Source organism: Anaerorudis cellulosivorans, assembly GCF_025943985.1.
Classification (GTDB): domain Bacteria; phylum Bacteroidota; class Bacteroidia; order Bacteroidales; family Dysgonomonadaceae; genus Anaerorudis; species Anaerorudis cellulosivorans.
Map to the genome: position 1 here is coordinate 1 of NZ_JAPCWE010000010.1, position 57,671 is coordinate 57,671.

Annotated in this window: 41 protein-coding genes and 1 tRNA gene (1 of these 42 running past the window's edge); 28 read left to right on the plus strand and 14 right to left on the minus strand. The window is 41.5% G+C overall.

Annotation, left to right across the window (positions count from 1 at the left end; all coding sequences use genetic code 11):
* A partial coding sequence (locus OLM34_RS06860; protein WP_264406163.1) for a hypothetical protein occupies positions 1 to 199 on the plus strand: 199 nt, incomplete at its 5' end.
* A 162-nt stretch (positions 200 to 361) separates the two neighbouring features.
* On the opposite strand, the gene OLM34_RS06865 is transcribed toward OLM34_RS06860, so the two are convergent.
* The 3 genes from OLM34_RS06865 to OLM34_RS06875 form a co-directional block, all read right to left on the minus strand.
* Positions 362 to 1,387 (minus strand): S41 family peptidase, encoded by a 1,026-nt coding sequence (locus OLM34_RS06865; RefSeq protein WP_264406164.1) that lies wholly within the window; start codon positions 1,385 to 1,387, stop codon positions 362 to 364.
* Between the two features lie 74 nt (positions 1,388 to 1,461).
* Positions 1,462 to 1,929, minus strand: coding sequence for an RpiB/LacA/LacB family sugar-phosphate isomerase (locus OLM34_RS06870; protein ID WP_264406166.1), 468 nt, complete (start codon positions 1,927 to 1,929; stop codon positions 1,462 to 1,464).
* 30 nt (positions 1,930 to 1,959) lie between these two features.
* Positions 1,960 to 3,990 (minus strand): transketolase family protein, encoded by a 2,031-nt coding sequence (locus OLM34_RS06875; RefSeq protein ID WP_264406168.1) that lies wholly within the window; start codon positions 3,988 to 3,990, stop codon positions 1,960 to 1,962.
* Between the two features lie 214 nt (positions 3,991 to 4,204).
* Between OLM34_RS06875 and OLM34_RS06880 the strand changes: the two genes are divergently transcribed.
* Positions 4,205 to 4,957: an RNA methyltransferase gene (locus tag OLM34_RS06880; RefSeq protein WP_264406170.1), complete on the plus strand. Its 753-nt coding sequence runs from the start codon at positions 4,205 to 4,207 to the stop codon at positions 4,955 to 4,957.
* A 76-nt stretch (positions 4,958 to 5,033) separates the two neighbouring features.
* Here the strand turns inward: OLM34_RS06880 and OLM34_RS06885 are convergent.
* Positions 5,034 to 5,109, minus strand: a tRNA-His gene (locus OLM34_RS06885).
* Between the two features lie 148 nt (positions 5,110 to 5,257).
* Here OLM34_RS06885 and OLM34_RS06890 point away from each other — a divergent pair.
* Genes OLM34_RS06890 through nth form a run of 3 tightly spaced genes read left to right on the plus strand, consistent with a single transcriptional unit; the run spans position 5,258 to position 7,224 of the window.
* Positions 5,258 to 5,854 (plus strand): bifunctional nuclease family protein, encoded by a 597-nt coding sequence (locus OLM34_RS06890; protein WP_264406171.1) that lies wholly within the window; start codon positions 5,258 to 5,260, stop codon positions 5,852 to 5,854.
* Positions 5,855 to 5,866: 12 nt separating this feature from the next.
* Positions 5,867 to 6,580, plus strand: a complete 714-nt coding sequence (locus tag OLM34_RS06895) for a 16S rRNA (uracil(1498)-N(3))-methyltransferase (protein WP_264406172.1) — start codon at positions 5,867 to 5,869, stop codon at positions 6,578 to 6,580.
* Positions 6,580 to 7,224 (plus strand): endonuclease III, encoded by a 645-nt coding sequence (gene nth, locus OLM34_RS06900; RefSeq protein ID WP_264406173.1) that lies wholly within the window; start codon positions 6,580 to 6,582, stop codon positions 7,222 to 7,224. Before OLM34_RS06895 ends, nth begins: the two co-directional genes overlap by 1 nt.
* A gap of 94 nt (positions 7,225 to 7,318) precedes the next feature.
* Here nth and OLM34_RS06905 read toward each other — a convergent pair whose 3' ends face one another.
* The 6 genes from OLM34_RS06905 to OLM34_RS06930 all read right to left on the minus strand — a co-directional run bounded on the left by OLM34_RS06905 (position 7,319) and on the right by OLM34_RS06930 (position 14,335).
* Complete coding sequence (locus tag OLM34_RS06905) at positions 7,319 to 8,644, minus strand: peptidoglycan DD-metalloendopeptidase family protein (protein WP_264406175.1); 1,326 nt, start codon at positions 8,642 to 8,644, stop codon at positions 7,319 to 7,321.
* A 133-nt stretch (positions 8,645 to 8,777) separates the two neighbouring features.
* On the minus strand, positions 8,778 to 9,920 hold the full coding sequence (locus OLM34_RS06910) for an aldose epimerase family protein (protein ID WP_264406275.1): 1,143 nt from the start codon (positions 9,918 to 9,920) through the stop codon (positions 8,778 to 8,780).
* An 85-nt stretch (positions 9,921 to 10,005) separates the two neighbouring features.
* On the minus strand, positions 10,006 to 10,749 hold the full coding sequence (locus OLM34_RS06915; RefSeq protein ID WP_264406176.1) for an MBL fold metallo-hydrolase: 744 nt from the start codon (positions 10,747 to 10,749) through the stop codon (positions 10,006 to 10,008).
* A gap of 445 nt (positions 10,750 to 11,194) precedes the next feature.
* On the minus strand, positions 11,195 to 12,769 hold the full coding sequence (locus tag OLM34_RS06920; protein ID WP_264406177.1) for a peptide chain release factor 3: 1,575 nt from the start codon (positions 12,767 to 12,769) through the stop codon (positions 11,195 to 11,197).
* A gap of 43 nt (positions 12,770 to 12,812) precedes the next feature.
* The gene (rfbD, locus tag OLM34_RS06925; protein ID WP_264406178.1) at positions 12,813 to 13,772 is read right to left on the minus strand and encodes a dTDP-4-dehydrorhamnose reductase; all 960 of its coding nucleotides are present in this window, start codon (positions 13,770 to 13,772) and stop codon (positions 12,813 to 12,815) included.
* Between the two features lie 29 nt (positions 13,773 to 13,801).
* Complete coding sequence (locus tag OLM34_RS06930; RefSeq protein WP_264406277.1) at positions 13,802 to 14,335, minus strand: DUF4924 family protein; 534 nt, start codon at positions 14,333 to 14,335, stop codon at positions 13,802 to 13,804.
* 111 nt (positions 14,336 to 14,446) lie between these two features.
* Between OLM34_RS06930 and OLM34_RS06935 the strand changes: the two genes are divergently transcribed.
* From OLM34_RS06935 to OLM34_RS07005, 15 genes are all read left to right on the plus strand, one after another.
* Positions 14,447 to 15,241 (plus strand): MBL fold metallo-hydrolase, encoded by a 795-nt coding sequence (locus OLM34_RS06935; RefSeq protein ID WP_264406179.1) that lies wholly within the window; start codon positions 14,447 to 14,449, stop codon positions 15,239 to 15,241.
* A gap of 126 nt (positions 15,242 to 15,367) precedes the next feature.
* Complete coding sequence (locus OLM34_RS06940) at positions 15,368 to 17,905, plus strand: ATP-dependent Clp protease ATP-binding subunit (protein WP_264406180.1); 2,538 nt, start codon at positions 15,368 to 15,370, stop codon at positions 17,903 to 17,905.
* A 101-nt stretch (positions 17,906 to 18,006) separates the two neighbouring features.
* Positions 18,007 to 18,438, plus strand: coding sequence for a GNAT family N-acetyltransferase (locus tag OLM34_RS06945; protein WP_264406181.1), 432 nt, complete (start codon positions 18,007 to 18,009; stop codon positions 18,436 to 18,438).
* Positions 18,439 to 18,684: 246 nt separating this feature from the next.
* On the plus strand, positions 18,685 to 19,251 hold the full coding sequence (locus OLM34_RS06950) for an RNA polymerase sigma-70 factor (RefSeq protein WP_264406183.1): 567 nt from the start codon (positions 18,685 to 18,687) through the stop codon (positions 19,249 to 19,251).
* A gap of 75 nt (positions 19,252 to 19,326) precedes the next feature.
* On the plus strand, positions 19,327 to 20,253 hold the full coding sequence (locus tag OLM34_RS06955; RefSeq protein WP_264406184.1) for a FecR family protein: 927 nt from the start codon (positions 19,327 to 19,329) through the stop codon (positions 20,251 to 20,253).
* Between the two features lie 140 nt (positions 20,254 to 20,393).
* Positions 20,394 to 23,675: a SusC/RagA family TonB-linked outer membrane protein gene (locus OLM34_RS06960; RefSeq protein ID WP_264406185.1), complete on the plus strand. Its 3,282-nt coding sequence runs from the start codon at positions 20,394 to 20,396 to the stop codon at positions 23,673 to 23,675.
* A 19-nt stretch (positions 23,676 to 23,694) separates the two neighbouring features.
* Positions 23,695 to 25,377, plus strand: a complete 1,683-nt coding sequence (locus OLM34_RS06965; RefSeq protein WP_264406186.1) for a RagB/SusD family nutrient uptake outer membrane protein — start codon at positions 23,695 to 23,697, stop codon at positions 25,375 to 25,377.
* Between the two features lie 176 nt (positions 25,378 to 25,553).
* Positions 25,554 to 27,833 (plus strand): GH92 family glycosyl hydrolase, encoded by a 2,280-nt coding sequence (locus tag OLM34_RS06970; RefSeq protein WP_264406188.1) that lies wholly within the window; start codon positions 25,554 to 25,556, stop codon positions 27,831 to 27,833.
* A gap of 47 nt (positions 27,834 to 27,880) precedes the next feature.
* Positions 27,881 to 31,126: an alpha-mannosidase gene (locus OLM34_RS06975; protein ID WP_264406190.1), complete on the plus strand. Its 3,246-nt coding sequence runs from the start codon at positions 27,881 to 27,883 to the stop codon at positions 31,124 to 31,126.
* 263 nt (positions 31,127 to 31,389) lie between these two features.
* Positions 31,390 to 32,181, plus strand: a complete 792-nt coding sequence (locus OLM34_RS06980) for an endonuclease/exonuclease/phosphatase family protein (RefSeq protein ID WP_264406192.1) — start codon at positions 31,390 to 31,392, stop codon at positions 32,179 to 32,181.
* Between the two features lie 103 nt (positions 32,182 to 32,284).
* Positions 32,285 to 33,367, plus strand: coding sequence for a PHP domain-containing protein (locus OLM34_RS06985; RefSeq protein WP_264406194.1), 1,083 nt, complete (start codon positions 32,285 to 32,287; stop codon positions 33,365 to 33,367).
* Between the two features lie 48 nt (positions 33,368 to 33,415).
* Positions 33,416 to 34,669 carry a Gfo/Idh/MocA family oxidoreductase gene (locus OLM34_RS06990; RefSeq protein WP_264406196.1) on the plus strand — a complete coding sequence of 418 codons (1,254 nt, stop codon included), beginning with the start codon at positions 33,416 to 33,418 and terminating at the stop codon, positions 34,667 to 34,669.
* A 20-nt stretch (positions 34,670 to 34,689) separates the two neighbouring features.
* Positions 34,690 to 38,091: a DUF1080 domain-containing protein gene (locus tag OLM34_RS06995; RefSeq protein WP_264406197.1), complete on the plus strand. Its 3,402-nt coding sequence runs from the start codon at positions 34,690 to 34,692 to the stop codon at positions 38,089 to 38,091.
* Positions 38,092 to 38,101: 10 nt separating this feature from the next.
* Positions 38,102 to 38,596, plus strand: coding sequence for a DoxX family membrane protein (locus tag OLM34_RS07000; RefSeq protein WP_264406199.1), 495 nt, complete (start codon positions 38,102 to 38,104; stop codon positions 38,594 to 38,596).
* A gap of 5 nt (positions 38,597 to 38,601) precedes the next feature.
* Positions 38,602 to 40,227: a Gfo/Idh/MocA family protein gene (locus OLM34_RS07005; protein ID WP_264406201.1), complete on the plus strand. Its 1,626-nt coding sequence runs from the start codon at positions 38,602 to 38,604 to the stop codon at positions 40,225 to 40,227.
* Between the two features lie 49 nt (positions 40,228 to 40,276).
* Here OLM34_RS07005 and OLM34_RS07010 read toward each other — a convergent pair whose 3' ends face one another.
* The 3 genes from OLM34_RS07010 to OLM34_RS07020 form a co-directional block, all read right to left on the minus strand.
* Positions 40,277 to 40,876 (minus strand): FMN-dependent NADH-azoreductase, encoded by a 600-nt coding sequence (locus OLM34_RS07010; protein WP_264406203.1) that lies wholly within the window; start codon positions 40,874 to 40,876, stop codon positions 40,277 to 40,279.
* A gap of 60 nt (positions 40,877 to 40,936) precedes the next feature.
* Entirely contained in the window at positions 40,937 to 41,722 is a 786-nt protein-coding gene (gene mazG, locus OLM34_RS07015) for a nucleoside triphosphate pyrophosphohydrolase (protein WP_264406204.1), read from the minus strand.
* Between the two features lie 87 nt (positions 41,723 to 41,809).
* Positions 41,810 to 43,897 (minus strand): protein-disulfide reductase DsbD family protein, encoded by a 2,088-nt coding sequence (locus OLM34_RS07020; RefSeq protein WP_264406206.1) that lies wholly within the window; start codon positions 43,895 to 43,897, stop codon positions 41,810 to 41,812.
* Between the two features lie 342 nt (positions 43,898 to 44,239).
* On the opposite strand from OLM34_RS07020, the gene OLM34_RS07025 reads away from it, so the two are divergent.
* From OLM34_RS07025 to OLM34_RS07055, 7 genes are all read left to right on the plus strand, one after another.
* Positions 44,240 to 45,253: an NAD-dependent epimerase/dehydratase family protein gene (locus OLM34_RS07025; RefSeq protein WP_264406208.1), complete on the plus strand. Its 1,014-nt coding sequence runs from the start codon at positions 44,240 to 44,242 to the stop codon at positions 45,251 to 45,253.
* 98 nt (positions 45,254 to 45,351) lie between these two features.
* Positions 45,352 to 46,068: a 4-hydroxy-tetrahydrodipicolinate reductase gene (dapB, locus tag OLM34_RS07030; protein ID WP_264406209.1), complete on the plus strand. Its 717-nt coding sequence runs from the start codon at positions 45,352 to 45,354 to the stop codon at positions 46,066 to 46,068.
* A gap of 27 nt (positions 46,069 to 46,095) precedes the next feature.
* Positions 46,096 to 47,559, plus strand: coding sequence for a signal peptidase I (gene lepB / locus OLM34_RS07035; RefSeq protein WP_413777203.1), 1,464 nt, complete (start codon positions 46,096 to 46,098; stop codon positions 47,557 to 47,559).
* The gene (locus OLM34_RS07040) at positions 47,559 to 48,179 is read left to right on the plus strand and encodes a WbqC family protein (RefSeq protein WP_264406210.1); all 621 of its coding nucleotides are present in this window, start codon (positions 47,559 to 47,561) and stop codon (positions 48,177 to 48,179) included. Before lepB ends, OLM34_RS07040 begins: the two co-directional genes overlap by 1 nt.
* Positions 48,180 to 48,224: 45 nt before the next feature.
* On the plus strand, positions 48,225 to 49,754 hold the full coding sequence (gene gltX / locus OLM34_RS07045; RefSeq protein WP_264406280.1) for a glutamate--tRNA ligase: 1,530 nt from the start codon (positions 48,225 to 48,227) through the stop codon (positions 49,752 to 49,754).
* Complete coding sequence (locus tag OLM34_RS07050; protein ID WP_264406212.1) at positions 49,747 to 50,985, plus strand: 3-deoxy-D-manno-octulosonic acid transferase; 1,239 nt, start codon at positions 49,747 to 49,749, stop codon at positions 50,983 to 50,985. Before gltX ends, OLM34_RS07050 begins: the two co-directional genes overlap by 8 nt.
* A gap of 105 nt (positions 50,986 to 51,090) precedes the next feature.
* Complete coding sequence (locus OLM34_RS07055) at positions 51,091 to 53,163, plus strand: HD family phosphohydrolase (RefSeq protein WP_413777204.1); 2,073 nt, start codon at positions 51,091 to 51,093, stop codon at positions 53,161 to 53,163.
* 87 nt (positions 53,164 to 53,250) lie between these two features.
* Here the strand turns inward: OLM34_RS07055 and guaA are convergent, their stop codons facing one another.
* Complete coding sequence (gene guaA / locus OLM34_RS07060; RefSeq protein ID WP_264406282.1) at positions 53,251 to 54,771, minus strand: glutamine-hydrolyzing GMP synthase; 1,521 nt, start codon at positions 54,769 to 54,771, stop codon at positions 53,251 to 53,253.
* A 120-nt stretch (positions 54,772 to 54,891) separates the two neighbouring features.
* Between guaA and OLM34_RS07065 the strand changes: the two genes are divergently transcribed.
* Positions 54,892 to 57,671: the 5' portion of a PEP/pyruvate-binding domain-containing protein gene (locus tag OLM34_RS07065; RefSeq protein WP_264406213.1), read on the plus strand. 205 nt of this gene lie beyond the right edge of the window; 2,780 of the gene's 2,985 nt are visible here — the first part of the coding sequence; its start codon is at positions 54,892 to 54,894; the stop codon falls past the right edge of the window.

Below are 57,671 nucleotides of genomic sequence, written 5' to 3' on the forward strand. Positions count from 1 at the left end.
TGCATTTGCAATCCATATTAGGATCACAAAGATGAGAATTCAAATCCGTTTAATCGAAAATTGTATACAACTAACTAAATTTCAAATATTTCAAAGAGCTATTGTAGATTTTAATGGGACAGCAATGAAAGCATATAATAGACAAGAAAAGCCATCAAAGCCTTATTCATTTCTTCTTTATTTGCATAATTCTCTTTAAAAATGATATCCTTTTTAACTAAAGTTTAGCACTTCTTTATTTTCTGTCTTTCAAATCATTAAAGCGAAGTGCAAAACTTTAGTAATATAATAAGAAAAACATCAACGAGGTGGCGAAACTTTTAAAATATTAAATTAATAATATGTTTGACAAAAATATGTATTATTCTTTTGATTTATTTTCGATGATAGCTCTTGCTCTTTCGATAATGGTATCGATTTTTTTCTCGGCATCAGCGGGAAGCATCATCACTTTCACGTCGGGGTCTACACCGGATTCGATGTGTTCTTTTTCTGCATTAAACATGGGACAAGCAGAGAAGCGTACCGACCATCCGTTAGGCAATTCCGAAGAAAAAGGTAACCCGCTTCCGCCTCCGGTTTTGTCTCCAACTATAGTAACGTTTGGTGCGTATTTCATGATGCTGACGAACTCGTTGGTGGCACTGTAACATCCTCTGTTGGTTAGCACAACCACAGGTTTTTGATATCGGATTCCTTTATAGCTATCAATATATTTTGGGTATAAGGGCGAAAAATCATCATGCCCCGGTCCTATTTTGTGAGAAATGTATCCGATAAGTGTTTTTTCATTAAAAAAACGACTGGCGATTCGTTCCACGTTTGTAAGGCTTCCTCCTCCATTATCACGTACATCAATAATCACTCCTTTGCAAATGGCCATGCGGCTTAAAATTTGCGAAAGGCTCGAATTGCCAACATCGTTTGAGAAACTGCCATAATACACATAACCAATATTATCTTCCAAAATTTTATATTTCATGCCGCTTGCAATAAGATAGTCTGTTCCCAAATATTCTTCTTGAATGGTAAGATCAAAATTGGCCGGAAAGTCCTCTTGCCATTTCCAATAGCGCGACATGTCGTGAGAGGCAATCAGATTGACGTGCCCGTCTTTCAGCTCTTCCAGCATTTTTCCCAACAGTTTGAATAGCGATTCGCTACTCATGGTATTCGTAACTCTTGGACTGTAGGCGTGGTATACCGAATCCCAATCGATATCTTTGTGAGAAAAAAAGCAGTAGTGTCGATCCATAATAGTCCAAAGAGCCTCGAAATTGCCTCTTGGGGTGTTGTCAAAATCCATAACCTGCACTTCACAACCCTCAATAAGACAAATGATTGAGATCATGAAAAGATGAGAAAAACGGGAACGTATTGTCTTCATTGCGATAATTGCAAGATTATCTGTTGGCTCGATGCGTTTTGTGTCATCAACAAACTTTATATAGCGAAAAATTTTCAGCAACATTTTTCGTCGCAAGGAATTTTATCGATCCTGCGACGGTGTCTGCCTTCATCAAAGGGTGTATTTAAAAACACTTCCATAATTTCGAAAATTTCTTTTTCCGACAAAAAACGACCGGGAAGCGAAAGAATATTGGCATCATTATGGGCGCGAGCATAATAGGTTATTTCCTTGTTCCAGCATAATGCGCCGCGAATGCCCTGATGTTTGTTTACCGTCATATTGATTCCGTTTCCTGTTCCGCAAATGGCAATGCCGGGATAACATTCACCGTTTTCCACGGCTTTTGCCAAAGGATGCCCATAATCGGCATAGTCTGCGCTTTCGGCGGAGTATGTGCCGAAATCCTTGTAAGGAATACCCCTTTCCTTGAGAAATTTTATCACATACTGCTTAGCAGCAAAACCGGCATGATCTGAAGCTATGCCGATGGTTTTTTCGGTTTTATCGATTGAAGACATATTTTTGTTGTTTTTATTCCCTCAGGTTTTTTATTTGTTTAATAATTTTTTCACCTGGTTACAGACGTTTTCTGCAGTATAACCCAGCTTTTCGTCAAGTACTTTATACGGAGCCGAGAATCCGAATGAATTCATACCCCATACGGTTCCGTCAGCACCAACAAGTCCTTCAAGCGTTACGGGTAGACCTGCGGTTAATCCGAATTTCCTTTTCCCTTTTGGTAAAACAGATTCCTGATATTCGACGCTTTGGGTTCTGAACAATCCTTCGGAAGGAACAGACACGATGCGTACCTTTATACCTTCTTTGTACAGCAATTCAGCCCCTTCGACCAAGGTTGAAACTTCGGAACCGGAGGCAAGTAATATTATGTCGTAATCGGGATCATCTTCAACAATATAAGCGCCTTTTTCGGCTTGTAGGGCTTCCTGATAGCGCGAAGTCTTTGCAGGAAGATCTTTGATATTTTGCCGAGACAAAATTAAAGCAGTAGGCGTTTTAGCATTTTCCATCGCCATTTTCCATGCCACCGTGGTTTCATTTGCATCGGCCGGACGAAGAACGAGCATGGAATTATGTCCGCTATGATTTTGCAATTTTTCCATCAAACGTATTTGGGCTTCTTGCTCAACCGGTTGATGGGTCGGCCCGTCTTCTCCTACGCGAAATGCATCGTGAGTCCAGATGAAAATGGCCGGTTTTTCCATTAATGCTGCAATGCGAATGGCCGGTTTCATGTAATCGGAGAAGACAAAAAATGTTCCGCAAGCGGGAATTACTCCTCCATGTAAACTCATCCCGATGCACAGGCAAGCCATCGTAAATTCTGCTACACCCACTTGTAGAAATGCTCCTGAAAAGTCCCCTTTGGCAAAAGGACGGGTATGTTTTAAAAATCCGTCGGTTTTATCGGAATTTGAAAGATCGGCTGAAGCTACTACCATATTTTCCACTTTTTGTGCAAGGATCTCTAACACCATTGCCGAAGCTGCACGAGTGGCAATATTTGATTTTTGTTGAATGGCACTCCAATCGATATCGGGCAGTTCACGAGAAAACCATTTTTCCTTTTTGGCAGCCAATTCAGGATTTGCCTCTGCCCATTCGTTGTATCGTGCTTTTTTTGTAGCGACAATTTCTTTTAATTCTTCTCTCCTTTTTCGATATAATTCGGCAACTTCGGGAAAAATCTTAAAAGGATCATCAGGATCGCCGCCAAGATTTTTTATCGTTTTTTCAAAATCTGCTCCTGCTGCGCTTAAGGGTTGTCCGTGAGTGGAAACCTGATTTTCAAATGATGACCCATCCGGAGCGACGGCACCTTTCCCCATAATCGTTTTGCCGATTATGAGTGTAGGTCGTTCCTTTTCCGCCTTGGCTTCTTTCAGTGCGTTACGGATTTCGTTCACATCGTTCCCATTGATGGTGATTACTTTCCAGTTCCATGCTTCGTATTTTTGTGCCACGTTTTCGCTGGTAACTACGGATGTTTTTGTAGAAAGCTGAATATCATTCGAATCGTAGAACATGATGAAATTGTCTAATCCCAGATGTCCGGCAATTCGTCCAATGCCTTGAGAAATTTCTTCCTGTATGCCTCCGTCCGAAATATATGCGTAGATGGTTTGATTCATGATATCACCTAAACGGGCTTTTAAGAATTTGGCGGCAATAGCGGCACCGACAGCAAAAGCGTGTCCTTGTCCGAGAGGCCCTGATGTATTTTCGATTCCTCTTTCCACGTCAATTTCCGGATGTCCGGGGCAGGGGCTACCCCATTGACGAAATTGTTTTAATTCATCTAATGAAAATTTTCCGCTGAGGCATAGTACGGAGTAGAGCATCGGGGACATATGTCCGGGATCAAGGAAAAAACGGTCGCGAGATTCCCAGGTTGGGTTTTCGGGGTCATATTCTAGAAATTCGCTGAATAATACATTGATAAAATCTGCACCACCCATTGCTCCGCCCGGATGTCCCGATTTAGCCTTTTCGACCATTGAAGCAGAAAGAATGCGGATGTTATCCGCCGCTTTGTTCATTAATGAATTGTCGTTCATAAGATTGATTATTTTATTGATTTTAATTTTTAATTATATGAAAATGGCGGCACTACAGGCAATAGTTTTTTTATTTCTCTTTCACAAAGATATATTTTTTTCGTGAACAGAACATTAAAATGGCGCTGTTTTCTTGATTTTCCAAATTTCTTAACTTATGATAAAGCAGTCTATCAAATTATGGTTATCTTTATTGCCTATAATTTATGATTTCATGGCATTGAGTAAAAATAAAATAAAGTACATTCAATCGCTGAAAGATAAAAAACATCGCTTGGAGTATGGCACTTTTGTTGCTGAGGGTGAAAAATTGGTTTTCGATTTATTGCAATCATGCCGATGTCAGTTTATTGCAGTTTTACCTGAAGTGTTGAGCAAATTTTCGAATTTCAAAGATGTCGAGATCGTTACTGCTTCGGAAGAAGAATTGAAAAGAGCTTCATTTCTGAAAACGTCATCGTCCGTTATCGGCGTGTTTTATCAACCCGGAAGCAATTTTTCGGCCGGTGATCTAAAAAATGATGTCCATTTGGTATTGGATGGTATCCAAGATCCGGGGAATTTGGGAACAATTGTACGGATAGCCGATTGGTTTGGCATTGAACATGTTTTTTGTTCCCGCGATACGGTTGATATTTACCTGCCGAAAACCGTTCAGTCAACAATGGGGGCTCTTTCACGGGTAAAAGTACATTATGTCGATTTGGACGTTTTTTTTAAAAGTACGTTGGATTTGCCTGTTTACGGTACTTTCCTCGATGGTGAAAATATATACGAGGCTAAATTTTCGGTGAATGGTTTTATTGTGATGGGGAATGAAGGAAGCGGGATTCGTCCTTCTGTCGAAAAATGGGTTAATCGTCGGTTATTTATTCCGAATTATCCGGCTTTACGTTCAACATCGGAATCACTAAATGTAGCAGCTGCTACTGCAATTGTTTGTTCGGAGTTCAGAAGGAGACAATAAAAAAAATCACGTATCAAAAAAATACGTGATTACCTAAAACAAATCATGAAAGAATGAAAAAAACTGTTCTCACAACGGGTGGAAGATGGGATTCGAACCCACGACTTACGGAACCACAATCCGTCGCTCTAACCAACTGAGCTACAACCACCATTATTTGCGAGTGCAAAGGTAATAATTTTTTTTTCAAACAAGTGAAAAATCAAGCGTTTTTTCTCTTTATTTTCGATTTTGATTCTTATTATAGCAAAAAGTGCTATATTTGAAGTTTTATCATTAAAATAAAAAAAGAAATTTGTTGTGGCAAACCGAGTTAAACTTTCCGTATTGGGTATATCGTTTAGTCAGGTGCAGGCAGGTGCTTATGCACTTATTCTTGCTGAAGAAAACGGCGTTAGGAGATTGCCTATTGTAATTGGTACGCCTGAAGCACAATCCATTGCTCTTGTGATAGAGAATATCACTCCTCCGCGGCCGTTGTCGCATGATCTTATTCATTCCATATTTAAACATCTTAATATCGAATTGGCTGAGGTTTTCATTTATAAGTTTGAAAACGGTGCTTTTTATTCTGAGTTGTTATTGCGACAATATGGTCAGGAATATCGAATCGATTCGCGAACATCCGATGCTGTGGCTATTGCTATGCGTACCCATTCTCCGATTTATACTACCGAAGAGATTATGAAAAATATGGCGATTGTTTTCGAAGAAGGTGTATCGGCCTTTTCCGGTGAACAATCTTCGGAAAATGAAGAGGAGAAAGTTCCTGATGACCTCTCTCATCTTCGGTTAGATACTTTAAAGAGTCGACTTGATGAAGCTGTCAGGGAAGAAAATTACGAATTGGCTTCACGCCTTCGGGATGAAATTAAACGGCGAGAAAACAAATCGTAATTCCATCGTCATATGTCCGATACATTTTTTTATTACCCCGATATCAGAGAGAATTCCCAACTTTCTGAAGAGGAATCGCGCCATTGCATTAAAGTGCTTCGCATGAAAGAAGGCGATAGATTAACAATCACGGATGGGAAAGGATTTCTTTATGATTGCATTCTTGTAGAAGCTCACCCAAAGCATTGTATGGTAAGCATCGAAACAGAGAACTTTCGAGATAAAAGTTGGAATTTCAACCTTCATATTGCTTTTGCCCCTACCAAAAATATGGAACGTAATGAGTGGTTTGTGGAGAAAGCAACAGAAATCGGTGTAGATGAAATTACTCCGTTGCTTTGTCGGTTTTCCGAACGAAAAGAAGTTAAATCCGAACGACTAAGGAAAATCATGGTTTCGGCTATGAAACAATCTCGGCAGACAGTTCTTCCTTGTTTAAACGAAACGATTCCTTTTCATGAGTTTATTTCAATGCCTTTCTCGGGCAGAAAATTCATAGCCCATTGCTATCCGACAGAAAAAAAACGGTTGACCCAAACATATAAAAAAGGGGAAGACGCTTTATTATTAATAGGTCCTGAGGGTGATTTTAGTGAAGAGGAAGTACAAAAAGCAATAGAGAAGGGTTTTCAACCGATTAGTTTGGGAGAAAACCGTTTGCGGACAGAAACAGCCTGTTTGGTGGCCTGCCACACTGTGCATGTTTTGAATCAATTGGAATTATAATGACAAAAGCAGAACGCTATAAAAACGTGTTGCAATGGTTTGAAGCCAACGCACAGTCGGCAACTACCGAACTGCATTACACCAATCCTTTTCAGTTGCTGATTGCGGTGATGTTATCGGCTCAGTGTACCGACAAACGTGTGAATATGATCACTCCTCCTTTATTTGAAGCTTACCCTACTCCTGAAGCTTTGGCCTCAGCTTCACCGGACGAAGTATATGAATTCATCAAATCGTGTTCCTATCCAAACAACAAGGCAAAAAATTTGGTAAAAATGGCACAAAAACTGGTGAATGATTTCGGAGGGGAAGTACCGGCGGATATCGATTCACTGTTGACAATACCGGGAGTAGGGCGAAAGACGGCAAATGTGATGCTTGTCGTGGCTTTCGATGTTCCGGCGATGCCGGTGGATACGCATGTGTTCAGGGTTTCGAATCGTTTGGGATTGACAGATAACGCAAAAACCCCATTGGAGGTTGAAAAAGAGCTGGTAAAATATATTCCGAAAGAATTCTTGTCAAAAGCACATCATTGGCTGATCCTTCACGGACGATATGTATGTACCGCACGAAACCCAAAATGTGAAGAATGCGGGCTTCGAGAATATTGTCAGTACTATGGGTATAAAGTCTACGGTTAGTTTAACCCGGCTTTGAAACAAGTGTTTTGTTTATCATTGAAAAACAATAAAAGGGTTATAATGTGGACAAACGTTTTTCGATTGAAAATCACATTTATAGATCTTCTTGAGTTAACGAATCGGGCATTGAAGCATATAGCCGCGTAGATTGCTGAAAACTATCCAATTGTCGCAGAACCTTGTCTCTAACCACCAGAAAACTGTCCTTTAACTCAGGTTTTACAGGTAAAGAGGGCGGGGATTCCATAGTGAGCGGATTGATCGGTTGATTGTTTTTGTACACACGGAAATCGAGATGAGGCCCGGTAGACAATCCGGTCGATCCCACGTAAGCGATGATATCTCCTTGTTTCACAAAACTTCCTTTGTTGATTCCTTTGGCAAACCGGCTCAGATGCATATAAGTTGTAGTGTACATACTATTGTGTTTTACCTTTAGATAATTTCCTCCACCGTTTTGTTGATATCCTTTCTCAATCACTACACCATCGCCGATCGTTTTTACCGGCGTACCTACAGGTGCAGCATAATCTACGCCATGATGCGCCCGGTATCGTTTCAGGATTGGGTGATAACGGGAATTGGTAAACCTGGAGGTGATGCGAAAGAAGTCGAGAGGCGATTTCAGAAATTCCTTTCTCAGGCTATTGCCTTCTTCGTCAAAATATTCTCTCACTGAATCCTGTTTGAAGGGAATCGCGCAGTATGCTTTGCCCTGATGCGTAAAAACCGCACCTTCTATCGAAGCGATATCCACGAAGGTAGTATCATCGATGTAGGCTTCATCATACATCAAACGAAACGAATCTCCCTTTTTTATGTCAAAAAAATCGATTTGCCAAGCATAGAGATCGGACAACTTAAGCGCAAGCAGCGGGTGAACTCCGGCATCGATGATCGCGTTCCATAACGAAGAGGTGATTGTTCCCTCGATATATTTACGTTGCAAAGTGATGGGTTTTTCCCCTTCATATGCTTTAATGTTTTCTGATGAGAGATCTACAACTACATATTCAGTTTTTGATTTTTCAAAAACAAGATACTCAATGTTTGAAGTGGAATCTTGCGTTGTGATGGCTGCATAGGTATTCCCGATTTGTAGTTTTGATGGAGAATAATAGGGCGAAACAGTTTGACTTATTTTATCGGATGTTGTACTTGTGAATCCTAGTCCCGTTAATATAGAAGCAAGGCAGTCGCCTTTTTTTATTTTATACCGGTTGACATTTAACGAATCGATACATATCCCATATTCGTGCATGTGAAATGTTTCTATTTGTTCCACTGAATCGGGATGACCTTCTTTGTGCTTTGAGCTACAGGAAGTGATATGAACGATTATCAATAAACCTAATGCTATCCCGTATAGCCTTTTTATTTTTTCTTTTTCCCGTATGTTGCCTTTTGTTAATGAAGTCATGGTTATCAAGTAATTAATGAGCCCCTCCTAAAAGTCGTTTTCATTATTTTTTAATTACAACGAACCTCTATTCAACTGATTTTTGTAAAAATCGCTTTGAATGGAGTTGCCGGAGGGACTCATTAATTCACATTTAATTTTGTATTGAAAACTTGTATACACACCGACTCGTATATTTTTCTCCCGGTTTCAGATAAGGTGAAGGCCATTTGGGTTTGTTGGGTGAATCCGGGTATTTTTGCGTTTCGAGACAGATGGCTGTTCGATGGTTATAAATAATGCCCTTTTTCCCTTTGATCGTTCCATCGAGAAAATTGCCCGTATACACTTGCACTCCGGGTTCGGTGGTAAATACTTCCAGTCGAATATTGGTTTGTGGGCAATACACGGCAGCGGCAAGTTGAGAAACATCGCCTTGTGTATTCAATACCCAGTTGTGATCGTACCCTTTACCGAATCTTAACTGTTCAAAATCGCTGTCGATGCGTTCGCCTACAGGTGTGGGGGTTCTGAAATCCATAGGGGTTCCCTCTACTTTTTCTATTTTGCCGGTGGTCATAAAGGTACTGTCAATCGGTGTATAGCTGTCGGCATTGATCGTCAATACATGATCCAAAATAGTATTCACAGGGTTACCGCTCAAGTTGAAATAGGAATGATTGGTAAGGTTTACCACGGTTTCCTTGTCGGTTTCGGCTTCGTAACCGATATCGATGGCATTGTCGTCGGTAAGTTTCATTGTTACTTTTACGTTAAGGTTTCCGGGGAAACCGGCTTCTCCATCGGGTGACAAATAAGACAGCACTACCGTTTGGCTGTCGGGTTGAGCTGCTTTAAAAACTTTGGTATGAAAACCTTCGTCGCCACCGTGTAACGTATGTCCGTAATTGTTTTGGGGTAGCTGATATTCAACGCCTGCTACCGTAATTTTTCCGTGAGCGATGCGATTGCCATACCGACCAATAGTTGCTCCGAAATTATTGGGAATATTGATGTAATCTTGAATGGAGTCAAAGCCTAACACTACATCTTGCATAGTCCCATCTTTGTCGGGTACCATTACGGAAACAATTCGTCCGCCGTAATTCGTCACACACACTTCAACTCCGTTTGCATTCTTTAGAACATACAAATCGGTTGAGTCGCCATTTACAACCGTTTGAAAATTACTTCTTTTTAGTCCCGAAAGGGTGGCCGCTTCTTCGGGCGCCTGCTTTTGTTTGTTTGTGCAACCGACGATGGCTACTATAGCCATCAGCCAACATAGTTTGTTAATCTTCATAGTCTGTTTTTATTAAATCGGATATTTTAAAAAATCTTTTTTCCTTTTCATACTTAATCGGATATCGGAATAGCCAATATTATTCCATTTTTCTTAATCGGACTTCTATACCGCTGTTTTTCAATGCTTCTTTCAATTGTTTTACATCGGTATTTCCAAAATGATAGGGATAAAGAATTTTCGGTGAAAACATGTTGGCGGCGTTTACGGCTTGTGTAATGGTCATGGTGTAAGGTTGATTCACCGGAAGGAAAGCGATATCGATATTTTTCAGGTTCTTCATTTCGGGAATGTCTTCCGTGTCGCCGGCAATATAAATCCTAAGACCGTCAATGGTCAGGACATAACCGTTGTCACGATGACGCGGATGAAATTGTTCCCTGCCGGGTGTTGTGTTGTATGCAGGAACAGCTTCTATCAAGATTTGATCCGATACTTTTATTTTGTCGCCGTTTTTCATTGTTTTAGTTTTCGGATTTCCCCATTTTTTCGCACTTGCTTCGTTCATGATGAGCAGTGTATTGTCTTTTGACAACGTCTTAATGGCTTCAGGATCGAAATGATCTTCATGTTCGTGGGTTATCAAGATAATGTCGGCTTTTGGGAATGTGGAATAGTCGGCGTACATGGAAACGGGATCAACCTGAATAGAACGATTGTTGAACGTGAGTACAAGGCTACCATGCTTAATGAACGTAATCACCACTTCGTGATTGTTTTTTGTCTTGAAGGTATCCGTTTCATACGAACCGCCTTTTGCGGTAAAGGCCGTGAGAATTGCCATCATCATAAAAACAGATTTTAAATTTATGTTGCGTTTCATATCCCGATATTTTTGGTTATTGGTTGTTTATCTATTATAGTTGTCAAGTTTCATAAGGTTGTTTATGAAAACTTACATTTCCAATGGACTTCAAATGTATAATTTTATTTTTTAAATCACAAGAATTTTGTTCGAAAATTCGGGATCAGAGTCAACCTAAGTGCAAAAAAACAGATAACACCTTCTCCGCACCAAGTCCGTACCAAGGCTGCACCATCCTCGCTTCAAGTCCGCTCCAAGATTTTACTTTTTTTGCTGCAAATACGCAGGTATGTTTTATCTCAAATCAACCACATCCGATCTTGTTGTTCCTGCTTAGGAGCAAGCATGAAGCGGACATAATACATTGGGATTTCACCTCCATGCCGTTCGTTTTGGTGTATTGGCATGGTTAAGCCTGTGTTTGGTAAAGAGGCTAAGATCTCATTAAAAACCTCGGCGTTGGTTAAAATTCAGAATTAAAGTGAAAACGGATGTTTTTGAAATCCTGTTGTGCCATTGTCAGGATGTAATTCGATTCGGCAAGAAAAACATCCCTTCCTTCTTTGTCGTAAGCCATGTAAAGGAATTTTCGTTTTTTAAATTCTTCCAATTCTTTTTCATCGTCACTTTCTATCCAGCATGCTTTATAAAGATTGAGCGGTTCCCATCGGCATTGCGCTCCGTATTCGTGTAACAGGCGATATTGGATGACTTCGAATTGCAGTTGTCCCACTGTACCGATAATTTTTCTGCCGTTAAATTGATGAGTGAACAATTGAGCTACCCCTTCATCCATCAGTTGTTCGATTCCTTTATGCAATTGCTTTGCTTTCATGGGATCGGCATTTTCGATGTATTTGAACATCTCGGGTGAAAAACTGGGCAACCCTTTAAAATGCAGGTCTTCTCCTGCCGTGAGCGTGTCGCCGATTTTGAAATTGCCGTTGTCCGGCAGTCCGACGATATCTCCCGCATAAGCTTCGTCCACCACTTCTTTTTTCTGAGCCATGAAAGCTGTGGGTGAAGAAAATTTCATCATTCGGTTGAAACGGACATGTTTGTAATTTACGTTTCGTTCGAATTTACCCGAACAGACTTTCACAAAGGCTATGCACGAACGATGATTGGGGTCCATATTGGCGTGAATCTTAAACACGAATCCCGTAAAAGGCTCTTCGTACGGATCGACGATACGCTCTTCGGCCTGTACCGGACGTGGCGAAGGTGCTATGTCCACAAAACAATCGAGCAACTCTTTGACACCGAAATTGTTCAAAGCCGAACCGAAAAACACCGGTGCAAGTTTGCCTGCAAGATATTCTTCGCGATTAAATGAAGGATATACTTCGGTGATCAACATAATATCGTCGCGTAATTTTTTCGCCAAGGGATTTTCGATATGCGTTTCCAATTCGGGTGAATCCATGTCGATAGTCACCGATTCTGTAATGGTCTGCTTGCCGGGTTTATACAGGTCGAGGCGGTTTTTGTAAAGATTATACACCCCCTTGAAGCGCTGTCCCATGTCGATAGGCCAACTCAGCGGCCGTACGCTGATATGTAGTTCTCTTTCCAGTTCGTCCAACAGATCGAAAGGGTCTTTTCCTTCGCGATCCATTTTGTTGACAAAAACCATGACCGGCGTATGGCGCATCCGACATACTTCCATAAGCTTTCGTGTCTGCATTTCGACTCCTTTAGCTGCATCTATCACGATGATTACGCTGTCGACCGCGGTCAGTGTGCGAAAAGTATCTTCGGCAAAATCTTGGTGACCGGGTGTGTCGAGGATATTGATTTTATAGTTGTCGTATTCGAACCCCATCACTGAGGTAGCTACCGATATTCCTCGTTGTTTTTCGATTTCCATCCAGTCCGATGTTGCCGTTTTTTTTATCTTGTTCGATTTTACGGCTCCTGCTACGTGGATAGCTCCTCCGAAAAGAAGCAATTTTTCTGTTAATGTGGTTTTCCCCGCATCGGGGTGACTGATAATAGCGAATGTTCGTCTGCGTTGTATCTCTTTTTGTAATGTCATAAATGACTCTCTCTTGTTTGTCTCTTTCTTTTTGTATTGTGGGTTAGTTGTAGGATAATTTTTTCATGCATCTTTTTAATGCGTCCTCCCAATGAGGGATGGCGACATGAAATGTTGATTCTATTTTCGATTTGTCCAGTACACTGTATCGGGGCCTTTCGGCTGCCACCTTATACTCTTCCGTTTTTATTGGACGGAGTTTGCATGTATCGATATGCGCAAGTTCCTTGATTTTTTCGGCAAAACCATACCATGTTGTTTCACCTTGATTGGAAAAATGATAGATCCCATTTTTCCATTCGTTTTCTTCGGAATTTTCCAGTATCACCATGATCATTTCCGCCAGATCGGCGGCATAGGTAGGAGATCCTTGTTGGTCGGAAACAACGTTGATTTCCTCTTTTTCGTTCATCAGTTTGAGCATGGTTTTCACAAAATTCGTACCGTATTCGGAATAGAGCCATGATGTACGAATGATGACGAAATCGGGTTTGATTTCCAAAACGGCTTCTTCTCCTTTCAGTTTCGATTTACCATACACCGACAGTGGGTTCGGTTTCGCCTCTTCGGTGTAGGGAGTGGTTGCTTTGCCATCGAAAACATAATCGGTAGAAATATGAATGAGGCGGCATCCCGACTCTTTTGCCGCTTTTGCCAGATTTTCGGTACCCGTGTAGTTGATGAGAAAAGCCTTTTCGGGTTCGTTCTCAGCTCTGTCTACCGCCGTATAAGCAGCGCAATTGATGATGTATTCTATCGCGTTGTTTTTGATGAAGTCGGAAACCTGGGGTAATGAGGTAATATTCAATTCATCAACATCGGTATAGATGAAATGAAATGCATTGTTCGTGCGTTTTTTCAGTTCACGAAGTTCGTTGCCCAATTGTCCGTTTGCACCGGTTACCAGCACATTTTTTTGAATCAGCCCATAATAAAATTCCTGTTTGCGGGTAATGTTTTCCGTGCCGCCCAACTGTTTGGTTGTTCCTGTATAAATTGCCATATGTGTGAGTTTACAAGAAAAAAGATAATTTATTCTTCTTCCTGATCGATTGTTTTATATTTTTCCGAGAGTAAACGAAGAAAGCGAATAATCTGGTCGATTGCTGTTTGCGTTTCGTGAGAGATTTCCTTTTTCTGCAGCTTCAGCAATAAATAACCATATACAGCCGTAAAACATGTTTCCGTTTCAGGAATGTCTTTACGGTTTGATTTCGCTCTCAATTCAACGATGAAAGGCAAGGTTTTGTAGTAAGTTGCCATGTATGCCGCTTCTTTTGGATCATTTAATAGCCGAAGATGAAGGTCGGTAAGGTCAGTGATTATATTTTTATTAATTTGTAAATGACCTTCCTTTTGAACGCCTTCGGATTTCATCATCATAATTAGGCCTTCATACCATTCATGCGCTTCTTTATTCTTTTCTTCTGAAAGATGAGCCGGTTCAATGAGATTTTGTTGAATTTGATCGATATCCAGTTCATAAGCCCGTAATATGTCTTCTGTTTGCCACATGTATAGCAAATATTCGGCAATATTTTCTTGTTTATTGGGTATATTGAACATCGTTACTCTGTCTCTACTTAGAATTTTGCTCTTCGGCAGTCTTTTCAACTGTGCCATTTACTGCCTGTAAATTGATCTAAAAAGCGTATTTTTGTGCAAAATTACAAATTTATGCTCAAGTTTCATACTATAGAAACGGGATATTTTCTTGCCGACGGGGGCGCGATGTTTGGACCGATACCGAAAAAATACTGGTCTCGGCGTTATCCTTGCGATGAAAACAACATGTGTGAGATGGTCATGAGAAGCCTTTTTGTTGAGACGGGTAATAGAAAAATTATTGTCGATACAGGAGCCGGCAATAAACAGCTCGACCGCCTGAAGTTTTATCAACCTCACCGGCTAGCTGATTTACACTTGGAAATTAATCGATTCGGTTATGTTTCGGAAGATATAACAGATGTTGTTCTCACTCATCTGCATTTTGATCATTGTGGAGGCAGTACGATCAGGAATGCCGAAAATGAAATTGTGCCTGCTTTTCCTAATGCAACTTACTGGTTAAGTCGAAAGCAATGGGAAAATTATCGTCATCCGTGTCTTTATGAAAAAGATTCTTTTTTTGCCGAAAACATTGATCCGGTTTTCGAATCAGGGCAATTGAAGTTGATTGATGAAGATGTAGCGCTTTTGCCGGGTTTTTTTCTGAGACTGTTTAACGGACATACACCCGGGCAGATCGTTGTGATTGCTGATGCAGAGTCGGGGAAATTGATTTTTCCCGGTGATGTTATCCCTTCTCGGGCACATATGTCGTTGGGTTGGCTTTCTGCTTTCGATAACCATGCCGCATTGGCAATGGAGGAGAAGAAGCGACTGTTGGATGAAACCGTTGGTGCAGCACGCATTTTTGTTTTTTGCCATGATGCTTTTACGCCTTATTTCAAAATTTCAGGGATACATTGATGATACCCATGTGTTTGTTTGAAATTTTTTGGCATTGTTTTTGTACAATATAGAGTACATTAAGTACAATGATAAATAAAAAATTATATATTTGTAGTCGTATGCTACAAGGAGGAATAAAAATATATGGATAACAATTTTTCACAACGAGTTAGGGATATCATGGCGTACAGCCGTGAAGAAGCCGGAAGACTCCAAAACAATTATATAGGTCCTGAACATTTGATGCTTGGTATTCTTCGCGATGGTGCGGGGTTGGCTGTTCAAGTGCTGCAGGACTTCGATATCGATCTTAGAGCTTTAAAAGAAAGCATCGATACGCAGATTCGCCATGTTCAAGAGCCTTACGATGGAAGTGGTGGAGAAGTGGTGATTAATAAGAATACCGAAAAGGTGCTCAAAATGAGTATTCTGGAGGCACGTCTCATGAGAAGTGACGAAACCGATTCGGAACATATCTTGCTTGCATTGCTTAAAGACAGGAATACCATTATAAACGATATTCTGACGCAATTTCAACTGGATTATTCGAGTGCATTTTCCTACATAAAGAGCATTTACGATACTCAAAAAGAAGGCGATAGATTGAATTTTCCTTCAATGGGGCCTAATTTTACCGATGACGATGATGACGATATGCAGGATAGATCGTTTAGTTCGGGGCAAGGTGGTTCGCAAGCTAAATCGGCTTCGGATACCCCGGTTTTGGACAATTTTGGAACAGACATAACGCGTGCGGCAATGGAGAATCGACTTGATCCTGTTGTCGGGCGCGAGAAAGAGATTGAGCGTATTGCGCAGATTTTGAGTCGGCGTAAGAAAAATAATCCTGTGCTGATCGGAGATCCCGGTGTGGGTAAATCCGCTATCGTGGATGGTTTGGCATTGCGTATAGTACAAAAGAAAGTTTCGCGCGCATTGTTCGATAAACGGATTATCTCACTCGATATGGCATCCATCGTTGCCGGAACGAAGTATCGTGGTCAGTTTGAGGAACGTATCAAAGCCATTTTGAATGAGCTTTCGAAAAATCCGAACATCATTCTCTTTATTGATGAAATACATACCATTGTTGGTGCCGGAGGAGCAACAGGTTCGCTGGATGCTGCCAATATGTTGAAACCTGCATTGGCGCGAGGAGAAATTCAATGTATTGGTGCAACTACGCTGGACGAGTATCGTAAAAACATTGAAAAAGACGGTGCATTGGAACGTCGTTTCCAAAAGGTGATTGTGGATCCGACTACTCCGGAAGAAACGTTGCAGATTCTGAGGAACATTAAAGAACGTTATGAAGAGCATCATAATGTTCGTTATACCGATAAGGCGCTGGAAGCCTGTGTAAAACTGACTGATCGGTACATTAGCGATCGAACTTTCCCCGACAAGGCTATCGATGCTTTGGATGAGGCCGGAGCAAGAGTTCATATCTCCAATATTGTAATTCCTAAGGTTATCGAACAATTGGAAGACGAACTTAAGGAAGTGGAACGACAGAAAACCGAAGCCGTTAAGGCACAGAAATATGAATTGGCTGCCAGTTACCGCGATAAACAGCGTCAATTATTGCTGGCTTTGGAAGCTGAGGAAGAACGCTGGCAGAAAGAGATCAAGGAAAAACCCGAGATTGTGGATGAGGAGAAGGTTGCCGAAGTGGTTGCCATGATATCCGGCGTACCGGTTCAACGTATTGCTCAAGCCGAAGGTGAACGGTTGGTAGAAATGAAAGATGTGCTGAAAAAGCAAGTAATCGGTCAAGATGAAGCTGTAGAAAAAGTGGTTAAAGCCATCCAGCGTAACAGAGTGGGATTGAAAGACCCCAACAAACCTATCGGGAGCTTCATGTTCCTTGGTCCGACGGGGGTAGGGAAAACGCATTTGGCCAAGAAACTGGCCGAATACCTGTTTGATTCACAGGAGAACCTGATTCGTGTCGATATGAGCGAATACATGGAAAAATTCAATGTATCGCGGCTTGTCGGTGCACCTCCGGGATATGTGGGTTATGAAGAAGGTGGTCAGTTGACCGAAAAAGTTCGTCGTCGCCCCTATTCGGTAGTACTGCTCGATGAGATTGAAAAAGCTCATCCTGATGTATTTAATATCCTGTTGCAAATCCTTGACGAAGGACATGTAACCGACAGCCTCGGGCGTAAGATCGATTTTAAGAATACAATCATCATCATGACTTCGAATATTGGTACCCGCCAGTTGAAAGATTTTGGACGGGGAATCGGATTTAGAGCCGGAGCAGGGGATGTTCCTGATTCCGAATATTCGCGAAGCATCATTCAGAAGGCTTTGAATAAAGCGTTTGCACCCGAATTTCTGAATCGTGTGGACGATATCGTCATGTTTGATCAATTGAGCAGAGACTCTTTGTACAAGATTATCGACCTTGAATTGAACGGTTTATATAAACGGGTTAAAGAACTCGGCTATAATGTTATCGTTACCGATTCTGCTAAGGAATTTATCTCCGATAAAGGTTATGATGTGCAATTTGGTGCTCGTCCGTTGAAACGTGCTATTCAGAAATATATTGAAGACGAGATGGCCGAAATGATCATTCGTACAGGTCTTCAAGAAGGCGAAACGATCGTTGTCGATTTCGACAACGCAACGCAACGCATTACGATGAATGTGGCCGAGCATGTAGGATAATATTTATTCATATTTTTTTAAAGCGAGCGTTTAACGAATATGTTTTCGTTAAGCGCTTTTTTTTGTACTTTTGTTTCGTTTATTAAAATAGGTTATTTTCAATGGAGTTTTTACGTATAGAACCTACCGATACTTTACGATGGAACGAGGTATGGAAATTGTACGAGGAAAGTTTTCCTCTCTCTGAGCGTCGAAAAGAGGAAGATCATATTCGTGCTTGTACCGATCCTTTTTTCTTCCCTTTGTCGGCATGGGAAGAGGGGCAGCTTATAGGAATTATCTTTTATTGGGAATGGGATTCCTATCGCTATACGGAATATCTGGCTGTTACTCCCCATTTGCGTGGTCAGGGTTATGGATCGAAAATGTTGCGCTATTTGTGTGATTCCGATCATACGCTGATTTTGGAAATCGATCCGTTGGTTGACGAGTTATCGGTCAGGCGGTTGCAGTTTTATGAACGGGCCGGATTTACGCTTACTCCCTATCGTTTTGTTCATTTGCCCTATCGGTTGGAATCGAAGCCGAAATAATTGCTTATTCTCAGTTATCCTACTATGATTGACAAAGAACAATACCAAAATTTTCTGAAATTCATGAATGAGCGGGTTATCCGCTATTGCGAAGGTTATCCGTTTAAAGATGACCTCGATCCGGCCGATTGAAAATCATTTTGTAGAGAATGGTTTGTTTTGGGGTTTTATTTATTTAACTTAATAAACTATATTTGTTCCGGATTTTCAACTACATTCGCCTTCGTAAAAATTCATATGTAGCGCATGGATTCTGCTTCGGATATACGAAACTTCAATAACCTGTTTAACGAATATTATTCGCGCTTTGTTCGTTTTGCGATGGGATATCTGAAAGATCAGCCCGTCGCGGAAGATTTTGTGTCGGAAGCATTCACGCTTTACTGGGAAAACAGGGAAACCCTTTTGCAGGATACCAACGCACCGGCTTATATCTTGACTATCGTGAAAAACAAGTGCATCAACCATTTACATCATGAGCAGATTCGTTTGAATGCAGAAAAGGAAATGACCGAGCATGCCGAATGGGTGTTGAATACCCGTTTGGCTACCTTAGAAGCTTCCGATCCGGAGTACTTGTTTTCAGACGAAATGCGCGATATTGTTCGTAAAACCTTGGATAAATTACCCTTAAAAACACGTCGGATTTTTATTTTGAATCGGTATCATGGTTTTTCTTATAAAGACATTGCCAAAAAGATGAACCTTAGTCCAAAGACGGTTGAATATCATATTTCTAAAGCTCTCAGTTGTTTACGTCTTTCTTTGAGGGATTTTATTTTTCTTTCCGCCATTTTATTTTTATTATTTTGATTAAAAAGTTTGTTTTTCTGTTAGGGATATCCCTTCCTCGTTTGTTATCTATATACAAGCGATGAAATTTTACGCATGAACAAAGAGTTACTATATCGTTTTTTTGAAGGAACTGCTACCCTAGAGGAAGAGCAGCAGGTCAGGCAATGGGTTGAAGAATCGGAGCATAATCGGACTTTGTTTATGCGTGAAAGGAAAATCTATGATGCGCTTCTTCTTGTGTCTCCTCAATCTTTTCAAGAAAACAAAAAAGAGGTTAGGATATCCCTATGGATGGTCAGTACGGCCGCCGCAGTATTTTTATTGCTTTTGGTTAGCGGGTTGTATTGGGTACATCTTCAAGAGGAGAGGAAACTTCTCGGGCAATATCATACACTTCAAGTTCCTGCAGGGCAGCGTATCAATCTGATTCTTGCCGACAATACCAATGTGTGGTTGAATGCAAATAGTATATTTAGATATCCGACTGCTTTTGCCAAAAAAGAAAGAACGGTGTATTTGGAAGGTGAAGCCTATTTTGAGGTAAGTAAAAATAAGGAAAAACCTTTTATCGTAAAGACGAATGAAGGAGATATCAACGTAACGGGGACTTCGTTCAATGTGAAAGCTCGTTCAGAGCATCACATATTTGAAACCTCTTTATTTGAAGGTAGCGTCGATATATATGACAATCATCGAAAAAAAGTTTCATTGAAACCTAATCAGCGAAGTGTTTTTGAAAACGGACAATGGGTGGTATCGCAAATTACCGATTACGATCAATTTCTTTGGAGAAAAGGACTCATCGCTTTCGACAACAAATCATTGGCGGATATTTTGGAAACCTTGTCTGCGTATTTTGACGTGCAGATCATGATCGAAGCTCCGTCGTTGCCGAAGCATACCTATACGGGGAAATTTCGACAGTCAGACGGTATCGATTATGCATTGCGTGTATTACAGAAAAGCATTCGTTTCAGCTATGAAAAAGACGATGAAACAGGAATCATTTATATTAAATAACAATTTAAAACACATTTGCCTATGAACTGACATATTGTACAAGAATAAAAAAACCGATAAGTGCGGCAACACTTATCGGCTAATTTTACATCAACACAATTAAATTCATTAACTGTATTAACTAAAAACATTACAAATGTATGAATAAAAACAATTCGACAGGTAATTGTTTAACCAAAAAATTACCTATAAATCAATTTTTAAAAATTATGCGAATCAGCATTATTTTATTGTTTACCTGCGTTTTTTGTTCCATGGCAGAATCGGTTTACACCCAAAATGCCAAAGTAACCCTGAATAAACGCGATGCATCACTTAAAGAAGTGCTAAACGAAATTGAAGCACAAACCGATTACCTGTTTATTTATAACGACGAAGTCAATGCAAATAAAAAAGTATCGGTAAAAGCAAAAAGCGAGAGGGTGGCAGATGTATTGGACGCTATCTTGAAAGATACCGATATCCGTTATTCCATGGAAGGAAACCACATCATTCTTTTTGTGAATGCAAAAGAAGGATCTTTAAACAAGAATGAATCATTAGTTGGGCAGCAGCAAAAGAAAACGATTACCGGCAAGGTTGTCGATGCCAATGGTGTACCCATTATTGGTGCCAATATTGTTGAAGTTGGTACTACAAATGGAACAGTAACAGATGTGGATGGCAATTTCTCGTTGGAGGTAGCTGACAATGCTGTTATTCGTGTTTCTTATATCGGTTATATCGATCAACAAATCAATACTGGCGGCAAAACCAATTTTAATATTGTTTTGCAAGAAGATATCAAAGCTTTGGAAGAAGTCGTAGTGGTAGGATATGGTGGTGTTGAAAGGCGAGATCTAACATCTGCTGTATCTAAAGTCACTAGTAAAGATTTTTTGTCAGGAGCTGTTAACAATCCTATGCAAATGATCGATGGTAAAATAGCGGGAGTAACTATATCAAATTATGCAGCATCGGATCCCAATAGAAACCCTATGGATAATCTTCAGGTTAGAGGCGTTTCTTCTCTTGAGGCAGGTAATGCTCCATTAGTCGTAATAGATGGAATGCCAGGAGGGGATCTTCGCAATCTTTCTAATCAAGATATTGAATCTATTACTGTTCTAAAAGATGGTTCTGCTGCAGCTATCTATGGTTCACGAGCAGCAAATGGAGTGATCATTGTTCAAACAAAATCAGGGCGTGCAGGAAAAGTATCCGTAACTTATGATGGTTATTTGGAGCATGATATTATAGCACAAAAACCAAATATACTTACTCCCGAAGAATTTGTCGAATTACAGAGAGACACAGATTTTGGCGCGCGTACTTTATGGTATGATGAATTGATTCGTAAAAACAATTTCGGACAAAATCATTATTTAGCTTTAGGAGGGGGGAGCGAGAACAGTATTTTTAGAATATCAGCCAATTATAAAGATAAATCAGCTATAGATATTGCAAGTGATAGGAATGAATATGGCGTTCGCGCTAATTTTAAGCAAATAACCTTAGAAGGAATTCTTGAATTATCGGGTAATTTATCTTATCGACTAGCAAATGAAGCATATACTAATTATGGAGCCTTTAAACAAGCCGTACAGTTGAATCCGACAATTCCTTTAAGAGATCCGGCAGATCCTTCTAAGTATTATTATTTTAAAGGCTATGATACTTATAATCCGGTAGGGGATTTAATGGATCGAGAAAATGGTGCAAGGCAAGAATATCACATTATGGATTTCAATATCAAATTAAATATTTTACCAAATTTAAATACCGAATTAAAATTAGCTCGTCAAGGACATGTGATGAAGAAATCTGAATATTATAATTCGAACCATAGAGAATCTCTTGACAATATGCGAAAAGGAAGAGCCAGATTACAATCTGAAAATTGGGAGGATCTAACTTTAGAATGGGTAGGAAATTATTATACAAATATTAATTTACATGATATTAAAGCTATGGGAGGATATTCGTATCAAGAATTTAATAATGAAGGTTTTTGGGCTGAAAATATGGATTTTCCTTCCGATGCATTTAAATATAATAATCTGGATGCAGGTAAATGGAACATGGAAAAAGGGCGCTTAGGAATGGATTCTTGGAAAAGTAAAGAAAAAAATATTGCTTTTTTTGGACGTTTAAATTATGATTATGATGATACTTACTTATTAACAGCTTCTTTACGATATGAAGGGAATACAAAATTTGGTGCAGATCATAAATGGGGTTATTTCCCGGCAGCCTCAGCGGCATGGAGAATAAGTCAACTTCCTTCACTAAATGAAATTAACTTTATTGATGATTTAAAATTACGTATATCTTATGGTGTAACTGGTCGATCGGGATTTCCTAGATATAGTGCTCTTGCACGATATACCGGTTTTGGTAGATATTTAGATGATAATGGTCAATGGATACAAGTTTATGGACCTGCAAATAATCCAAATTATGACTTACATTGGGAAAAACAAATTTCATGGAATTTTGGGTTGGATTATACATTGCTAAATCATAGCTTGACAGGAAGTTTGGATTATTTTATAAAAAAAGGTTCTGATGTTATTTCATGGTATGATGCTCCAGTTCCTCCCAATATTCATGAGCAAATATTTACCAACGTGGGGTCAACTAGCACTAGAGGAGTAGAGCTTAATCTGGAATGGATGCCGGTAAAAACCGAAAACTTTGAATACAATACCACTTTAGTGGCCTCTTATTCTAAATCTATATTAGAAAAATTTTCAAATGAGCAATATAAAAAAGGATATATAGATAGAGCATACCTTCCTTCTCCTGGGAATCCAGGCCCTGCTCAACGACTGGAAGAAGGTGTCGAAATTGGAAGTTTTCGAGGTGGAAGATATGCTGGTGTCGATGAAAATGGTTTCATTATGATATGGGAAAATGGTAAGGTAGGCGGTACAAAAAAACGAGCAGATCAAAGCAATGATGAAGATTTAACTTATATAGGCCATGGGATGCCTCGATGGGAGATGTCATGGGGAAATACATTGAGATATAAGAACTTTGATCTTTCCCTCTTTTTTAAAGGAAAATTTGATTATCAGATTTTGAATTTATATCAAATGTATTATGGGCTTCAGGCACAACCTAAAATAAATTTATTGAAAGATGCCTTTACCCGCAATGCTCACATTAAAGGTCCGAAACACATTGTGGATTATTTTCTGGAAAATGGTGATTATTTAAAATTGGATAATGTTACTGTGGGATTTACGCCTAAATTAAATACCAAATTAATATCAAATTTCCGTATTTATGCTACTGCCCGGAATGTATTTACGATAACTAAATATCATGGTTTAGATCCTGCTAATACTCAAATTGTTGGATTGGAACCAGGCATTGGAAGTTTGGATTTATATCCCACGACTACTAATTTTTCTTTTGGTGTTCAAATTACTTATTAATTAAATAAAAGGAAATATTATGACTAAATATATTTATAAAATTATCCTATTTTTAGGTTTAATTGTCTTCGTGGCTGGATGTACAGATTTAACAGAGGAACCATACTCCGATATTACATCAGACAATTATTATCAGGATAAAAATTCAATTATTGCTGCCTTAATTCGACCTTTTGAACATGGTCATTGGTGTGGATGGGATGGTGATAGATGGATTTTACAGGAATTATCATCAGACCAATTTGTCTGGACTCAAAAAGGACGGCATGGTTATGATGGTGGGAATTGGATAAGATTGCATCGTCACGAATGGACACCCGAAGAAGGTTCAATTAATGGTGGTTGGGTAGGCCCTTACCAAGGTATTGTGCAGTGTAATACTTTTATTGCCGATTTTCAAAAATTAGACTATCCTTCTTTTGGATTGACAGAGGAAGATAAAGCTGATCATATTGGACAACTGCGTACGTTGAGAGCATGGTATTATTTATTTTTAATTGATTTTTTCAGAAATATTCCTATTTCGACGGATAATTCAACAATACTGGGTCAATCCACGCCTCAGCAGGTATTTGAATTTATTGAAAGTGAATTAAAAGAAAGTTTACCCGGGTTACCTCTAATCGCAAAAACCGGCCGATTTAATCAGGCTGCAGCTGCAGCTTTATTGGCTCGTCTTTATTTGAACGCAGAAGTATGGACAGAAAATGATAGATATGCCGACGCAAAAAAAATTGCTCAAGATATAATTGACGGAGTATATGGCAATTTTTCTTTAGATCCAGATTATAGAGGCCCTTTTTGTGACGGTTTGACAGAAAGACGTTCTCCTGAGAATATCTGGGTTTTCCCTCATGCTAGAAATATTTATGAATTCGGATGGATGTATGATGCTTTTATGCATTATCAAGCAAAATATTCTTTGGATAATCCACGAGGTGGATGGAATGGTATTCATCTCTCTCCTTCGAGAGATTTATCTGGGAATCTTTACACCTATAAATTAGGTGGTCCCTATGAAAAGTTTAGTGATGATGATTTCAGAAAACAGCCTTTCAGAACTACATTAACTGGATATGAAGGTTTCTTCTTGATCGGTCAGCAATATGCTTTTGATTATAGTAAAGGATATGGTTTCACTGAAGAAAAAATATTGGGGACAGAAGAATGGAACAATCAACCATTGCATTATGTGGATCAAGTAGGTAGATTTTCTGAAGGGGCTGAAGGCCTCGCAAAAGGATCTCATGTGGAAACAGGTGAAGAAAATTCAGGTGTGCGTTTTATTAAGTTTCCATGGTTGCCTGAAAGCAAAGGATTGTTTATGAACAATTATGTTGCTGAAATCCGTCTTTCAGAAATGTACTATATTGTGGCTGAATGTCTATTTCGAGAAAGTGACGTTGCTGGAGCAGCAAAAATGTTAGACGCTGTGCGCAAACGTAATTTTCCTTCAGATAAATGGGCAGCGCACAGTTATGAGCTAAATTTGTCGAAATTAACTGAAGATGAATTTGTAGATGAATTGGGAAGGGAGTTTTTAGGAGAAAGGCATCGTCGTACCGATTTGATACGTTGGAATCGTTTTGGTGAAGAATGGTGGGATAAACCTAAAGATAATCGAGATAATACCGTATATCCTATTCCGGCAAGAGCTTTGAATGCTAATCCATTACTTAAGCAAACAACTCCGGGATTCTGAATCCCAATGATTTGTTTAAGATATTTTAAATAAAATAAGAAAATATCCCCCTTCGATTAATCGAAGGGGGATTATATTCACTTTATATAACTTGTATAAATTCTTCCAATGAATGAGACTTTATTGCAAGGATTAACTATCCCCACCATGAAATGAAGCTTACAATCAAATAAGGAATGAGAATAAAATTAATTTTTTTAGCGTTTATTTTAGTACGAACAGTATCCTTTGCCCAACAAAGAGAAGTGCAGCCGATTGATTATGTCAATCCCTATATGGGAAATATCAGTCATTTGTTGGTACCCACATATCCTACGATACATTTGCCTAACAGCATGCTCCGTGTGTATCCACAACGAAGTGAGCATACCGCCGATTTGTTGTATGGCTTGCCTGTGGTTGTAACCGGACACAGGGGAAGATTTGCATTTAACTTCAGTCCGTTTCAGGGAAAGGACGAAGAACTGAAACCGGTAATTTCCTTCAGTTATGATCAGGAAATCGTTAAACCCTATGTATATTCGGTTTATCTGGATGATCAACAAATAGAAGTGGATTATACTGTTTCGCATCAATCGGCTATTTACGTTGTTCGTTTTTCTCAGAGGAAACCGGTTTCTCTTATTTTCAATTCCCGGAATGGTGGTTTACAATGGGATGGAAAAGCTCTTTCGGGTTATCAGGAGTTGGCGAATAATGCCAACGTGTATCTTTATTTGGAACCTGATATCCTTCCGGGTAATGTTTCATCCTTGCAAAAGGGAGATTTAAAGGAACATACGAGGGAGGCCGAGGGAGAAAATGCAAACTTGATATTGCAATATCCTGCCAATACGAAAGAGATAAAGATACGTTACGGAATATCTTATATCGATGTTGAGCAAGCAAAGAAAAATTTGCAGCGCGAAATTGTCGATTTTGATTTTTCGCATGTAGCAGAAAAAGGGAGAAAGACATGGAACGAAGTGTTGGGCAAAATATTGGTAGAAGGTGGTTCTTATAGCGATAAAGTTATTTTTTATACTTCTTTGTACCGTACGTATGAGCGACCGGTATGTATTTCGGAAGACGGGCGATATTTTAGTGCTTTCGATGGTAAAGTTCACGAAGACAATGGTATACCTTTTTATACGGACGATTGGATGTGGGATACCTATCGTGCGGCTCATCCGCTTCGCATTTTTCTCGAATCGAAGACGGAAAGCGATATCATCCATTCGTTTTTGCGCATGTCGGAACAGATGCCGAATTTTTGGTGGCCTACGTTTCCTCAAATCACAGGAGATGTTCGCAGCATGAATTGCAATCACGGTGTTGCAATCGTTTTGGATGCATACAGGAAAGGATTGAGGAATTTTGATCTTGGCCATGCTTATGAGGCGTGTAAAAAAGCGGTTATGGAAAAAACGTTGGCACCATGGTCGGATAAACCGGCCGGTGAGCTTGATAAATTTTACCATGAACATGGATATATCCCTGCATTAAGAGAAGGTGAAAAAGAAACCATTCCGGAAGTTCATCCTTTCGAAAAACGGCAGGCCGTTGCGGTTACGTTGGGAACATCGTATGACGAGTGGTGTTTGGCTCAAATTGCTCAGGAGTTGGGGAATGAAGAGGATTACCGATATTTTATTCGGAAATCGTATAATTACCGTAATCTTTTTAATTCGGAAACTGGTTTTTTTCATCCGAAAGATAAAGATGGAAATTTTATTGAACCTTTCGATTACCGGTTTTCAGGAGGAATGGGTGCGCGTGATTATTATGATGAAAACAACGGTTGGACATATCGTTGGGATGTCCAGCATAATATAGCCGATCTGATTAATTTGATGGGCGGAAAGGAAAAGTTTGTAAAAAATTTGGATCAAACTTTCAGAGAGCCCTTAGGAAAAAGCAAATATGAGTTTTATGCTCAACTGCCCGATCAAACAGGTAACGTAGGTCAGTTCTCGATGGGAAATGAACCCTCCTTCCATATCCCTTATCTCTATAATTATGCCGGTCAACCCTGGAAAACGCAAAAACGTATCCATTCGTTACTTCGAATGTGGTTTCGAAACGATTTGATGGGTATTCCGGGTGATGAAGATGGGGGAGGTATGTCTGCTTTTGTGGTGTTTTCTCAGATGGGTTTTTATCCGGTTACGCCGGGCATGCCTGTTTACTCTATCGGCAGCCCATTTTTCGAGAAAATTACGATGAACCTGGCCAACGGAAAACAGTTTACGATAATTGCAAAGAATTGCAGTGAGAAAAACAAATATATTCAATCCGCTAAATTGAATGGCAAACCATGGAATAAATGTTGGTTCAGTCACGATGATATAATGAATGGGGGAACATTGGAATTAATGATGGGTGACAAAGCTAATCCAAGATGGGGTAGTACTCACGAAAGCGCTCCTCCTTCTGAGAATGTTATTTCAGATAAAGGAGAAGGAATAGGCTCTTAATAAAATCGAATAAAATTTATATTAATCCATAAATTTATCAATTTAAAATGAAGAAGATTTTTTATTTGTTTTCGGCATGGTTGGCTTTTTTGCCCATGCTTTGTGCCCAGCCTACTTTAAAAGCGGGCGATTACGATATCACAAAAGATCGTTTGTTGTATACGGTAGGTTATTCGCATTTGGATACGGAATGGAACTGGGATTATCCGACCACCATCAATGAGTATATTTTGAATACGATGGTCGAAAATTTCAACCTTTTCGAAAAATATCCCGATTACGTTTTCAATTTTACGGGTTCGCGTCGCTATAAAATGATGAAGGAATATTACCCGCAGTTGTATACCAAAGTAAAAAAATATATCGATCTGGGACGTTGGAGAGTATCCGGATCCTCTGTCGACGAAGGTGAGGTAAATATATCTTCATCCGAGTCACTTGTACGCCAGGTGCTTTATGGGAACAATTTTTTCCGCAATGAGTTCGGGAAAGAAAGTGTGGATTACATGTTGCCCGATTGTTTTGGGTTTTTATGGAATCTGCCTTCCATTCTGCATCATTGCGGATTGCTGGGTTTTTCGACTCAGAAATTGACCTGGCGTTCAGCTGCAGGCGTTCCGTTTAATGTTGGTGTTTGGAATGGTCCTGATGGTAAGGGGATTGTTTCTGCTTTAAATGCAACCAGTTATACTTCAAGGGTTGAAAATCGACTCGATAAAAGTCCTCAGTGGATTGAACGCTTGAATGAGGATAAGGAAAAAACAGGATATGCCTTCGATTATCGTTATTTTGGAGTAGGCGATCAGGGAGGTGCTCCACGTGTTAACGACGTAAAACATGCCGTGAATAGTTTGAATCATGAAGATAGCAATTTTAAGGTTTTGCTCACTTCTTCCGATCAAATGTATAAGGATATCTCTCCTGAAATCAGAGAGAAACTACCGGTCTATTCCGGTGATTTATTACTTATCGAACACAGTGCCGGTTCGTTGACTTCGCAAGCTTTCATGAAACGAATGAATCGGAAAAACGAACTGCTTGCTTCCTCTGCCGAATTGGCATCTGTCGCAGCCGATTGGATGGGTGGAGCTTCCTATCCCTTCCGGAAACTGAATGATGCGTGGGATTTGGTTTTGGGAAGCCAGTTTCACGATATTCTGCCGGGGACAAGTATTCCGAAAGCTTACGAATATGCGTGGAATGACGAATTTATTGCAGCCAATGGATTAGCCGAGTCACTCAAGAATGGTTTGAGTTCCATAAGCGCCAAATTAAATACAAAAACGGCAGGGAGAGCAGTTGTGGTTTATAATCCGGTGTGCCGAGAAAGAGAAGATGTGGTTTTTGCCGAATTGGAATATGCGGTTTTACCTCAATCGGTTGGCGTTTTCGACAAAAAAACCGGTAAAGAAGTTCCTTCTCAGATTGTGGAAAGAACGGAAAACACACTCAAAATATTGTTTTTAGCCGATATGCCTTCCGCCGGCGTTAAGGTATACGATGTCCGTGAGACATCCGGATTTGAAAAACCGACAGGACTTTCTATTTCGAACAATACGTTGGAAAATGCCTATTACAAGGTAAAAATTGCTTCGAATGGCGACATCGTCAGCATTTTCGACAAAAAGACATCCAAAGAATTGTTGGCAAAGCCGGCACGTTTGGAGTTTTTATCGGAGACACCCAAGGAATGGCCTGCTTGGAATATGGATTGGGAAGACCGTCAAAAACCGCCGGTCGATTTTATGGACAAAGATGTCCAGTTAACTATTGTGGAACAAGGTCCGGTGAGAGTGACTTTAAAAGTTCAGCGGAAAGGTCGGAATTCTGAAATAACCCAGTTTTACAGTTTGGCAGCAGGAGAGGCTGGTAAACGTCTGGAAGTAAGCAATAAGATAGATTGGCAATCGCGCGCAGTCAGTTTAAAGGCATCTTTTCCATTGACTGTTTCCAATAAGAATGCCACATATAATTTGGGTGTTGGTACCATTTCGAGAGGCAATAACGACGAGAAGAAATTCGAAGTACCTTCGAAAGAGTGGTTCGACTTGACCGACGAATCCGGTACATATGGCGTTACTATTTTGGAAGATTGCAGATATGGTTCCGACAAGCCGGAGGACAATACGGTTCGTTTGACCTTACTTTATACGCCGGGTATCAATCTACCGGCATGGCGATGGACCATGTATCAGAGTACTCAGGATTGGGGTATTCATGATGTAAAATATGCCGTTTATGGCCATAAGGGTGATTGGCGAAAAGGAGAATCGGCATGGCAAGCACGGTTTTTTAATCAGCCCTTAATGGCTTTTGAGTCGTCAAAACATACAGGGGACATGGACGAATCGTTATCGATAATTTCAATTAATCGACCTGAAGTAGGATTGATGGCATTCAAGAAAATGGAATCGGAAGAGGGTTATGTGATTCGTGTAAACGAATTAACGGGAAAAGATGTAAAGAATATTCAAGTGACTTTACCCGTCGAAGTATTCGATGCTTATGAAATAAACGGACAAGAAAGAAGAATTGGTAATGTTAAGTTTACAAATAACGGCATCCGTTTCGACTTAAGCCCTAATACAATTAGAAGTTTTGCTGTAAAACTTAAAGGGGCAGACAAAACGGCGATTTTGCAACGTTCGGTCGAAATTCCTTATAATACAGATGTGATCAGCTTCGATGAAAATCGGGAAGACGGCGTTATGTTTAATGGCCAATCATTTCCTGCTGAACTGTTGCCAGACTATGTTGAGAGTGAGGGTATCCGTTTCAAAATCGGCAGTAAGGAAGACGAGCAGAACAATGCAGTGGTCTGCAGCGGTCAAACCATTCCATTACCGACAGGAAATTTCACAAAGCTTTATTTGCTTACTGCAGCTGCAAACGACATTCAGGCAGATTTTTATGTGGATGGCCGGCCAACGAAGTTGGGGATTCAACGGTGGACGGGATATGTAGGACAATTTTACAATCGCGTATTAAGTTCGGATCAAGATAAGGTGGTGGAAATGAAGGAACCTTATACTAAAACCGATAATATTGCGTGGTTTGCTTCTCACTGCCACAATAATTACCCGATGAAAAATCAGGCTTATCAATACAGCTATCTGTACAAGTATGCGATTACGATTCCTGCAGGTGCAAAAAACATTACTTTGCCGAATAATAGAGGCATCAAAATACTTGCTTTGACAGTTGCTGAACCGGAGGTTGAAGATTTGAAACCATTGCAAGCCCTTTATGATGAATTCGAAGGAAATCCGAAGTTCGAGTTACGTGAAAAATGAGATATTTGATCGAAATAATGTTTTTAACAGGTAATCCAACATTAATCCCGGAAGTAATTCCGGGATTTTTTGTTGATAGCACTTAAATTTTAAAATTTAAGTCGTATATTTGAAAGCAATTTATTTAATTACAAGGATATCAAAGAAGGTTTTTTTCTAAATACAACATATCGATTTGATTGATAATTAATTGAATGGATATATTTTTGGAAAGCAAGTGAAGATAATAACCCTATTTTTGAAGAAAAAATTATCGTAATAAAATGAAGAACTATTATTTTGGTGCTTATTTTTTAAGTGCAGTGATTTTGTTTGTGTTTCTCTCTTGTTATTCTTTTCGTCAAGAGAGCAAAACGGAGTCGGGGAAGATCAGGATTCTTTCCTACAACATACGCAATGCACGCGGGATGGATGAGGTGGTCAATTACGATCGTATAGCCGGCGTGATTCGGCGAATTGATCCCGATTGTGTGGCTCTTCAGGAACTGGACAGTGCCACGGAACGCAGCCTGGGTAAAGTGGTTCTTGACGAATTGGCAAAAAGGCTTGGCATGTATGCTTCTTACGGTTCATCTATTGATTACCAAGGTGGTAAATACGGAATTGGCATATTGAGCAAGGAGAAGCCGTTGCGAAAAGTGACCGTACCACTTCCGGGGAGTGAGGAGAAAAGAAGCCTGCTAATTGTTGAATTGCCCGATTATGTGATGTGTTGCACCCATTGGTCGCTCAGGCAGCCCGATCGATTGTCTTCGGTTGAAGTTATCAAGGAGACGATGGAAAAATATACGACGAAACCTGTTTTTCTGGCGGGTGATTTGAATGCAACACCGGGATCACCCGAAATCCAAAAGCTTTCCAGGAGTTGGGAAATGCTTAACGATCCTTATCAGCTCACCATTCCTTCAGATAATCCCCGTAACTGCATTGATTATATCTTTTTCAAAAAGAATCCCCTATTCCATATCACGGTTTTGCAGACCTGCGTTGAAAATGAATCGATGGCTTCGGATCATCGACCTGTATGGGTTGATGTTCAACTTTCGAAAAAATAAAAAATCATATCCATTACTTGAAATCGAATATAAGAACGGGTATTTTAATCCGGATAAAGTAAAATAATGAATGATTTCTATGAATAAAAACAAAACATTTAAAATGATGAAAGCACACAGAAAAATAATGATTGTCGTCCTATGTGTTTTGGGCATGTATGGAAACGGAAACGCTCAAATTCGAAATGAAGAGGTTTATGAATTTCCCAACCTTAATGAAGAGAACTATCGTTATCACATCAATATTCCCGATATTGACGGATACAAAACCCTTAAATGTGACTTTCATGTTCATACGGTTTTTTCCGATGGAAAGGTATGGCCTGACCAACGGGTGAACGAAGCCTGGAATGAAGGATTGGATGTAATTGCCATTACCGATCACATCGAATATCGTCCCTATAAAGATATTGTGATGGGCGATTTCAATAAGTCCTATGAAATTGCCAAAACACGGGGCGATGCTATTGGGATGATAGTGATTAAAGGTTCCGAAATTACCCGTCAGAAACCGTTGGGACATTTGAATGCTCTTTTTCTTCAGAATTCCAATAAACTCGATCTTCCTAATCCGCTTGATGCTATCGACGAAGCAGTAAAACAAGGGGGCTACATCTTGTGGAATCATCCGGGATGGCCCAACGATACCAGCACTATATATCCTATCCACAGGGAATTGATTGCCGCCAATAAAATTCACGGCGTGGAAGTATTCAATTCTTCGGAAGAATATCCGAAAGTGATCGATTGGTGCAACGAACTCGGGCTTGCCCCTTTTGCCAATACGGATATTCACTATACCAGTGCCAATCTTTATAGGGGTAGGTTTGTGCGTCCAATGACCCTTGTCTTTGCCAAAGAATATACGGAAGAAGCAGTGAAGGAAGCATTGTTTTCCGGTCGAACGGTGGCTTGCTACAATAACATTCTTTCAGGGAAAGAAAAGTTCCTTCAATCGCTTATTAAAGAATCTCTGTCTGTAAAAGTAATTAGTGAAAGCAAAGGAACCATCGAAATTACCAATCACAGTGATATTACTTATCAAATCCGATATGGGAATCTGATGTATGCCGTTCCCTTGTATCCCAATCAGACGATGAGGGCAAACATACGTTCAGGTAGCGAAGTGACCTTTACGAATTGTGTTATCGCGAAGGATAAATATGTGGTGACCTCTCTTTGGTAAAAGCAGATTAAAAACAAAATTCAATTTATATATATTTATAACAGAAACATGACAACCAGGAGACAATTTTTAAAGGCGGTCGGAGGCGTAACGCTTCTGACCATTGTTCCTCGTAATGTGCTGGGAAGGGGTATGATAGCTCCCAGTGACGAGTTAACGAAAGGAATTATCGGTGTCGGCGGAATGGGGCGGAATCACATTCCTTACAACGGCACGCGTGTAGTGGCCATGTGCGATGTAGACAAGAATCATTTGAATGAAGCTGCCGCGCTGGTGAAAGACAAAATAGCCCTTTATCACGATTTTCGCGATCTGATTTTGGATAAGAACGTGGATATCGTTCATATTGCCACTCCGCCTCATTGGCACGGTATTATGGCGGTCGAAGCAGCCAATGCAGGAAAAGATATTTTTTGCGAAAAACCCATGACCCGTAGCATCGGCGAGGGGAAACGGGTGATGGAGGCCGTGAAACGGCATGGGAATATCTTTCGGCTGAACACGTGGTTTCGTTTCAAAGATACGTTTTACGGTTTGGGTACTCCCGTGAAACCATTGAAGAAGCTGGTCGACAGTGGCTTGCTTGGTTGGCCGTTGAAGGTTACTATCAGCAAACATACCGGTTTCGACTGGAAATTCTACTGGGTGGGCAAAACTCATTTGGAGCCCCAACCTGTTCCGCCGGAACTCGATTACGATATGTGGTTGGGACCGGCACCTTATAAGCCTTATAACGTTCATCGTGTGCATCAGACCTTCCGCGGCTACTGGGATTACGATGCCGGAGGCCTTGGCGACATGGGTCAGCATTACATCGATCCGGTACAATACTTGCTGGGTAAGGACACTACCAGTCCCATAAAAGTAGAGGTGGACGCACCTCAACAGCATCCCGATGCGGTAGGTACGTGGCGTTCCATTACCTATACTTACGAAGACGGTTGTCAGATCGTACTCTGGGGTGGAGACTACGGAAATCCCGATACTCCGTATATTGCCGGACCTAAAGGAAACGTGTATAAAAATTTTGTTTGCGACATCCCCGATTGGGAAAAGAAACTTGCCGAATATCCCGAACCGAAACCGCAGAACGGCGATTTTATCGAATGTGTGCGTACCCGTCAAAAGTTTGCTTTGAACGAAGTAAACGGATACTATTCGGCCACCATTGTCAACATGGGAGGCATTGCTTTACGGTTGAACCGCACCTTGCATTACGATCCCGTTAAACAGGAATTCATAAACGATCCGGAAGCAAACCGGTTGCTGAATCAGACCACTCGCTCACCCTGGAACATTTAATACGCAAACAAATTGAAGAAATGATGAAACAGATAAAAAAATACACAACGTTTTTTGGTGTCTTTCTGCTCATGATGAGTGGAACAATGGCTCAGACACCGCAGCACAGAACCAACTCGACCATTGTTGCCGATGTGTTGGCACAACTGCCGGCACAAAACCCATCACAGTACAACCAACTGATGAAGGATTTGGTTTCTACCGGCGAAGAAGGATTCATGAACCTGATTGGTAGGTTGAATCCTCCGGGAAACAAAAGTAACGAAGCGGTGGATTATGCCCTTAGCGGATGGATCCATTTTGTCGCCAACGACGATACCCAACGGACAATTGCGGCAAGTGCGTGCGAAAAAGCGCTGCAACAGCCTCTGGACGACGAGATAAAAGCCATGCTGATCCGTCAGCTCGAGCTTATAGGAGACGACAGTAATGTAGCTGTGCTTTCGGCATTGCTCACGAACGAGCGGTTGTCGGGACCTGCTTCTCAGGCATTGGCACATATCGGTACGCCCGCTGCCGCCGAAGCCCTCCTTTCGGCTCTTTCGGCAGCCGGTACGGATCGGATGAAAACAACCTTTGTCAATGCGTTGGCACAAACCGATTATTCGCAAGCCGAATCCGTTATGCTGGAATTGTTGGGCAACAATCCTTCAGGGGATTTGGAAAAAGTACTTTACGATGCCCTCTGCAGAATAGGAACAAAAGCCTCTTTAAAACCGTTGAAAAGTGCAGCCGAACAAAGGCAATATGCCTACGGAAAAGTCAATCCCACAGCTGCATATTTGACTTTGTTGAATCGGTTGGCCGAGAGCGAACCCGGTCTTGTGAAAAAAGAAGCCGAGAAATTCCTTTCTCGGGCAACAAAGTTGGAAAAACAGGATCTGAAGGCTGCTGCCGCAGGATTGCTGCTTTCCCTTCCCGCAACGGATAAGACCGGTTTGTTGAAAAAGGCATTGAAGGACGGCAATATCGTCTATCTGACTCAAGTATTGAATTCCTACCCCTATCAGGACGATGAAAAGGCTGTGAAGCTTATACTGAAGTCATTGTCTCCGAAAGCGTCATCTGATGTACAAATCGCTATTCTTTATTGGATTGGAAATCAAAAAGTGACCTCTGCGGTTTCCAGCATTTCCGATTATTTGAATACATCGAACAAAGCCGTTCAAAAAGCAGCCGTTTATGCTTTGTCGGAGACAGGCGGAGAATCCGCTCTAATTTCGCTGGTAGGAATGTTGAAAAGTACCGATGAAAACGCAGTAATGTTGGCAAAAGAAGCGCTGGAAGGTTATGCGGGAGACATTTCCGCTGCGTTGACGTCGGTTTTTAACGATTGCGGCAGCCAAGGAAAGATTGCGATACTGCAACTGATGGCAAACCGTCGGATGCATGATCAGTACCGGTTGGTATACGACCAACTGTTTGCTGATGACGAACCTGTAAAAGTTGAAGCAGCAAAAACTCTTCGTTATGTGGTGACCGAAGAGAACCTTCCCGAGTTGTTTGGATTGTTGGAACAAACCGATGACCAGTATCTCTCATCCATTCAACAAGCCGTAAATGCTGCTTTGTCTATGCTTTCCCCCGAAGAGCAGATGAAACAAGTGATGGAAAGAATGAATGCTTCCTCCAAGAAGTATGCTTATTACGCTGTGTTGGCAAACAGTGGCACCCCGCAGGCATTGGATTTGATCATGAAAGCTTATCAAACCGAAACAGGAAAAAACAAACAAGCTGCCTTCGATGCAATAAAACAATGGAAATCGTTCGATGCCGTATATGCTTTGCAGGATATTGCCCGCGGCAGTAAGGATAAGGAAGAGATTGCTCAGGCAGTGGATGCCATCGTCGAAAAAGTGGCATCGTCCAACAAGACGGGTGCAGTAAAATATCTTTTCCTGCGCAATGCCATGGAGATGGCACAGACCGTGAAACAGAAAAACAACATTCTGCGTTTGCTCGGCACTACCGACATGTATCAGGCCATGGTGTTTGTGGCGCCTTTCATGGACGATCCGGCACTGAGCGAATCGGCAGCACAGGCAGCCATGAATATTGCCCTCAACAATCCGTCGTTTGCAGGAACCGAAACGACCGCTATTCTGAACAAAGTGAGTAAAACGTTGAATAATCCCGATGCCGATTATCAACGTCAATCCATTCGGAAATATTTGTCGGAAAACCCCACAACGGGCGGATTTGTATCGCTTTTCAACGGCAAGGATCTTGAGGGGTGGAAAGGACTGGTTGGTAATCCTATTACCCGTGCCAAGATGAGCAAGAAAGAACTGGCGGCTGCACAAGCCAAAGCCGATAGTGAAGCTTTTAACGACTGGAAGGTAGTGGACGGCACCATCGTTTTCGACGGTAAAGGTTTCAACAACCTTTGTACTGTTAAGCAATACGGCGATTTTGAGCTGTTGGTCGACTGGAAACTTTTCCCGGGGCCCGAACCCGATGCCGGTATTTACCTGCGGGGCACACCTCAGGTACAGATTTGGGATACGGCAAGGGTGAACGCAGGAGCCCAGGTGGGTTCCGGCGGATTGTACAACAACCGGGTCAACCCGAGTAAACCGTTGAAGGTTGCCGATCTGAAAGTAGGCGAATGGAATACGTTTCGCATCCGCATGATTGGCGATCGGGTATCGGTTTGGTTAAACGGCGAATTGGTTACCGACAATGTTATATTGGAAAATTATTGGGATAGGAACCTGCCTATTTTCCCGATCGAACAGATCGAGTTGCAGGCTCATGGCAGCAAAGTGGCCTATCGCGATATCTACATCAAGGAATTTGAGCGTCCCGAACCGTTCCGCTTGTCGGAAGAGGAGGAAAAGGAAGGATTCCGGGTTCTTTTTGACGGTACTAACATGCATGAATGGACGGGAAATACGAAAGATTATATGTTGGAAGACGGCAATATCGTCATGCATCCGAGCAAAAGTTTCGGAGGAAACTTGTATACCAAAGACGAATTCGATAATTTTGTGCTTCGTTTCGAATTCATGCTTACTCCGGGAGCCAACAACGGGTTGGGTATCCGTACGCCGATGGAAGGCGATGCCGCTTATGTCGGCATGGAACTTCAGATAATCGACAACGAAGCGCCCATCTATAAAGATCTTCAGCCCTATCAGTATCACGGGTCGGTTTACGGAGTGATCCCGGCCAAGAGAGGGTATCTGAAACCGACAGGCGAATGGAATTATCAGGAAGTGATTGCCAATGGCGACCATATCAAAGTGATTCTCAACGGCACCACCATACTTGACGGGAATATCCGTGAAGCAGCCAAAAACGGCACGATGGATCACAAAGATCACCCGGGATTGTTCAATAAAAAAGGACATATCGGTTTTTTAGGGCACGGATCGGAAGTAAAATTCAGAAATATTCGAATTAAAGAGTTGAAAAATTAAAAAATCACGAATGACAGAAAAAACGAATCAGTATTCTTACAGCAAGGCCCAACTATTTTGGTTGGTGTCCTTGCGTGTAATTATCGGGTGGTATTTTCTTTATGAAGGCCTGGCCAAGGTGATGACTTCCGGTTGGACATCGTATGGTTATCTGATGGATTCTCAGGGGTGGTTTGCCCCGCTTTTCAAAGCACTTGCACAAAATCAGACCCTCATGCCTGTGGTTGATGCATTGAATATGTACGGATTGATCCTTATCGGATTGTTGTTGGTTTTGGGGTGTTTCGAAAAGCTCGGTTATATCGGCGCCCTTTTATTGCTGGCACTTTACTATCTTTCTCATCCTGCCCTCATTAATGCCGAATATATATTCCCTCCCGAAGGATCTTATTTGTGGGTAAACAAGAATATCATCATGATGGTGTCGATAGCCGTGCTCATGGTATTTCCAACGGGTATGGAGATTGGCTTGGATCGGGCCATTTTTAAGTGCAGTAAAAAGTAACGTTTATGGCAGAAGACAAAAAGAAAAAAAGTATATCCAAAGGCAGACGTGAAGCATTAAAGACGTTGGCTACCGTTCCTGTTTTGGGAGTAATGGCTTACGGGGTATATAAAAAGGAGAAAAACGAACGGTCGAAACGTCTGGCGGCCGATATGTTTCGTTTTAAGGAAAAGCCGGTTCCGCCACCTGTTACCGACGGGAAAAGGATACGTATAGGAATTATCGGTTACGGTATCAGAGGAAAAGATTTGATGAATGCGTTGGGATTTTCAACTCCCCAACATGTGGAAGACTTGAAAACGGCATGGAAGAGTAATGCTCAGGATAGTCGATATAAAGACTTCATGGAGCAGGAAGATTTAAATGTTGAGATAACGGCTGTGTGCGATATTTTCGACAAACATGCCGAAGAGGCAATGGCAGCGGGAGCCAACATTCATCGTGAAGGATTGAACGGAAAATACGGACCGACACCGAAGCGGTATCGTAATTACAAAGAACTTCTTGCAGCCGACGATGTGGATGCGGTGATCATTGCTACTCCCGACCATTGGCACGGCACTATGACGATAGATGCGCTGAAGGCGGGGAAAGATGTCTATTGTGAAAAGCCGATGACCTGGACAGTTCCCGAAACCTATATGGTGAGAGAAGCAGTCAGAACGAGTAATCGCGTTTTTCAACTGGGACATCAAAACAGACAGATCGAAACCTACAATCGGGCAAGGGAAATTGTGGAGAGAGGATTGTTGGGTCCTGTAACATTGGTGGAAACCAGTACTAATCGCAACGATCCCAACGGGGCATGGGTTTATCCGATAGATCCGGAAGCCAATCCGAAGACGATCGATTGGAAGCAGTTTGAAGGGGATCCTGAACGGATCAAGGAATATTTGGATTACATGACTTCAGCCGGACTTGCAAAGTATATCGGTCCCGACAGCAGAGACAAGTTCAATCTGGAACGTTTTTTCCGCTGGCGCTGCTGGTGGGATTACAGTACAGGTTTGAGCGGCGATTTGCTGACCCACGAATACGATGCTGTCAACCAGATTCTTCAGCTGGGTATTCCCGATTCGGCAAGTTCTTCCGGTGGTATCTACTTTTTCAAAGACGGACGCACGGTGCCCGACGTGTTGCATACGGTTTACGAATACAAAGATCGGAATCTCTCCATGCTTTATTCAGCCACGTTGGCCAGCGAATTCAACCGTTCACGCAAAATCATGGGGCATGATGCTACGATGGAGATCGGGAGCACCCTTTCCGTGACTGTCGATCCACGGTCGGAGCAGTATAAAGATCAGATTGAGAAAGGAGTGATTAAACCCGGTCAGCCATTCTATACATATACACCCGGCCAAAAAGATGTAGATGCGATTTCTTCCGCCACGCAATTGTATTTTGCACAACGGGGTTTGCTGTATTCGTATGTTAACGGCAAACGGTTCAATACTACTTTCTTGCATATTAAAGAGTGGTTGGATTGTATTCGTTCCGGAAGAAAACCTTCGTGCGGAATAGAAGAAGGTTTTCAGGAGGCCATGACGGCACACATGGGTACTCGTGCCTATCTCGAAGGGCGAACCATGTATTGGGATCGCGATAAGGAACAGATCGTGAGAGGATAATATCATCCCCGCTTTCCTAAGAAAATAGGAGGGAGGCGGGGAATTTTTTCTAAAAATATTTCGCCAATTCTTCGGCTTTCCGGATGGCTTCGTTAACGATGGCTTCTACATCCTCTCCGATCACATCCAAATTGGTTGCAGATACGGTAACATAATCCGTAATGCCGAAAAGTGCCATCATGGCTTTGAGGTATTTGTCGCACATTTCCCATTCAGCAGCCATTCCTTCGCTGTAATCTCCACCGCTTGTTGTGATGTTTACTGCTTTTTTCCCTTCACATAATCCGGCGGCACCATTTTCTGTGTATTTAAAGGTAATGCCAGGAATGCTTATATAATCAATGTATGCCTTCAGGATGGCAGGAACTCCCAAGTTCCACATCGGTTCGGCAAAAATATACTTGTCGGAATTCCGAAACTGATAGGCGTACTTGGCAGTGATATCCTTTTCGGTTAACATTTCTGCCGAATGTTTGGCGACTTCTTCTTCTGTCAAAAAATGAATATTTTCTTTGGATAAGTCCAACGTGAGGACAGTATCTTCGGGGTGATACTTTTTATATGTTTCGACAAACCGATCGGAAATTCTGAAGGTTCTCGATTCGCCTTCCGGTCTTGCATTTGCTTTGATATATAGAACAGTACTCATACTCATATTCTCCTTTATTTTAATGTTAGATTCCTTGGCCGACAAAGGTAAGAAAAAAAGTTATTTCTCTGTGCGTTTAGCTTCCTGCCAGATTTTTTCCATTTCTTCAAGTGTCATGTTTTTCAATGTTTTCCCCTGCTCTTTTGCTCTCTCTTCCATGTAGTTGAAGCGATAGATAAATTTTTGGTTGGTACGCTCCAGGGCATTGTCGGGGTTCACTTTGTACAATCGTGCAGCGTTGATGATGCTGAAAAGCAGATCGCCAAATTCTCCTTCCATTTTATTAGGGTTCGATTCATCGATTTCTGCCTTCAATTCCTCCCATTCCTCTTTCACTTTTTCCCAAACATCCCGGCGTTCGTTCCAATCGAATCCCGCATTTCGTGCCTTATCTTGTATCCGATAGGCTTTTACCATCGACGGAAGCGAATCGGGAACGCCTCCCAGGATGGTTGAGTTGCCTCCTTTTTCTTTGAGTTTGATTTGTTCCCACGATTTTTCCACTTTGCGTGCAGATTCGGCTTGCGCATCGCCAAAAACGTGTGGGTGGCGAAATATCAGTTTGTCACAGAGGGTATTGCAAACATCGGCAATGTCGAAAGCTCCTTTTTCTTCTCCAATTTTGGCATAGAATACCACATGAAGGAGTAAATCGCCCAGCTCTTTTTTTATGGCTTCGTCGTCATTTTTAATGATAGCTTCGGCCAATTCATACGTTTCTTCTATGGTATTCGCTCTTAGACTTTCGTTGGTCTGTTCGCGATCCCAAGGACATTTCTCTCTCAATTCGTCCATCACATCCAATAGTTTCCCAAAAGCTTCCAGTTTTTGTTCACGCGTATTCATCTCGTTGTCTTTCCTTTCTTCAAAAAAATTTGATGTTTGTTGTTGATTATTCCTTATAGCGATTTGATAATATTGTCGGTTTAAAGGTTATGCTCCGCCTGTATATCCGTTTGATTGATTGTGGTAGTTAGACTGTCTTTTTCTGTAGTTTCTTAATCCTGTCTGCAGAAATTCGATATATTTTTCCACATTTTCGTCATAAGCATACGAAGGACCAACGGGTTTTCCTTCGTTGTCCAATGCTACGTAATAGGGCTGTGCATTGGCTCCGAATTTATGGCGCTGAAGATAACTCCATTTGTCGCCGACGGTTTTCAGGCGGGTGATTCTTCCGTTTTCTTTCACTTCAATCACCTCCGGCAGTCGTGTTTTGTCGTCAACGATTAAGGTGATTAAAACGTATTCGTTGTCGATAATGTTTTTTACGCGAGGATCGGTCCACACCGATGCTTCCATTTTTCGGCAATTTACGCAGCCGTATCCCGAGAAATCGAGCAATACCGGTTTGCCGGCTTGTTTGGCGTAAGCCATGCCACTTTCATAATCAGTATATTTAGGACGCACCTCACCATTGTATAAACTAAAATCCTGTGTGTACATCGGTGGCGAGAAAGCGCTTATTGCTTTAAGCGGTGCGCCCCACAGTCCGGGCACCAAATAGATGGCAAAGGCAAACGAAAAAATAGCCAGAAACAAGCGGGGAATCGAAACATGTTCCACATCGCTGTCGTGGGGAAGTTTGAGTTTCCCGAGCAGATACACACCAAGCAGGGCGAAAATTACAATCCAGAGTACAAGGAATACTTCCCTGTCAAGAATGCCCCATCCGTAAGCCAGATCGGCAACCGATAAGAACTTCAACGCAAAAGCCAGTTCCAGAAAGCCGAGGACTACTTTTACCGCATTCAGCCAGCCACCCGACTTTGGCATGGTTTGCAACCATGAAGGAAAGATGGCAAACAGAGCGAATGGGATGGCCAGTGCCAGTGCAAAGCCAAACATGCCGACAGTTGGCGACAAAATGTTCCCCCATGTAGCAGCTTCTACCAGCAATGTTCCGATGATTGGCCCGGTGCATGAAAACGAGACCAGCACCAGCGTAAACGCCATGAAAAAGATGCTGAGTATTCCCGAAGCCGATTCGGCTTTCGAATCCATTTTGTTGGTCCACGAAGCGGGCAACACCAGGTCGAAACCGCCGAAAAACGAAATCGCAAATATCACCAGCAAAGCAAAGAAAATGAGGTTGAAAACAGCACTTGTTGCCAGATTATTCAACGCACTTGCACCGAAAATGCTGGTAATCAGCAATCCCAAAACCAGATAAATCACAATGATGGCCACTCCATAAACAATGGCTTGCGAGACAGCCTTTTTACGGTTTGCTGCGTTTCTTTTTAGAAAGAAGCTGACCGTCATCGGGATCATCGGCCACACGCAGGGTGTAAGCAGTGCGATAAGCCCCCCTATAAATCCCGAAATGAAAATCCACCACAGCGACATTTCGGAAACGTTCCCTTCCATTCCATAAGCTTTCAATTCCTCGATTACCGGTGTCCAGAGCGGATTTTTGTCGATCTCGGCATGCCCTGTTGTTATAGAAGCAACTTCTGTGGCAACATACACGGGATCCGTTATAGAAAGGGTATCTTTCGTGAGAAGGGTTTGAGTACTAGTGGCGGGAGTTTTGTTTTCTGCCAATGGAGCAATAGTTTTTGGCAAGTCGTTAGCCGTAAAAGCAAAATCGATGGGCAAAGGCGGCGTACAGGTTTGTTCGTTACAAGCTTGTGCGCGCACATCGCCTTCAAGCACAAATTCGGCTTTGTTGGTAATCCTGAAACGTTGCACGAACCGGACTGTCCCGTCAAACGTTCCGATATTCATTTCGAAAATGGGATCGAAAGCCACTTTTGGTTTCTTACCTTCGGCATGAAATTTTCCGACAGGTTCTGCTCCTTTCAGTTTATCGATGGTCAGCGTTGTGGGAGTGGGACCTCCTTCCGGGATTTCCGTATCATACAAGTGCCACCCCGCTTCTATGGTTGCCTTTGCTATCAGACTGATTTCTCCGTTTCCGTTATCTTCGAGAGAAAATGCCCACGATACGGGATTTTGTGCTGTTGCATACGAAAGAAAAACAAGCAGAGAAACGAAAGCGGTTGTGATCCTTTTCATTTTTATGTGGTTTTACCGGGTTTTGGTTGCGAAAATACGAAAAGTTTCGTGAGTGTACGATTTTTTTGTCTGTTTTCTCATGTCGGTTTTCTGTTTGGGTGAAAAATTTTACTTCCATCTCATTATTATTATTTAGCTACTACTTCTACTTCTGTAACTATTAAATCCTATTATTAAAACGAGAGCAAAAATTCGGGTTTATTCATAGTTTGCTTTATCTATGTCAGTTCAACAAATGAATTCAGACGTTTTTTCAACGCATTGTTTTTGTAAAAATGAAGATTTTTTTCTGTAAAATCGATAAGTTATCCTTATTTTTGCCGGCAGATCTCGATAGGTAACATGAACAAAAAGAAAATCCTTATTACCGGTGCCAGTGGATTCATTGGAAGCACAGCCGTTGAAAAAGCCCTTGCATCGGGTTACGAAACATGGGCAGGCGTTCGCGCCGGCAGCAACAAAGCTTATTTGCAAGACGAACGCATCCATTTCATCGACTTGTCTTATGCCAATAAAGACAAGCTTGTGAAGCAGTTGCAATCTTTTGCAGCCCAATACGGACGATTCGATTACATTGTTCACACAGCCGGGATTACAAAAGCATTGCATAAATCCGATTTCGAACGCGTTAATTATTTATATACGAAAAATTTCGTCGATGCGCTTGTCGAAACTCGAAATATTCCGGACAGTTTTATTTTCATCAGCAGTTTAAGTGCGTATGGTGCTGGAGACGAAAAGGGATATACGCCTATTTCTACCCATCAAACCCCTCATCCCAATACGGCGTACGGACGAAGTAAATTGTTGGCGGAGAATTATATTAAAAGCCTTCCCGATTTTCCTTACGTTATACTGCGACCGACCGGTGTTTATGGTCCGCGTGACAAAGATTATCTCATCCTGATGCGGTCCGTAAAAAAGGGTATTGCCGTGGGAGCCGGATTTAAAAAGCAGTTGTTAACTTTTATCTATGTGGAAGATTTGGTAAAGGTTATTTTTGAATGCATCGAAAAAGGAATTCGAAGAAAAGAGTATATTGTAGCCGATGGAGATTACTATAGCGATGACGAATTCAACAAGCTGGTACAGCAGGCTCTTGGCAAAAAGCATGTTCTGCGCATTAAGGTTCCGCTTTGGATTGTAAAACCGGCAGCGTTTATAAATGAGAAAATTGCAGCAATAGTCGGCAAGCCCACAACGTTCAATACCGATAAATATCCTATCATGAAACAGCGTAACTGGTTGTGCGATGTTACGCCGCTTCAATATGATCTTGGATTTCGTCCGGATTACTGTCTGAAAGAGGGTATAGAAAAAACCGTGCAGTGGTATAAGGAAAACGGATGGTTGTGAATAGTTGATACAAAACATAAAATTAAGAACAAATAACGCTCAGGCGAAAGGAACTACGGCATAATTTGTTATTTTTGCCTTTTATAAAAAAACACAGAATGAAAATTGCATTGATCGGCTACGGTAAGATGGGGCATGAAATCGAAAAAGTTGCCCGCGAAAGAGGTCATGAAATTGTCTGCATTATCGATATAAACGACGAAGAAAAGTTTGATTCTGCCGAATTCAAAAGTGCCGATGTGGCCATTGAGTTTTCCTCACCCCAAAGTGCACTTCGCAATTATCGGAAAGCTTTTGCCGCCGACGTTCCTGTAGTATCGGGGACAACCGGATGGCTGCAACATTTGAATGAGGTGAAACAGCTTTGTGAGAAAGAAGGGAAAACTTTTTTCTATGCCTCGAATTTCAGCCTTGGCGTAAATATCTTTTTTGCGGTAAATCGTTATTTGGCAGAAATCATGAATCGGTTTCCCGATTATGATGTACGGCTTGAGGAAACACATCACATTCACAAGCTGGACGCTCCAAGTGGCACGGCCATCTCGTTGGCAGAAGATATTCTTGCCCGCATCGACCGAAAAGAAACCTGGGTGCTCAACGAAGCCCATTCGCCTCATGAATTGGAAATCAAAGCATTTCGCGAAGACGAGGTGCCCGGCATTCATACCGTTATTTACGAATCGGAAGCCGATATGATCCGCATCACACACGATGCCAAAAACCGCAAAGGTTTTGCGCTAGGCGCTGTGTTGGCGGCTGAGTTTACACAAGGGAAAAAAGGTTTTCTGACGATGGAAGACCTCTTAAAGTTTTAAATAAAAGAGTTTACATATATAAACAATATGACACTGAAAGAACGCATCTCAAAGGCCACTCGTGGACAATGGATAGGCTTTGCTGCATGGTCTTTGCTTTGGACCCTTTTTTCGATTTGGTATGGCAGTGCTTGGCTGTTGTTGCTCATTATCTTGTTTTTCGATATTTATATTACTAAATATGTTCCTTGGACATTTTGGAAAAAATCGAAGAACTCTGCTTTCCGTAAAGTGATGGAATGGGTAGATGCCATTATTTTTGCCCTCGTTGCTGTGTATTTCATCAATACTTTTTTCTTTCAGAATTATCAGATACCATCTTCATCGCTCGAAAAATCGCTGTTGGTAGGCGATTTTCTTGCCGTCAGCAAACTTAGCTACGGCCCTCGTGCGCCCATGACGCCGTTATCGTTTCCGCTGGCACAACACACGATGCCGGTGGTGGGTGGAAAATCGTATATCGAAAAACCACAGTGGAAATACCGGCGATTGAAAGGTTTTGGTAATGTACAACGCAACGATATCGTGGTTTTTAATTTTCCTGCAGGCGATACAGTAGCCCTGAATATGCAAGCTGTCGACTTTTATACTCTTGCTAAATATAATCCCAACGGAAGTGCCGGTATCAGGGCAGATAAACGAACCTATGGCGAGGTAATCTGGCGGCCGGTTGATCGACGCGAAAACTATGTGAAACGGTGTATCGGATTGCCGGGCGAAACCATTCAGATGAAAAACGATACGGTATATATCGACGGCAAAATTGTTCCCCATGCCAAAATGGCTCAACACAATTATTATATTCAAACGGATGGAACCGTTATCGCTTCTTCCGTTTTTGAGGATTTGGGCATTAGTAAAAGCGATTATTTGGGTGTGGATAATTTTGGGCAGCCTGTTCCAAAATATCAGGATTTGACCAATGTCGACAGTCTGAGTGCCGTTCAATTGGGATTGAAGCAACACAACGGTTCTTTCGGCAAATTATATGGTCCCATGCCGATGACCGACGAGATGGTCGAAAAAATGAAAGCGAAGCCTTTTGTATTGGTGATAATAAAGGAAAAGGAGCAACCCGGAGCGGGATACTATTATCCGTTGGATTACGAAACCGGATGGACGCGCGATACGTATGGCCCGCTTTGGATACCGAAAAAAGGCGCAACGATTACTTTCGACAAGGATGTCGATTTCAAGGTGGCTGCATATGAACGGTGTATAAAAAATTATGAGGGAAACGATTTTGCATACCGCAACGGGAAAGTGTATATCAACGGGCAACAAGCCGATTCGTACACTTTTGCAATGGATTATTATTTCATGATGGGTGACAATCGGCACAATTCGGCCGACTCGCGCGTGTGGGGTTTCGTGCCGGAGGATCATATCGTTGGGCAGCCGATTTTGATTTGGCTTTCTCTCGATAAGGATAAAGAATGGTTTCATGGGAAAATCCGCTGGAAACGGTTGTTCAGAAGTGCTAAGAGGTAATGGCTCCTGTTCTTTTGTCGTCGTTTTATTTGGCTCCTGTTCAATATTACAGTAAGCTTTTTCGTGCCGAAAGAGTGTATATCGAAATTCACGATACCTATCAGAAACAATCCTATCGAAATCGATGTCTGATTGCCGGAGCCAACGGTATTCTTCCTTTATGTATTCCTATAGAAAAACCCGAAGCAGCGAAATGCAAGATGAAAGATATCCGGATTTCCGATCATGGAAACTGGAGGCATTTGCATTGGAATGCCTTGGTTTCGGCATATAATTCCACTCCCTTTTTCGAATTTTATTGTGATGATTTTCGGCAGTTTTACGAAAAAAAATATGCCTATCTGCTTGATTTTAACGAAGAACTTCGTGTGTTGATTTGCAGGTTGCTCGATATACAGCCTCTTGTAACATATACCGACCGTTTTGTAGAAACGGTTCCCGAGGGAATGATGGATTTCAGAGAAACCATTCATCCCAAACCGATCCGGCAGAAACCTGATCCCGACTTCAAGGCGATTCCTTATTATCAGGTGTTTAGTGAAAAATATGGATTTCTGGAAAACTTGAGCATTGTTGACCTTTTGTTTAATATGGGAAATGAATCGCGGTTGTATTTATAAGTACTTTTAACCGAAAATCCCTATCTTTGCACCTTATTAAAAGCAATTATGGATAAAAAAGTGCGCGTTCGTTTTGCTCCCAGTCCTACGGGGCCGCTTCACATCGGTGGCGTTCGTACGGCATTGTACAATTATTTGTTTGCCAAGCAGCATCAAGGCGATTTCATTCTCCGTATCGAAGATACTGATTCGCAACGCTTTGTGCCGGGAGCAGAAGAATATATTCAGGAAACATTCGACTGGTTGGGGCTGGAATTTGATGAGAGTCCCCAAAAAGGGGGTCAATACGGTCCTTATCGACAATCGGAGCGAAAAGATATTTATAGGCAGTATGTTTGGCAACTTTTGGAAAAAGGGGAGGCTTACATCGCTTTTGATACGCCCGAAGAGCTGGAGAAAAAACGCAAAGAAATACCTAATTTTCAGTACGATGCTTCTACGCGGATGCAGATGCGTAATTCACTTTCGCTGTCGAAAGAAGAAACGCAGGAACTTCTCGACAGTCACTCACAATATGTAGTTCGCATTAAGATAGAGCCCGGCATCGATATCAGGGTCGATGATCTCATTCGGGGGAAAGTGACTATTAATTCCTCGGTGTTGGACGATAAAGTGATTTATAAATCGGCCGATGAATTGCCCACTTACCATTTGGCAAATGTAGTGGATGATCATCTCATGCAAATTACTCATGTGATTCGGGGTGAAGAATGGTTGCCTTCGGCACCATTGCATGTGTGGTTATACCAAAGTTTCGGGTGGGAAGATTCCATGCCGCAGTTTGCCCATCTTCCCTTGCTGCTTAAACCCGAAGGAAGTGGAAAACTAAGCAAGCGTGATGGTGATAGATTGGGATTTCCCGTTTTTCCGCTGCAATGGAAGGACCCGAAAACCGGAGAAATTTTTTCGGGTTACCGCGAAAGTGGTTATCTGCCCGAAGCGGTAATTAATTTTTTGGCTTTGTTGGGTTGGAACCCGGGAACGGAACAGGAGATTTTTTCGTTGGAGGAGCTTATCGGTGCATTTTCGTTTGAGCGATGCAGCAAAAGCGGTGCACGGTTCGATTACGAAAAAGCACGCTGGTTTAATCATAAATATATACTTGCCACACCGGATGAGAAGATCGCAGCTATGTTTATGCCGGTGTTGGAAGAAAAAAACATACCTGCCTCGCACGATTATGTAACACAGGTGGTGGGGTTGGTGAAAGATCGGGTAAGTTTTGTAAAAGAATTGTGGGATCAATCATCCTATTTTTTTGTAGCTCCAACTGTTTATGACGAAAAGACGGTTAGAAAACGCTGGAAAGTCGAAACGCCCCATCAGATGCGCGAATTGATCGATATACTGGAAAAAATGGATGATTTTTCTGCCGAAAACCAGGAAAAAGTTATCATGAAGTGGATTCAAGACAACGGATATCACCTCGGTAACGTGATGAATGCCTTCCGCTTGGCATTGGTTGGTGAAGGGAAAGGGCCTCATATTTTCGATATCACCGTTATGCTGGGTAAAGATGAAACTATTTCTCGTTTAAAAAAAGCCATCGAAACTATTCCTACGCCTAATGTATAACTTTGCTATCCATTTATATGCTTTTTTTATCCATTTGATTTCGCCTTTTCACAAAAAGGCGAAACAGATGGTGAGGGGTCAGAGAAATGCGTATCGGATTCTTGGTGAGAGGATAGACCCGAAAGAGAAATACATTTGGGTTCATTGTGCCTCGCTTGGTGAGTTTGAGCAAGCAAGGCCGCTGATCGAGGCGCTGAAAAAAGAGTATCCTGAATACCGTATATTGCTTACCTTTTTTTCCCCTTCCGGTTATGAGGTACGAAAAGATTATGCATTTGCCGATATTGTGTGTTATCTGCCTTTCGATACGCCTAAGAGGGTGACCGCGTTTTTCAATTTGGTTAAACCAACGCTGGCCGTTTTCGTTAAATATGAATTTTGGTATAATTACATTCATGAAGCTTATCTTCGAAAGATTCCGGTTTATCTGATTTCGTCAATTTTCAGAGATAATCAACCGTTTTTTAAGAAAAACGTCGGACGTTACGGAAAGATGCTGCATTTTTACCGGGAGATATTTGTTCAGGACGAGCATTCAAAAGAATTATTGAACCGACAAGGCATTACTCGCGTAATGGTTACAGGTGATACCCGTTTCGATCGGGTGATTGAGATTCGACGCCAAGCAAAGGAACTGCCCCTTGTCCATGCGTTAACGGCTGATAAGGAAAGTGATGGCGGAATGGTTTTGGTTGCAGGAAGTTCATGGCCTCCCGATGAAGATATTTTTATCGAATATTTCAATACCCGGCCACGCTTAAAGTTGATCATTGCTCCACATGAAATACACGAATCGCATCTCCGGGAAATCGAAAAAAAACTGAAACGTCCTTATATACGCTATTCTCAGGCTACAGAAGAAAACATTAGGGATAAGGATTGTCTGATCATCGATTGTTTCGGGTTACTCTCTTCCATTTATCGGTATGGAGATATTGCTTATATTGGCGGAGGATTCGGCGTGGGCATACACAATTTGCCCGAAGCGGCGGTTTATGGTATCCCGGTGATTTTTGGTCCCAATTTCAGAAAGTTTCGCGAAGCACATGACCTTATTGAAAAAGGTGGGGGATTTGTTATTCATAATAAGAAGGAATTCAACGAACTGATGGATTATTTCGTAAAGAATCCTGAAACTCTTTCTGAGGCAGGGTCGAAAGCGGAGAATTACATTTTGAATAATGTCGGAGCCACGCGTCAAATCATAGAAAAGATCACGGCCGATTTATAATTTTTGATTTATACGATACTTTTTCATACGTTTTCGGTTTTTTTTTAAATTTGTTTTTCCAAACAATCGCACTTTTTTGTTGTTTAAAATACATAAGGGTTTGTAATGGGAAACATTAATATTTCGTCTCAAAAAAAAATAAGGATCAGGACACGAGTTTTTGTTCCGATGATCTTTATGATCGCTATTTTGTTGATCACTTATTTTTTTCCCCGTCAGGGAAAATTTCAATATTCGTTTAGTGAAGGGCGACCATGGCGGTATGGATTGCTTACGGCTCCGTTTGATTTTCCTGTGTATAAATCGGCAGAACAGTTGAAAAGAGAGCAAGACAGTATTTTGGCTTTTTTTGAACCTTATTATATAATCGACAATCAGGTAATGAAAAATGCATTGGCCGAGTTCGATGCCGATAGGAATACAAAATCCAATCTCAAAAATCTGGAGCCTGCTTACATTCATTACATTCGCAATAAGTTGACGGAAGTGTACAACCAAGGCATTATGAGTGTCGAGGATTACGAACGAATAGCTTCTTCTGCTACCCGGTCGTTCAGGCTTAAAGAAGGGAATGTGGCAAATTCACGGGATATAGAAAGTATCCATACCATCCGTTCAGCATACGAAAAAATTTTGAACGAAAGGCCGAAGCATTTGGATGAGAATAAGTTGAAATCGGCCGATATCAATAATTATCTTAAAGAAAACATCATTTATGATGCTTCCACATCGGAAAAAGCCAAACGGGAATTTATTCAACAGGTTTCGCCTACCATCGGTATGATACAGGCGGGTCAGCGGATAATCGATCAGGGTGAAATTGTGGATGCACAAACATATACCATATTGTCTTCGTTAAAGCGAGTAATCGAAGAACGTAGCGGCGGTGTGGGGAGCGATAGTTGGCGATTGGTGGGCGAGTTTCTGCTGGTGTTGATTTTACTGGGATCGTTTTATCTTTATTTGCTGTTTTTTAGACCCCGAGAGTTTCGGAATCGTAAAAATGTCACTTTCATGTTGTTAATCATCACTTTTTTTGTGATATTAACGGCCATTACCGTTAAATTCAACCTGTTTAATGTCTATATCATTCCTTATGCTATTGTCACTATCTTGATTCGTACTTTTATCGATTCTCGGACGGCACTGTTTGCCAGCATCGTAACCATTCTTCTCAGTTCGTTGATGGTGCCCTATCCGTTTGAGTTTATCGTGATTCAGATAACGGTGGCTATGGTTTCTATTTTTGTACTGAAAGAATTGTCCGAACGTTCGCAGTTAATTCAAAGTTCGTTTTTTATTCTTATAACCTATATTTTAGCATATGTGGGGTTGACGCTATATGCCGAAGGTGATATTAAGAAAGTGAACGGCATGATATTGGTTTATTTTCTTATCAACTTCATTTTCATCATGTTTTCCTATTTGTTGGTTTATATTTTCGAGAAGTCTTTCGGATTTATTTCGGGAGTGAGTATGGTGGAATTGGCCAACATCAATAAGCCTTTGTTGAAAGAACTGTCGGAAAAAGCGCCGGGCACATTTCAGCATTCCATGCAGGTTTCCAATCTGGCTACTGCTGCGGCTACGAAAATTGGGGCGAATGCTTCCCTTGTGCGTACCGGGGCACTGTATCACGATATCGGGAAAATGGTCAATCCGGCATTTTTTACGGAGAATCAAGCGCCGGGAATAAATCCTCATGCGGGATTGCCTTTCGAAGAAAGTGCGCGCATCATTATCAATCATGTGAAAGACGGAGTGAAAATTGCCAAACAAAATGGGTTGCCTCAGCAAATTATCGACTTCATTGAAACGCACCATGGTACCAGTGTACCGAAATATTTCTACATTTCGTGGAAGAATGTGAATCCAGGAAAGGAAATCGATGAAGAGGTGTTCAGGTATCCCGGTCCGAATCCTTTCTCCAAAGAAACGGCTATCATGATGATGGCAGATGCAGTGGAAGCATCTTCACGTAGTTTGCCGGAGTATAGCGAAGAGTCGATTCGTAATTTGGTTAATAAGATAATCGATGATCAGTTAGAAGAGGGATATTTCAAAAAAGCACCGATAACTTTTAAGGATATCGATACAGTAAAAGGAGTATTTGTGGATAAGTTGAAAACTATATACCATACGCGCATTGCCTATCCTGAGCTCAAAACACAGATATAAACTTAATTCGTACTCCTCTATCAGAGAACAGTTTCAAAATTCAATTCTCAGTGGCTGATTATTTATGTTGAGACAGCCTCTTCTTTTTTATTCCCATTCGATTGTGGCGGGAGGTTTGGACGAAATATCGTAAACCACGCGGTTCACCCCTTTGACTTTATTGATAATTTCGTTTGATACTTTTGCCAGAAATTCATAGGGGAGATGTGCCCAATCGGCGGTCATCGCATCGATGGAGGTCACGGCGCGAAGTACAATGGTGTTTTCATAAGTGCGTTCGTCACCCATTACGCCGACCGATTGTATCGGCAGCAGAATAGTTCCTGCCTGCCAAACTTTATCGTATAGATCGGCAGCTCGGAGAGCGGAAATGAAGATGTCATCGGCATCTTGTACAATGCGTACTTTTTCGGGTGTAATATCGCCAAGGATGCGAATTCCAAGACCGGGACCCGGAAATGGATGGCGATAGATGATTTGGGGTTTCATACCTAGTGCCAATCCGATACGACGCACTTCGTCTTTAAACAGGAGTCGGAGTGGTTCACAAAGTTTGAGGTTCATTTTTTCGGGGAGTCCGCCTACATTGTGATGACTTTTTATAGTCATTCCTGTGATGGAAAGCGATTCGATGATATCGGGGTAAATGGTTCCTTGAGCCAGCCATTTTATACCCTCTAGTTTGCTTGCTTCCTCTTCAAAAACATCAATAAACCCCTTTCCTATAATTTTCCGTTTCTTTTCAGGATCGGTAACTCCTTTCAATGCTTTGTAAAAACGTTCTTTGGCGTCTATGCCGATAACATTCAAGCCCATATCCTGATAATCGGCCAGTACCTTTTCGAATTCGTTTTTGCGCAACAGCCCGTGATCAACAAAAATACACGTCAAATTTTTACCGATGGCCTTGTTCAGCAACATGGCAGTAACTGACGAATCTACGCCACCCGACAGAGCAAGGATAACTTTATCGTCTTTCAATTGTTCTTTTAGTTCCTTAACAGTTGTCTCAATAAATGAAGCCGGCGTCCAGTCTTTTCTGCATCTGCAGATGGTAAGAAAATTATCCAGTATTCTCATTCCATGTTCCGTGTGCGATACTTCAGGATGAAACTGAACTCCCCAAGTAGGTTCGCCTTCTACTTTATATGCAGCAATCGTTACCTCTTCAGTTGATGCAATGGTCCGAAAATGATCGGGCAAGCGGAGAATGACATCGCTGTGTGACATCCATACCTGTGAATTTTGCGGGAGATTGCCGAGCAACGGATCGGAATTATCCACTATTTGCAGACGTGCACGACCATATTCGCGAGTAGAGCTTCTGCCGACTTCTCCTCCGGCGGATTGTGCAATATATTGAGCTCCATAACAAATCCCCAGCACCGGATAATGGGAACGGATGACACTTAAATCAGTTTTAAAAGCGTTGGGATCGTTTACAGAAAAAGGGCTTCCGGATAGGATTACCCCTTTTACATTTTTATCGTCGTAGGGGAACTTATTGTAAGGCACTATTTCGCAATAGGTGTTCAGTTCCCTTATTCTTCGGCCGATAAGTTGGGTTGTTTGCGATCCGAAATCGAGAATGATTATTTTTTCGTGCATAATAAATGGGATGATTTTCAGAGGTGCAAAGGTACAAAAACTTCCCAATTTATGGAACATCCTTTTTCTGTAATTCATCAAATTTTATTAAGTTTGTATTCAGATAAATAGAAATGGTACATGAAATCAGATATATCCAAATCCGTTATTAAGACGCATGACATCAGACAGTTTCAGTTTCGCGATACACCATTTGTGAAATTGATGAACAGGCGCATTTACAATATCCTGATGATTGCTTCGCGTTACGATATGTTTATTTTACAAGACGACGGTCGGGTAGAAGAGCAGATTTTCAATGAGTATGCATCGCTCAACCTTCGTTATCCGCCACTTTTTACTCAGGTAAGCACCCGAAAAGAGGTAATGAATGAGTTGAAAACCAATCGTTACGAATTGATTATTTGCATGCCGAATATGGATAACAGCGAGGTATTCGAGATGGCAAAAAACATTAAGGCCGACCATCCTCATATTCCGATTGTGGTTTTGACCCCTTTCTCTAAAAGTGTGTCTAAAACATTGGAAAAGGAAGATTTAAGCGGGATCGATTATGTTTTTAGTTGGTTGGGAGATGCCGACTTGCTGCTGGCTATCATCAAACTCATTGAGGATCGCATGAATGTAGAAAACGATGTAAAAACCGTTGGGGTACAAACCATTATGTTGGTTGAGGATTCTGTACGGTTTTATTCGTCCGAACTCTCCCTTTTATATAAGTTTGTATTGTTTGAATCGAAAGAATTTTCAAGAGAAGCCCTGAATGAGCATCAGCGTATGCTCCGCATGAGGGGAAGGCCTAAAATACTTTTGGCTCGAAGTTATGAGGAGGCGGTTGATCTTTACCGTAAGTATGGCAATAATATGCTTGGAGTTATTTCCGATATGAGTTTCAATCATGAAGGGGAGAAAGATAAATTAGCCGGAAAAAAATTAGGGGAGTGGATTCGAAATCACGACAAATACATTCCTATTATTTTGGCTTCGTCTGAAAGTGAAAACAAGAAATATGCGGTTGAAATTGATGCTTCGTTTATCGACAAAAATTCCAAAACATTTCCTTACGATCTTCGCAAAGCGATAAAGGAGAATTTCGGTTTTGGTGATTTCATCATTGTTAATCCTCACACCCAAGAAGAAATTTTCAGAATAAAGAATCTGAAGGAATTGCAAAACACTATTCGGCAGATTCCCGACGATTCGTTATATTTTCATTTGTCGCGTAATCATTTTTCCCGTTTTTTTTATTCGCGAGCTATGTTCCCTGTTGCAGAAATGCTGAAACGGATCGACGTTTCGGAATACGAGAGTATGGATGAGGCACGTGAGCTGATTTATGATGCCATCGTGCAGTATCGGCGCATGAAAAATACGGGTGTAGTGGCGATTTTCGACCGAGATCGGTTCGATCAGTTTTCCAATTTTGCCCGTATTGGGGAAGATTCGTTGGGCGGAAAAGGCCGTGGTTTGGCGTTTATGGGGAGCATGGTTAAAATGCACCCCGAGTTTAATGCCTATGATAATTTCCCGGTTCTGATTCCGCGTACCGTGGTGCTTTGTACGGATATCTTCGATGAATTTATGGAAACCAACCAATTGTATCCGCAGGTGATGTTGGATTTGTCTGATGAGGAGATTTTGAAACTCTTTCTGAATGCGAAGCTTCCGGAAAGGTTGGTCAACGATTTTTTGGTGTTTTTTGATGCCATCAACGGTCCTATAGCCATTCGTTCCTCGAGTCTTCTGGAGGATTCCCGCTATCAGCCTTTTGCCGGAATTTATTCCACATATATGATTCCTTTTGTGGACGATAAGCAAGAAATGGTACGGATGATCAGCGACGGGATTAAAGCGGTATATGCTTCAGTTTTTTATAAAGACACCAAGGCTTACATGGCTGCAACCCGAAACTTTATTGATCAGGAAAAAATGGCCATTCTTCTGCAGGAAGTGGTAGGCACACAGTATGGTTCGCATTTTTATCCGACCATTTCAGGCGTAGCGCGCTCGATCAATTATTATCCTATCGGAAACGAAAAACCGGAAGATGGGATAGTAAACATGGGCCTGGGATTGGGGAAATACATTGTGGACGGCAATGTGGGATTGCGTTTTTCCCCTTTGCATGCTTCCAACATTCTTCAATTGAGCACTTTGGAAATGGCTTTAAAAGAAACGCAGACCCGTTTTTATGCACTCGATATGAATAATGCCGTAAAAGAGTTCCCTGTTGATGATAGTTTTAATCTCCTGAAGCTGGGATTGAAAGAAGCCGAGAATGATGGGGCATTGAGGTATATTGCATCGACCTATGATCCGATGGATCAGATTATCCGTGAGGGCTATTATCCCGGTGGACGAAAAGTCATTTCTTTTTCGCATATTCTGCAGCATGGTATGTTTCCCCTTGCCGAGATTTTGGATAATGTGTTGAAGGTGGGGCAACGTGAGATGGGACGACCGGTAGAAATCGAGTTTGCCGTTAATGTGAAGAATCAAAAGGAAGGCGCTTTTTACTTGTTGCAAATCCGCCCCATTGTCGATAGTCGCGAAATGGTGTCGGAAGATCTCTCCAAAATAGAAAAAAAAGAAATGATTCTTTATTCTGAAAGTGCTTTGGGAAATGGCATTTCGAATGATGTTTATGATGTGGTTTATGTAAAGACGGAATCATACAATGCAGCTAATAATTCGCTGGTTGCGCGTGAGATTGAGAAACTGAACAAAACCTTTTCCGAGAGTGATCGAAATTATATTCTCGTCGGACCCGGTCGGTGGGGTTCTTCCGATCCTTGGTTGGGAATCCCGGTTAAATGGCCCCATATCAGTCAGGCTAGGGTTATTGTGGAGTCGGGATTGGAGAATTACCGAGTGGAACCGAGTCAGGGAACCCATTTTTT

Coding starts and splice junctions, on each gene's coding strand:
- rfbD (WP_264406178.1), bottom strand. CDS start 13,772: ATGGCAATTTATACAGGAACAACCAAACAGTTGGGCGGCACGGAAAAC.
- lepB (WP_413777203.1), top strand. CDS start 46,096: ATGACACTGAAAGAACGCATCTCAAAGGCCACTCGTGGACAATGGATA.
- OLM34_RS06915 (WP_264406176.1), bottom strand. CDS start 10,749: ATGAAACGCAACATAAATTTAAAATCTGTTTTTATGATGATGGCAATT.
- OLM34_RS06980 (WP_264406192.1), top strand. CDS start 31,390: ATGAAGAACTATTATTTTGGTGCTTATTTTTTAAGTGCAGTGATTTTG.
- OLM34_RS06905 (WP_264406175.1), bottom strand. CDS start 8,644: ATGACTTCATTAACAAAAGGCAACATACGGGAAAAAGAAAAAATAAAA.
- OLM34_RS06865 (WP_264406164.1), bottom strand. CDS start 1,387: ATGAAGACAATACGTTCCCGTTTTTCTCATCTTTTCATGATCTCAATC.
- dapB (WP_264406209.1), top strand. CDS start 45,352: ATGAAAATTGCATTGATCGGCTACGGTAAGATGGGGCATGAAATCGAA.
- OLM34_RS06880 (WP_264406170.1), top strand. CDS start 4,205: ATGGCATTGAGTAAAAATAAAATAAAGTACATTCAATCGCTGAAAGAT.
- OLM34_RS06930 (WP_264406277.1), bottom strand. CDS start 14,335: ATGTTCAATATACCCAATAAACAAGAAAATATTGCCGAATATTTGCTA.
- OLM34_RS06935 (WP_264406179.1), top strand. CDS start 14,447: ATGCTCAAGTTTCATACTATAGAAACGGGATATTTTCTTGCCGACGGG.
- nth (WP_264406173.1), top strand. CDS start 6,580: ATGACAAAAGCAGAACGCTATAAAAACGTGTTGCAATGGTTTGAAGCC.
- OLM34_RS06955 (WP_264406184.1), top strand. CDS start 19,327: ATGAACAAAGAGTTACTATATCGTTTTTTTGAAGGAACTGCTACCCTA.
- OLM34_RS06870 (WP_264406166.1), bottom strand. CDS start 1,929: ATGTCTTCAATCGATAAAACCGAAAAAACCATCGGCATAGCTTCAGAT.
- OLM34_RS06875 (WP_264406168.1), bottom strand. CDS start 3,990: ATGAACGACAATTCATTAATGAACAAAGCGGCGGATAACATCCGCATT.
- OLM34_RS06970 (WP_264406188.1), top strand. CDS start 25,554: ATGAGAATAAAATTAATTTTTTTAGCGTTTATTTTAGTACGAACAGTA.
- OLM34_RS07005 (WP_264406201.1), top strand. CDS start 38,602: ATGGCAGAAGACAAAAAGAAAAAAAGTATATCCAAAGGCAGACGTGAA.
- OLM34_RS07025 (WP_264406208.1), top strand. CDS start 44,240: ATGAACAAAAAGAAAATCCTTATTACCGGTGCCAGTGGATTCATTGGA.
- OLM34_RS06940 (WP_264406180.1), top strand. CDS start 15,368: ATGGATAACAATTTTTCACAACGAGTTAGGGATATCATGGCGTACAGC.
- OLM34_RS07010 (WP_264406203.1), bottom strand. CDS start 40,876: ATGAGTACTGTTCTATATATCAAAGCAAATGCAAGACCGGAAGGCGAA.
- OLM34_RS06960 (WP_264406185.1), top strand. CDS start 20,394: ATGAATAAAAACAATTCGACAGGTAATTGTTTAACCAAAAAATTACCT.
- OLM34_RS06985 (WP_264406194.1), top strand. CDS start 32,285: ATGATGAAAGCACACAGAAAAATAATGATTGTCGTCCTATGTGTTTTG.
- OLM34_RS07020 (WP_264406206.1), bottom strand. CDS start 43,897: ATGAAAAGGATCACAACCGCTTTCGTTTCTCTGCTTGTTTTTCTTTCG.
- guaA (WP_264406282.1), bottom strand. CDS start 54,771: ATGCACGAAAAAATAATCATTCTCGATTTCGGATCGCAAACAACCCAA.
- mazG (WP_264406204.1), bottom strand. CDS start 41,722: ATGAATACGCGTGAACAAAAACTGGAAGCTTTTGGGAAACTATTGGAT.
- OLM34_RS06965 (WP_264406186.1), top strand. CDS start 23,695: ATGACTAAATATATTTATAAAATTATCCTATTTTTAGGTTTAATTGTC.
- OLM34_RS06895 (WP_264406172.1), top strand. CDS start 5,867: ATGTCCGATACATTTTTTTATTACCCCGATATCAGAGAGAATTCCCAA.
- OLM34_RS07050 (WP_264406212.1), top strand. CDS start 49,747: ATGTATAACTTTGCTATCCATTTATATGCTTTTTTTATCCATTTGATT.
- OLM34_RS06945 (WP_264406181.1), top strand. CDS start 18,007: ATGGAGTTTTTACGTATAGAACCTACCGATACTTTACGATGGAACGAG.
- OLM34_RS06995 (WP_264406197.1), top strand. CDS start 34,690: ATGATGAAACAGATAAAAAAATACACAACGTTTTTTGGTGTCTTTCTG.
- OLM34_RS06990 (WP_264406196.1), top strand. CDS start 33,416: ATGACAACCAGGAGACAATTTTTAAAGGCGGTCGGAGGCGTAACGCTT.
- OLM34_RS07040 (WP_264406210.1), top strand. CDS start 47,559: ATGGCTCCTGTTCTTTTGTCGTCGTTTTATTTGGCTCCTGTTCAATAT.
- OLM34_RS06950 (WP_264406183.1), top strand. CDS start 18,685: ATGGATTCTGCTTCGGATATACGAAACTTCAATAACCTGTTTAACGAA.
- OLM34_RS07000 (WP_264406199.1), top strand. CDS start 38,102: ATGACAGAAAAAACGAATCAGTATTCTTACAGCAAGGCCCAACTATTT.
- OLM34_RS06975 (WP_264406190.1), top strand. CDS start 27,881: ATGAAGAAGATTTTTTATTTGTTTTCGGCATGGTTGGCTTTTTTGCCC.
- OLM34_RS07055 (WP_413777204.1), top strand. CDS start 51,091: ATGGGAAACATTAATATTTCGTCTCAAAAAAAAATAAGGATCAGGACA.
- OLM34_RS06920 (WP_264406177.1), bottom strand. CDS start 12,769: ATGACATTACAAAAAGAGATACAACGCAGACGAACATTCGCTATTATC.